Origin of the sequence: Nonomuraea sp. NPDC049480 (genome assembly GCF_044465905.1) — a bacterium.
Lineage (GTDB): Bacteria > Actinomycetota > Actinomycetes > Streptosporangiales > Streptosporangiaceae > Nonomuraea.
The window spans coordinates 640,860-698,530 of sequence record NZ_JBITMD010000001.1; the positions used below are offsets into that span (position 1 = coordinate 640,860).

General features: G+C 69.2%; 52 protein-coding genes, 1 other RNA gene and 2 pseudogenes (2 of these 55 cut by a window edge). 22 read left to right on the forward strand and 33 right to left on the reverse strand.

Annotated features, from left to right (window positions below; translation table 11 throughout):
* On the reverse strand, positions 1–1,739 hold the 5' portion of the coding sequence (locus ACIBX3_RS03025) for an ArnT family glycosyltransferase (protein WP_397112463.1). The gene continues 91 nt to the left of window position 1, outside the view; 1,739 of the gene's 1,830 nt are visible here — the first part of the coding sequence; it begins with the start codon at positions 1,737–1,739; its stop codon lies off the left edge, out of view.
* A 34-nt stretch (positions 1,740–1,773) separates the two neighbouring features.
* Between ACIBX3_RS03025 and ACIBX3_RS03030 the strand changes: the two genes are divergently transcribed.
* Positions 1,774–2,514 (forward strand): class I SAM-dependent methyltransferase, encoded by a 741-nt coding sequence (locus ACIBX3_RS03030; RefSeq protein ID WP_397112465.1) that lies wholly within the window; start codon positions 1,774–1,776, stop codon positions 2,512–2,514.
* Here ACIBX3_RS03030 and ACIBX3_RS03035 read toward each other — a convergent pair.
* The 8 genes from ACIBX3_RS03035 to ACIBX3_RS03070 form a co-directional block, all read right to left on the reverse strand.
* A complete protein-coding gene (locus tag ACIBX3_RS03035; protein ID WP_397112467.1) occupies positions 2,455–3,423 on the reverse strand; it encodes a DUF3068 domain-containing protein in 969 nt (322 codons plus the stop codon). The two genes, ACIBX3_RS03030 and ACIBX3_RS03035, sit on opposite strands and share 60 nt — an antisense overlap.
* 5 nt (positions 3,424–3,428) lie before the next feature.
* Positions 3,429–5,279, reverse strand: a complete 1,851-nt coding sequence (locus ACIBX3_RS03040) for a hypothetical protein (RefSeq protein WP_397112469.1) — start codon at positions 5,277–5,279, stop codon at positions 3,429–3,431.
* Entirely contained in the window at positions 5,276–9,409 is a 4,134-nt protein-coding gene (locus tag ACIBX3_RS03045; RefSeq protein ID WP_397112471.1) for an alpha-(1->3)-arabinofuranosyltransferase family protein, read from the reverse strand. The genes ACIBX3_RS03040 and ACIBX3_RS03045 overlap by 4 nt, the downstream gene beginning before the upstream one ends.
* Positions 9,406–10,620: a glycosyltransferase family 4 protein gene (locus tag ACIBX3_RS03050; RefSeq protein ID WP_397112473.1), complete on the reverse strand. Its 1,215-nt coding sequence runs from the start codon at positions 10,618–10,620 to the stop codon at positions 9,406–9,408. The genes ACIBX3_RS03045 and ACIBX3_RS03050 overlap by 4 nt, the downstream gene beginning before the upstream one ends.
* Before the next feature lie 85 nt (positions 10,621–10,705).
* Complete coding sequence (locus ACIBX3_RS03055) at positions 10,706–10,837, reverse strand: hypothetical protein (RefSeq protein ID WP_260477562.1); 132 nt, start codon at positions 10,835–10,837, stop codon at positions 10,706–10,708.
* 131 nt (positions 10,838–10,968) lie between these two features.
* A complete protein-coding gene (locus ACIBX3_RS03060; RefSeq protein WP_397112475.1) occupies positions 10,969–12,492 on the reverse strand; it encodes a hypothetical protein in 1,524 nt (507 codons plus the stop codon).
* A 73-nt stretch (positions 12,493–12,565) separates the two neighbouring features.
* Complete coding sequence (locus ACIBX3_RS03065) at positions 12,566–14,743, reverse strand: acyl-CoA dehydrogenase (protein ID WP_397112477.1); 2,178 nt, start codon at positions 14,741–14,743, stop codon at positions 12,566–12,568.
* A 70-nt stretch (positions 14,744–14,813) separates the two neighbouring features.
* Entirely contained in the window at positions 14,814–15,878 is a 1,065-nt protein-coding gene (locus ACIBX3_RS03070; RefSeq protein ID WP_397112479.1) for a hypothetical protein, read from the reverse strand.
* Between the two features lie 79 nt (positions 15,879–15,957).
* Here ACIBX3_RS03070 and ACIBX3_RS03075 point away from each other — a divergent pair, with 79 nt between their 5' ends.
* Together ACIBX3_RS03075 and ACIBX3_RS03080 are read left to right on the forward strand one after the other, a co-directional pair.
* Positions 15,958–17,388 (forward strand): AMP-binding protein, encoded by a 1,431-nt coding sequence (locus ACIBX3_RS03075; protein ID WP_397112481.1) that lies wholly within the window; start codon positions 15,958–15,960, stop codon positions 17,386–17,388.
* Positions 17,389–17,407: 19 nt separating this feature from the next.
* Positions 17,408–18,487: a S1C family serine protease gene (locus ACIBX3_RS03080; RefSeq protein WP_397112482.1), complete on the forward strand. Its 1,080-nt coding sequence runs from the start codon at positions 17,408–17,410 to the stop codon at positions 18,485–18,487.
* A 170-nt stretch (positions 18,488–18,657) separates the two neighbouring features.
* Here ACIBX3_RS03080 and ACIBX3_RS03085 read toward each other — a convergent pair whose 3' ends face one another.
* A complete protein-coding gene (locus tag ACIBX3_RS03085; RefSeq protein WP_397112484.1) occupies positions 18,658–19,626 on the reverse strand; it encodes a GlxA family transcriptional regulator in 969 nt (322 codons plus the stop codon).
* 100 nt (positions 19,627–19,726) lie between these two features.
* Between ACIBX3_RS03085 and ACIBX3_RS03090 the strand changes: the two genes are divergently transcribed.
* From ACIBX3_RS03090 to ACIBX3_RS03105, 4 genes are all read left to right on the forward strand, one after another.
* Entirely contained in the window at positions 19,727–20,137 is a 411-nt protein-coding gene (locus tag ACIBX3_RS03090) for a hypothetical protein (protein ID WP_397112486.1), read from the forward strand.
* Positions 20,138–20,363: 226 nt separating this feature from the next.
* Positions 20,364–21,227, forward strand: coding sequence for a hypothetical protein (locus ACIBX3_RS03095; RefSeq protein WP_397112488.1), 864 nt, complete (start codon positions 20,364–20,366; stop codon positions 21,225–21,227).
* The gene (locus ACIBX3_RS03100; protein WP_397112490.1) at positions 21,224–21,862 is read left to right on the forward strand and encodes a hypothetical protein; all 639 of its coding nucleotides are present in this window, start codon (positions 21,224–21,226) and stop codon (positions 21,860–21,862) included. The genes ACIBX3_RS03095 and ACIBX3_RS03100 overlap by 4 nt, the downstream gene beginning before the upstream one ends.
* A 44-nt stretch (positions 21,863–21,906) precedes the next feature.
* The gene (locus ACIBX3_RS03105; RefSeq protein WP_397112492.1) at positions 21,907–22,752 is read left to right on the forward strand and encodes a phosphatidylinositol-specific phospholipase C/glycerophosphodiester phosphodiesterase family protein; all 846 of its coding nucleotides are present in this window, start codon (positions 21,907–21,909) and stop codon (positions 22,750–22,752) included.
* Positions 22,753–22,775: 23 nt separating this feature from the next.
* Here ACIBX3_RS03105 and ACIBX3_RS03110 read toward each other — a convergent pair whose 3' ends face one another.
* Complete coding sequence (locus ACIBX3_RS03110; protein ID WP_397112494.1) at positions 22,776–25,514, reverse strand: SpoIIE family protein phosphatase; 2,739 nt, start codon at positions 25,512–25,514, stop codon at positions 22,776–22,778.
* Positions 25,515–25,961: 447 nt separating this feature from the next.
* On the opposite strand from ACIBX3_RS03110, the gene ACIBX3_RS03115 reads away from it, so the two are divergent.
* Positions 25,962–27,092, forward strand: coding sequence for an SGNH/GDSL hydrolase family protein (locus ACIBX3_RS03115; RefSeq protein ID WP_397112496.1), 1,131 nt, complete (start codon positions 25,962–25,964; stop codon positions 27,090–27,092).
* Positions 27,093–27,251: 159 nt separating this feature from the next.
* Here ACIBX3_RS03115 and ACIBX3_RS03120 read toward each other — a convergent pair whose 3' ends face one another.
* Positions 27,252–27,593 (reverse strand): cupin domain-containing protein, encoded by a 342-nt coding sequence (locus ACIBX3_RS03120; RefSeq protein WP_397112498.1) that lies wholly within the window; start codon positions 27,591–27,593, stop codon positions 27,252–27,254.
* A gap of 245 nt (positions 27,594–27,838) precedes the next feature.
* Here ACIBX3_RS03120 and ACIBX3_RS03125 point away from each other — a divergent pair, with 245 nt between their 5' ends.
* Entirely contained in the window at positions 27,839–28,468 is a 630-nt protein-coding gene (locus ACIBX3_RS03125) for a hypothetical protein (RefSeq protein ID WP_397112500.1), read from the forward strand.
* A 70-nt stretch (positions 28,469–28,538) separates the two neighbouring features.
* On the opposite strand, the gene ACIBX3_RS03130 is transcribed toward ACIBX3_RS03125, so the two are convergent.
* The 7 genes from ACIBX3_RS03130 to ACIBX3_RS03160 all read right to left on the reverse strand — a co-directional run bounded on the left by ACIBX3_RS03130 (position 28,539) and on the right by ACIBX3_RS03160 (position 35,831).
* Positions 28,539–29,876: an LVIVD repeat-containing protein gene (locus ACIBX3_RS03130; RefSeq protein WP_397113380.1), complete on the reverse strand. Its 1,338-nt coding sequence runs from the start codon at positions 29,874–29,876 to the stop codon at positions 28,539–28,541.
* 174 nt (positions 29,877–30,050) lie between these two features.
* Entirely contained in the window at positions 30,051–30,968 is a 918-nt protein-coding gene (locus ACIBX3_RS03135; protein WP_397112502.1) for a TIGR03619 family F420-dependent LLM class oxidoreductase, read from the reverse strand.
* A 291-nt stretch (positions 30,969–31,259) separates the two neighbouring features.
* Complete coding sequence (locus ACIBX3_RS03140; RefSeq protein ID WP_397112504.1) at positions 31,260–31,871, reverse strand: ricin-type beta-trefoil lectin domain protein; 612 nt, start codon at positions 31,869–31,871, stop codon at positions 31,260–31,262.
* 768 nt (positions 31,872–32,639) lie between these two features.
* A complete protein-coding gene (locus ACIBX3_RS03145) occupies positions 32,640–33,386 on the reverse strand; it encodes a hypothetical protein (RefSeq protein WP_397112506.1) in 747 nt (248 codons plus the stop codon).
* Positions 33,387–33,542: 156 nt separating this feature from the next.
* Complete coding sequence (locus ACIBX3_RS03150; RefSeq protein ID WP_397112508.1) at positions 33,543–34,229, reverse strand: hypothetical protein; 687 nt, start codon at positions 34,227–34,229, stop codon at positions 33,543–33,545.
* 597 nt (positions 34,230–34,826) lie between these two features.
* Positions 34,827–35,270: a hypothetical protein gene (locus ACIBX3_RS03155; RefSeq protein ID WP_397112510.1), complete on the reverse strand. Its 444-nt coding sequence runs from the start codon at positions 35,268–35,270 to the stop codon at positions 34,827–34,829.
* A 339-nt stretch (positions 35,271–35,609) separates the two neighbouring features.
* Positions 35,610–35,831, reverse strand: a complete 222-nt coding sequence (locus ACIBX3_RS03160; RefSeq protein WP_397112512.1) for a hypothetical protein — start codon at positions 35,829–35,831, stop codon at positions 35,610–35,612.
* A 283-nt stretch (positions 35,832–36,114) separates the two neighbouring features.
* Between ACIBX3_RS03160 and ACIBX3_RS03165 the strand changes: the two genes are divergently transcribed.
* The 4 genes from ACIBX3_RS03165 to ACIBX3_RS03180 all read left to right on the forward strand — a co-directional run bounded on the left by ACIBX3_RS03165 (position 36,115) and on the right by ACIBX3_RS03180 (position 38,810).
* Complete coding sequence (locus ACIBX3_RS03165) at positions 36,115–36,498, forward strand: peptidase inhibitor family I36 protein (RefSeq protein WP_397112514.1); 384 nt, start codon at positions 36,115–36,117, stop codon at positions 36,496–36,498.
* Between the two features lie 82 nt (positions 36,499–36,580).
* A complete protein-coding gene (locus tag ACIBX3_RS03170; RefSeq protein WP_397112516.1) occupies positions 36,581–37,438 on the forward strand; it encodes a hypothetical protein in 858 nt (285 codons plus the stop codon).
* A gap of 424 nt (positions 37,439–37,862) precedes the next feature.
* Positions 37,863–38,228 (forward strand): transposase, encoded by a 366-nt coding sequence (locus ACIBX3_RS03175; RefSeq protein WP_397112518.1) that lies wholly within the window; start codon positions 37,863–37,865, stop codon positions 38,226–38,228.
* A 90-nt stretch (positions 38,229–38,318) separates the two neighbouring features.
* Positions 38,319–38,810 (forward strand): IS3 family transposase, encoded by a 492-nt coding sequence (locus ACIBX3_RS03180; RefSeq protein ID WP_397113382.1) that lies wholly within the window; start codon positions 38,319–38,321, stop codon positions 38,808–38,810.
* Positions 38,811–38,856: 46 nt separating this feature from the next.
* On the opposite strand, the gene ACIBX3_RS03185 is transcribed toward ACIBX3_RS03180, so the two are convergent.
* The 3 genes from ACIBX3_RS03185 to ACIBX3_RS03195 are packed head-to-tail and all read right to left on the reverse strand — an operon-like array spanning position 38,857 to position 40,143.
* A complete protein-coding gene (locus tag ACIBX3_RS03185; protein WP_397112520.1) occupies positions 38,857–39,384 on the reverse strand; it encodes a hypothetical protein in 528 nt (175 codons plus the stop codon).
* Between the two features lie 16 nt (positions 39,385–39,400).
* Positions 39,401–39,787 carry a hypothetical protein gene (locus ACIBX3_RS03190; RefSeq protein ID WP_397112522.1) on the reverse strand — a complete coding sequence of 129 codons (387 nt, stop codon included), beginning with the start codon at positions 39,785–39,787 and terminating at the stop codon, positions 39,401–39,403.
* Positions 39,784–40,143, reverse strand: a complete 360-nt coding sequence (locus ACIBX3_RS03195; protein ID WP_397112524.1) for a hypothetical protein — start codon at positions 40,141–40,143, stop codon at positions 39,784–39,786. Before ACIBX3_RS03195 ends, ACIBX3_RS03190 begins: the two co-directional genes overlap by 4 nt.
* A gap of 184 nt (positions 40,144–40,327) precedes the next feature.
* Between ACIBX3_RS03195 and ACIBX3_RS03200 the strand changes: the two genes are divergently transcribed.
* Both ACIBX3_RS03200 and ACIBX3_RS03205 read left to right on the forward strand, forming a co-directional pair.
* On the forward strand, positions 40,328–40,780 hold the full coding sequence (locus ACIBX3_RS03200) for a hypothetical protein (RefSeq protein WP_397112525.1): 453 nt from the start codon (positions 40,328–40,330) through the stop codon (positions 40,778–40,780).
* Between the two features lie 271 nt (positions 40,781–41,051).
* Positions 41,052–42,167, forward strand: coding sequence for a hypothetical protein (locus tag ACIBX3_RS03205; RefSeq protein ID WP_397112527.1), 1,116 nt, complete (start codon positions 41,052–41,054; stop codon positions 42,165–42,167).
* Between the two features lie 225 nt (positions 42,168–42,392).
* On the opposite strand, the gene ACIBX3_RS03210 is transcribed toward ACIBX3_RS03205, so the two are convergent.
* From ACIBX3_RS03210 to ACIBX3_RS03220, 3 genes are all read right to left on the reverse strand, one after another.
* Positions 42,393–42,806, reverse strand: coding sequence for a hypothetical protein (locus ACIBX3_RS03210; RefSeq protein ID WP_397112529.1), 414 nt, complete (start codon positions 42,804–42,806; stop codon positions 42,393–42,395).
* A 353-nt stretch (positions 42,807–43,159) separates the two neighbouring features.
* Complete coding sequence (locus ACIBX3_RS03215; RefSeq protein ID WP_397112531.1) at positions 43,160–43,441, reverse strand: hypothetical protein; 282 nt, start codon at positions 43,439–43,441, stop codon at positions 43,160–43,162.
* A 337-nt stretch (positions 43,442–43,778) separates the two neighbouring features.
* Complete coding sequence (locus ACIBX3_RS03220; protein WP_397112533.1) at positions 43,779–44,681, reverse strand: LysR family transcriptional regulator; 903 nt, start codon at positions 44,679–44,681, stop codon at positions 43,779–43,781.
* A 188-nt stretch (positions 44,682–44,869) separates the two neighbouring features.
* Here ACIBX3_RS03220 and ACIBX3_RS03225 point away from each other — a divergent pair, with 188 nt between their 5' ends.
* From ACIBX3_RS03225 to ACIBX3_RS03235, 3 genes and pseudogenes are all read left to right on the forward strand, one after another.
* A complete protein-coding gene (locus tag ACIBX3_RS03225; RefSeq protein WP_189142964.1) occupies positions 44,870–45,175 on the forward strand; it encodes a DUF1330 domain-containing protein in 306 nt (101 codons plus the stop codon).
* Between the two features lie 898 nt (positions 45,176–46,073).
* A pseudogene (locus ACIBX3_RS03230) lies at positions 46,074–46,567 on the forward strand (transposase); the annotation flags it as partial.
* A 325-nt stretch (positions 46,568–46,892) separates the two neighbouring features.
* A pseudogene (locus tag ACIBX3_RS03235) lies at positions 46,893–47,141 on the forward strand (DUF3159 domain-containing protein); the annotation flags it as partial.
* 615 nt (positions 47,142–47,756) lie between these two features.
* Here the strand turns inward: ACIBX3_RS03235 and ACIBX3_RS03240 are convergent.
* From ACIBX3_RS03240 to prfB, 8 genes are all read right to left on the reverse strand, one after another.
* Entirely contained in the window at positions 47,757–48,185 is a 429-nt protein-coding gene (locus ACIBX3_RS03240; protein ID WP_397112535.1) for a type II toxin-antitoxin system VapC family toxin, read from the reverse strand.
* Positions 48,182–48,433: a hypothetical protein gene (locus ACIBX3_RS03245; protein WP_397112537.1), complete on the reverse strand. Its 252-nt coding sequence runs from the start codon at positions 48,431–48,433 to the stop codon at positions 48,182–48,184. Before ACIBX3_RS03245 ends, ACIBX3_RS03240 begins: the two co-directional genes overlap by 4 nt.
* A 689-nt stretch (positions 48,434–49,122) precedes the next feature.
* Positions 49,123–49,506, reverse strand: a transfer-messenger RNA (tmRNA) gene (gene ssrA / locus ACIBX3_RS03250).
* A gap of 290 nt (positions 49,507–49,796) precedes the next feature.
* On the reverse strand, positions 49,797–51,656 hold the full coding sequence (locus ACIBX3_RS03255; RefSeq protein WP_397112539.1) for a penicillin-binding transpeptidase domain-containing protein: 1,860 nt from the start codon (positions 51,654–51,656) through the stop codon (positions 49,797–49,799).
* 7 nt (positions 51,657–51,663) lie between these two features.
* On the reverse strand, positions 51,664–52,131 hold the full coding sequence (smpB, locus tag ACIBX3_RS03260; RefSeq protein WP_397112541.1) for an SsrA-binding protein SmpB: 468 nt from the start codon (positions 52,129–52,131) through the stop codon (positions 51,664–51,666).
* A 98-nt stretch (positions 52,132–52,229) separates the two neighbouring features.
* Complete coding sequence (ftsX, locus tag ACIBX3_RS03265) at positions 52,230–53,138, reverse strand: permease-like cell division protein FtsX (protein ID WP_397112543.1); 909 nt, start codon at positions 53,136–53,138, stop codon at positions 52,230–52,232.
* 21 nt (positions 53,139–53,159) lie between these two features.
* The gene (gene ftsE / locus ACIBX3_RS03270; RefSeq protein ID WP_091079803.1) at positions 53,160–53,849 is read right to left on the reverse strand and encodes a cell division ATP-binding protein FtsE; all 690 of its coding nucleotides are present in this window, start codon (positions 53,847–53,849) and stop codon (positions 53,160–53,162) included.
* A 390-nt stretch (positions 53,850–54,239) separates the two neighbouring features.
* The gene (gene prfB / locus ACIBX3_RS03275; RefSeq protein ID WP_397112545.1) at positions 54,240–55,358 is read right to left on the reverse strand and encodes a peptide chain release factor 2; all 1,119 of its coding nucleotides are present in this window, start codon (positions 55,356–55,358) and stop codon (positions 54,240–54,242) included.
* Positions 55,359–55,405: 47 nt separating this feature from the next.
* Between prfB and ACIBX3_RS03280 the strand changes: the two genes are divergently transcribed.
* From ACIBX3_RS03280 to ACIBX3_RS03295, 4 genes are all read left to right on the forward strand, one after another.
* On the forward strand, positions 55,406–56,446 hold the full coding sequence (locus tag ACIBX3_RS03280) for a hypothetical protein (RefSeq protein ID WP_397112547.1): 1,041 nt from the start codon (positions 55,406–55,408) through the stop codon (positions 56,444–56,446).
* A gap of 52 nt (positions 56,447–56,498) precedes the next feature.
* Entirely contained in the window at positions 56,499–56,732 is a 234-nt protein-coding gene (locus tag ACIBX3_RS03285) for a hypothetical protein (RefSeq protein ID WP_397112549.1), read from the forward strand.
* Positions 56,729–57,211 carry a Clp protease N-terminal domain-containing protein gene (locus ACIBX3_RS03290; protein WP_397112551.1) on the forward strand — a complete coding sequence of 161 codons (483 nt, stop codon included), beginning with the start codon at positions 56,729–56,731 and terminating at the stop codon, positions 57,209–57,211. Before ACIBX3_RS03285 ends, ACIBX3_RS03290 begins: the two co-directional genes overlap by 4 nt.
* Positions 57,212–57,363: 152 nt before the next feature.
* Positions 57,364–57,671: the 5' end (the start) of an ABC transporter ATP-binding protein gene (locus tag ACIBX3_RS03295; RefSeq protein WP_397113384.1), read on the forward strand. It continues 595 nt past the right edge of the window; only the first 308 of its 903 coding nucleotides appear in the window; the start codon lies at positions 57,364–57,366; its stop codon lies off the right edge, out of view.

The following is a 57,671-nucleotide window of genomic DNA, read 5'->3' on the forward strand; positions in this document are numbered from 1 at the left end:
ATCCCCTTGCCCGCGCCGTCGTGCGGAACGTAGTACAGCGCTCCCATGACGCCGGTCGCGGGCAGCGTGGCCGCCCGCTCGGTGCCGCCGAGGTCCACCACGACGTGCACCGGCTGGGGACTGACATAGGCCATGGCCACCACCATGCCGGGGCCGCCGAAGGACTCGACCGGGAAGGTCTGGTTCGCGGGGTAGCACTTCTTGCCCTTGACCCCGTCGAAGTAGGGGGTCACGCGGCCCACGAGGACGAGCTTGCCCGTGGCGTCGAAGACGTACGGCTCGGCCGACGGGCGCGGGTCGCGCATGAGCTTCCTGGTCTCGGGGTCGGCCAGGGGCGCGAGCACGTACGACGTGAGCCGGCGCGGGCCGTTCCACGGCAGGACGATCTCCGGTGGCACGGGACGCGTGTAGATGTCGGCGTCCGGCGCGGCGGTGGCCAGCGAGGCCCGCGCGTTCTCCAGGTAGGTCCTGACCTTGTCCCCGCTGAGCGTGTCGCGGAAGGCGTTGATCGAGAGCACCGACACGACCAGGAAGACGACGGTCAGCCCGCCCGCCGCCAGCGACAAGGTGCCCGGCACCGGCCTGCGCACGGCGTCCTGCTCGCCCTCGACCGGCAGCCACGCGAGCGCCAGGCAGAGGGCGAACAGCACCGCGGCGTCGGCCACGTACCTGGTCTCCGCGCCCACCAGGTCCCACGCGGTCGCCCGCGCGATCACGGTGGGCACCGCGTCCGCCACGACCACGTACGCGGCCAGGATGGCCCACGCCCGCCAGGCACGCTTGCGGTACACGCAGGTGATCACGACCAGCAGCGCGATCACGGCCCATGACGCGATGACGGTGGCCTGCGCCGGGTCGGCCAGCCCGCCGGTGGAGGTGAGCCCGCCCCAGCGCAGCGGGCCGCCGACCGCGCCCGTGGGGAACGTCTCCCCCAGCAACCTGCGCAGCAGCCCCGGGACCACCTCGGCCTTCGGCCCGCTCAGCGCGTCGGAGCCGGCGGTGTCGCGGCGCAACCAGTAGAGCACGCCGTACCCGGCCAGCAGCAGGCCGTGCGCCCACCAGACGGGTCTGCGCAGCTCGGTCAGCACCGCCCGCGCCCACAGGCCCTTGCCGAGGTAGGCGCTGGTGACGCCGAGCACGACGAAGGGGATGAACACTCCCTTGGTGGAGAAGGCCATCCCGACGGCGGTCCAGATGAGGGCGCGCCAGCGGCCCTTGCCCTCGCGCACGTACCTGATGTGCGCGGCCAGCGCGGCGACCATCGCGAGCTGCAGCGGCACCGCGTTGATCGCGGCCGACCACCAGCTCATCGCGGGCACGGTGAGCGGCGCGAAGACGTAGACGGTCAGCGCGGCGAGCACGCCCGCGCGGTCGCCGAACAGCCGCCGCAACAGCACGAGGAACACGACCGAGGCCGCCGCCTGGCCCGCGATGATCAGGAACGAGACCATCGCCCAGCTGTACGGCGCCACCTGCGTGAGCACCCACATCAGGGCCAGCGCGCCGGGCATGAGGTGGCCCTTGTGCACCCGGGCCAGGTAGTCCCAGGTGAGGCCGCTGTCGGCGGCGCCGGCCACGAAGAGGAAGTCGTCCTCGACGAAGTACGCCCTGCTGAGGACGCTTGCCCTGAAGACGAGCGAGACCAGGATCAGCAGCAGGCCGACACCCATGACCGGCCCGGTGCGGATCGCGGGCAGCGTGATCTGTAAGGGTTCCGCGCGTTTGACGCCGTCAACCATCGTCGTTTCCTTCCGCTGCGTTAAGCTCCGCCCCGTGGACACCCCCGAACCGTTCCGAGCGGATCTCGGTAGATCCGTCCGTTTGCTGCGTGCTTTCCGCCTTGAGCAGAGTGATCCGGATTTCTTCTACGGCACCCTGGCCCAGGACACGGTCGCCCAGCTCGCGACCTACACGGATCTGGCCGGCGCCACAGTGGCCGACATCGGGGGCGGCCCCGGCTACTTCGCCGACGCGCTGCGGGCCGTCGGCGCGCAGCCCGTGTGCGTGGACTGCGACGCCGGCGAGATGCGCCTGCGCGACGGCGTGCCGCCGCGGGACGCGGTGCTGGGCAGCGCGCTCGACCTGCCCCTCGCCACGGGCTCGGTCGACGTGTGCTTCTCGTCGAACGTTCTGGAGCACGTCCCCGATCCGCTCCGGATGGCGGACGAGATGGTCAGGGTGACGCGTCCCGGCGGGATCGTCTACCTGTCGTACACGGTCTGGCTCTCCCCCTGGGGCGGCCACGAGACCTCGCCCTGGCACTACCTGGGCGGCCACTACGCCGCCCGCCGGTACGCGCGCAGGCACGGCAAGCCGCCCAAGAACGTCTACGGCGAGAGCATGTACGCCATCGGCGTGGCCGGGCCGCTGGCCTGGGCGCGGCGGTGCCGCGACGCGGAGCTCCTGGACGCGATCCCGCGTTACCATCCCCGCTGGGCCCGCCACGTCGTCCACCTACCTGGCATCCGCGAGCTGGTCACCTGGAACCTGCTCCTCGTCCTGCGCCGCAGGTGACCGCCGCCGCGCGAGCCAGATCGCGGTCACCAGGCAGCCCGCGCCGAGCAGCCCGCCGCCCACCGGCGCCACGGTCCCCAGCAGCAGGATCCAGCGGCGGTAGGCGGCCGCCGTGCCCAGCGCCGCCACGACGTCGGCCTCGGTCGTGCGGAACACGGCATCCAGCGCGGTCAGCCGGCCCCGCCCGTCGGCCGTGACCAGCGTCTCCCGCACCTCGTCCAGCGTCCTGACCGGCTGACCGCTGACCGGCTCGACCCAGTACGTGCGCCGGATCTCGGCGTAGCGGGCCAGCCCGATGTCGCCCTTCCCCGGCAGCCCGAGGAGGCGGCGCGGCAGCGGCGCCGTCTCCCCCGGCACGAGCGCGCGCGGCGTGCGCTGCACGTAGCGGTACGTCTCGACGCCGCGCACCTGCTCGACCCCGTCGAACGCGGCCGTGACCGACCGGCGCAACCGCAGGTCGAACAGTGTGTAGTCGCGCCGCTCCGCGTTGAAGGGCCAGCGGAAGGCCTGCCCCGACTGCCTGACCGAGGTGTCCTCGTCGAGGTATTCGCCGCAGCAGTTGACGATGGCCCCCGTGCGGCGGTCGAACGCCAGGCGCCGCTCGTGGTAGTCCAGCCGCTCGTCGTCCCGCGTCGCCACGGAGACCGACTCGCCCCACACCGCGCGGTCGCCGTCGCCGGACAGCACGTCGCCGATCAGCCATCGGGTCTGCACCAGATCCCCCACGGCCGGCCGCATCGTGGCCGGGTCCAGGTACGTCGCCGACTCGGCCACCGACCTGGTCATGCTCTGCTGCTCCAGAGGCGCCTTGAGCACCTGGCCGTAGACGTACAGGCGGGTCAGGGGGATGAGCGTCAGCAGGAAGGCGCCCACGCCGGCCAGCACCAGCGCGAGGTTCCTGCGGCTCATGACGGTCACGGTCGCGGCACCGCCTGTCCCGGCGTCACGTCGCCGACGCACACGCCCTGCGGCACGTCCTGCACGACGATGCGGTCGGCGCCCGGCTCGGCGAGCATGAACACCTTGCCCAGGCCTGCCCGCAGCTCCACGTCGGTGGCGCGGTCGCCCATCCACAGCGTGATCTTCGTGTCCGCGCGGGCGGCGTAACCCAGCCGGACCAGGGTGCCCTCCACGCGGCTGACCCGGTTGTCCAGCGGCACCTGCACGGTTCCGTTGGTGACCGGCCAGCACCGGTCCCGCGTGTTCGGGATGAGCGGGATCCCCTGCACGTCCACGGGCCGCAGGTGGCCCTGGTCGTCGAAGACCATGCCGTCGAGCGCCGCGGGCGGGGCCTGCATCGTGGCCCTGAGCCGCGGCGGGGCCATCGCGCCCAGCACCCTGGAGGTCAGGCTGTAGGTGTTGTACGTGCTCGGCAGCACGTCGGGCGGCAGCAGCCGGTCGTAGATCACAGTGCCGGGCGCCACCTTGGCCAGGTCGGCGCGGGCCGTCTCCATGTAGCGGTGGCGCCGGTCCGCGCCCAGGTGGGCGGCGAAGATCGTGACCGACACCAGCGACGCGCCCACGAACACGCCGAGCGCCGCGCCGCAGATCCCGGCCACCCGCTCCTTGCCGGGCAGCGCCCTCCGGTACGGCTCCGCCTCGTCCGGGAGCGGCAGCAGCACGAGGCCGACGACCAGCGCGACCAGCGGGACGGAGTCGGCGACGTACCGCGTGTCCGTGCCGGCGAACGAGCCGAGCAGATGGACCCGGCCCCACAGCACCGGCAGGGCGTCGGCGACGAGCACATAACCGAGCAGCAGCGCCCAGGCCAGGCCGGCCCGTCTGCGGTAATACGCGGTGACCGTCACCAGGGCCGCGAGCGTGACGAGGGAGGCGATCACGACAGGAAGCGGCGGCGAGGCCACTCCCCAGTCGCCGCCCGCGAACCACTTCCAGGGTCCGCCGAGCACGGTGGTGGCGAACGTCCTGCCGATCAGCTCCCACAGGAAGCCCGCGGCCTGGTCGAAGATCGGCAGCGCCCCGGTGTTGGGCGCGGAGAGCGACCGCTGGACATACAGCGCGCCGAAGCCGGCCAGCACGATCAGATACAGCGACCAGGCGGCGATGTACCGGCGCAGCGCGGTGCGGAGCCCGCCGTGGTAGATCGCCGTGAGCGCCAGCAGCACCAGCGGCAGGGCGAAGCCCTTGACGAACCCGAGCAGCCCGAACAGCACCCACAGCGCCGCGGCCACGGCGTGCCGCAACCGCCGGGTACGCAGGTAGTGCCAGTGCGAGGCGATCGCCATGGGCAGGGCGATCTGCAGGAAGACGGTGTTGAGCGCCGCCGCCCACCACACGAGCGCGGGCACGGTGAGCGGCGCGACGAGGAAGACCAGGAGCGGCGCGAGTATCGCGGGCCGGTGGCCGAACACGACACGCAGCATGCGCAGGACGGCGAGCGCGGCGCAGGCGTGCAGCACCAGGATCGCGCCCGCCGCGTACCCCCAGCCGAAGGGCTCCAGTCTGGACGACAGCCACGCGAGCAGGAAGCCGCCCGGCATGAACTGGCCGAAGTGGACCCGGGTCAGGTAGTCGAAGGAGAGATCGTTCTCCATCGCCCTGGCCACGAACTCGAAGTCGTCCTCCTTGAAGTAGGCGCTCTGGACGATGGCCGTCTTCCACGCCATGGCCGCGGCGATGAGCGCGAGCGCGGCCAGCACCACGCCGTGCCGCCGCGCCCACCGGGACACCGCCCCGGCGGTGCGGGCCATCGGCACCGGGACGGTGAGGACGAGCCCGGTGCGCGACTTGGTCGTCTCGGTCACGGAACACTCGTCATGGTCGGGCCGCCTGCGGCGACGGGGACGGGGATCTCGGCCGGCCGCGCCGGCACCCGCCTGGCCGGGACCTCGGCGAGCAGTTGCGCGAGGAGCGGCAGGCAGAGCAGTTGCGCCCACAGGCCGCCCACGCCCACGGCCACCAGGACCGCGGCGGCCAGGTAGAGGGCGACGCCCGCGGGCGGCCCCAGCAGCAGCCGGCCGCGGCGGCCCGCGCGCACGTGCTCGGCCTCACGCAGCGGTCGCAGCCACGCTCCGAGGACGAAGACGGCGCCGACGACCGCCGCGCCCGCCACCCCGCCGACCCAGAATCCCAGGGCGACGGCGAACGGCAGGACGTGGGCCGCACGCAGGCGAGCGGGCCGGATCGGCGCCAGGTGCCGCGCCGGCGGGCCCGTCCGGACCAGGGCGAGCACCACGACCAGCAGCGCCAGGCCGCCGCCCGCGGCCAGTCCGGCCCGGTAGGGCGCGTCGGGCTCGTAGGTGAGCGTGACCGTGCCCGCCGTGTACGACGGCAGGAACCAGGCCTGCCGCCACCCGTCGAGCCGGACCGGTTTGAGCTCGGCGACGCCGAGCCTGGCCCGCCACCCGGAGTTGAAGTTCTCGTTGACGACCAGGTAGGAGTCGTCGGTGACGCTGACCTTGACCACGCGCTCGCCTGCGTCCCAGGACTCGACGAGCGCCTCGCGCATCTCCACGGGCGCGGCCTGGCGACCGGCGGGCTCCGGGCGGATGATCGCGGACTCGACGCGGTAGGCCTCTCCCGGGCGTACGGCCAGCCGGGACGGGCCGGGCGAGAGCCGCAGCGGCTCGCAGCTCCTGAACGTGACGGGTTTGCCGGTGACCACATCGTTGAGCGTGCCATCGATGATCTCGGTGTGCACGGCGTCGCCGTCGACGGTGAGCGTCGGGCCGAACCCGCACGGCGACCGGAGCGGGAAGCCGTTCAGCGCGCCCAGCGGCCGCACCCCGGGGAAGGCGATGTCGCTGATCTCGATGGGCCGGCCGCCCGACGCGCCGAACTCCAGCTTGATCTTCCGGGCCGCCATCCCGGGGAAGCGGATGAGGCCGTCCTTGCCCACCCAGCTCTGCCTGACCCCGCCTTCGGCGCGGATCGTCACCCGGATGGGCGGGGCGCCGAGGTAGGAGTCGGGCGTCACGACGCGCAGCTGCGACAGCCGCGTCGCGCGCGCGAGCTCGACGCTCAGCGTGGGCCGCGGGTCCAGCGGGTCGGCGAACCAGGCGGTCTTCGGGTCGCCGTCGAACGCCCACCGGCCGGCGGCCGCGCCGTGCTCGACCGCCGTCGAGGACGCCTGCACCTTCACGGGGTCGCCGGGCAGCGTGCTGAGCCGCTCGATGGCGGTGCGCTCGGTGAGCACGGCACGACCGGAGACGCCGTACGAGCCGTCCTTCCTGACGATGAAGGAGCGGTCGAACCCGTTGCCGTCGTCGCCCAGCACCTCGTGGCCCTTGGCGCAGCTCCAGGCGACCGAGCCCTTGACGCAGCCGGAGACGTCACCGGTCCTGCCGACCGCGATCGCGGCGGGCTCGGCCGAGTCGCTGCCGGGGTCGGGCACGGTGATCGAGCGGCCGGCTCGGACGCCGGGGATCGTCAGCTCGGTGATTCCGACGCGGCCGCCGAGCCTGCTCTCCTCCGAAGTGGCGGCGACCTTCAGGCGCAACCGGGTGATCGGGCCCTTCGGGACCACCAGCTCCTGCGGGTCGGCGGTGGCGCGTACCCGCTGGCGCAGCGCGCCGGTGTCGGTCTCCACCACCACCTCGCTGGGCGGGGGCCCGATGGGCGAGTTCTCGAAGGCCACCTGGATCGTGGGAACCGTCCGGGACTCGGTGAAGGCGACCTCCAGCCATTCGCCCACCGCGCCGTTCCACCCCGTGGAGCGCCAGCTGGTGCGCCGGTCGCCGTCGAGCGCGGCGAAAGGCTGATGGCCGGGCTCCCTGGCGTGCGGGGAAGCCGTGACATCCGCTTCGGAGCTGGAGGCCGTGACCTTCGCGATCCCGGTGAAAGCCGCCGTGGAGATGTATTTCTCCCATCCGGGGTCGAGGATGTCGTTCGACGGCGAGTCGCCACGGAACGGCTCGCCGTCGGCGAGCGTGGCGCTGGCGTTGCGGCGCAGGTCGGGATAGGAGAGCTCGCGGCGGCGCAGCGTGTCGGTCAGCACCGTGTCCTGCGCCGGCACCTGGACCTGGCCCGGATCGTCGTTGAGCAGGACCGGGCGGTCGTCCTCCAGGAGCCCCTGCTCGGCCAGGTCGAGCACGGCCTCGGGGGCGCCTCCCACGCGGAGCGGGCGGGTGGCGTCGACGGTGCCGACGAGCGGCGCGGCTCCCGACACCTGGTAGATCTCGACCGCGTGATACGGCTGGTCCAGCCACGCGGCGGCCTTGCCGTACTGGCCGATGCCGACGCCGGGCCCCATCTGGGCCGCGAGCGAGATGCCGGGAGAGTCCTCCAGCGCCTGGTGCACGCGGACCGGCCAGCCCGTGCCGATGGTGGCGCGGTCGAGGTCGTTGCGGACCACCAGGTACGTCACTCCCATGCGGCGCAGCGTGGCCGTGAGCCCCGCGGACCCCGAGCCGGTGGACAGGCGCTCGTCGATGGCCGCCATGAGCCGCGAGATGCCGGCCGACCCCCACGGCACGATGGTGTGCGTGGCCCAGCGGGCCTGCGACAGCGCCTGCAGCGGCTCGTCCAGCGGGCGCCCCCACAGGTATTCGCCGCGCTTGGCGCCGGGCACGGCCAGCACCATGCCGTCTCCGGCGTTGCGGTTCAGCCAGGAGATGGCCTGCTTCCAGTAGTCCGGGATCGCCGTGAAGCCACCGGGCGGCGCGAGGCCCGCGTACAGGATGGGCAGGCTCGACGCCACCATGAGCCCGGCCGCGGCGGCGGTCAGGGGCTTGCGCCAGCGCAGGCGGGCCAGCGACAGCAGCCCGGCGACGCCGAGCGCCACGGGCAGCCTGATCAGAGCGTCGAACTTGTGCAGGTTGCGGAAGACGGCGAGCGGGCCGTCCAGCAGCTCCACCATGATTTCGTGGTGGGGAGTCCCCGGGTGGCCCGTCGTGATGACGGCGACGCCGAACAGCAGGCTGATCAGGAGAAAGGGCCGCTCCGGGAGCCTGCGGACGGTGAGCCCGGCCAGGCCGAGCGCCGCCACGGCCGCGGTCACCACGATCAGCCACGGCACCGTGGACTGCTGGTGGGCGTCGGGCAGCCAGGTCTGCCCGTCCACGGTCAGGAAGCTGAGCCAGCTCGACGTCCCGCGCAACGCGTTGACCAGCGAGGTGACGCCGGTCGTCGCGCTGGCCGTCTCGATGAAGGGCAGGAAGGAGAAGATGTAGCCGCCCAGCGTCAGCAGCGGGGCCGCCCACCACATCGACGCGAGCGCGATGAGCGGCAGCCACCAGGCGATCAGCCGCCATTTGCCGGCCCCGCCGCGCCTGGTCAGCAGGTACAGCAGCGGGACGACGAGGACGGCGGCCTCGGCCACGGCGTTGACGCCGCCGCAGAAGAGGAAGGCGAGCGCGGACAGCGCGGCCGCCCGGCGCGGTGACAGCTCCCGCCTGGCGCCTTTGACCAGGGGGAGGACGATCCACGGCAGGACGGCGCTGGGCAGGAACTCCGAAGAGTTGATGCCGATGAGCGCCTGCGCGTGCGGCGCGAGCGCATACACGAAACCGGCGATCACGCGGGTGTGCGGTCCGCCGATCCCGAGGGCTCGGGCCAGCTGGACCACGCCGAGGAAGGCGGTGCACAGCACCAGGGACATCCACAACCGCTGGACCGTCCAGGGCTCCATGCCCAGCTTGAGGCCGAACGCGTAGAACGGCCCCATCGGGAACAGGTAGCCGTAGGCCTGGTTCTGCAGGTGGCCGAAGTAGGCGCCGTCCCACAGGTGCAGGGCCCTGCCGAGGAAACCCAGCGGATTGACCGCCATGTCGAGCTTGGTCTCGGGGATGATCTTCTCGGTCGAGGTGTTGAACGCGATCGCGCCGAGCAGGAGGCAGGAGGCGAGCAGTCGCAGCCTGTGTCTGATCCGTGTCTCGTAGCTCTCGGCAGTGGACTCCGCGAGCTCCCGCCGGGGTCCAGGCGAGGCTTGGGTCACTGATAGGCTCCGCCGCGATCTTGGAGTTTCGCCAGGATAAGTCCGGTTATGCTAGCTCCAGTTCGAGCCCACGTAAATTCCCGCGCCCAGGCGCGGCAGGCGTCGGCCACCTCGGTACGGCGGTCCGGATCGGCCAGCTCCTTGAGCGCTCGTTCGACGACGTCCGCCAGGCTCTCCCCTTCCCGCACCAGCCACCCGGTGACGCCGTGGCGTACGGAGTCGCGTAACCCCGCCACGTCATAGGCCACCGTCGGCACCCCGAGCGCGGCGGCCTCCATCACGGTCAGCCCCCAGCCCTCGAACTCCGAGGCCGTCACGTTCAGGCTCGCGGCGCCCAGCAGCGCGTTCTTGCGGGCGTCGGGCAGGAACCCGTGCAGCACGACCCGCCCGCACAACCCTTTGCCGACGACCCGCGCGCCCAGCGCGCGCCGCTCGGGACCGCGCCCGATGATGTGCACGGTCAGCTCCGGCCACGACTCGCCGAGCTCGGCGGCCAGGTCCACGACCCGCTCGATGCGTTTGTGCCCGACCAGGCGGCCGGCGTACACGATCACGGGGTCGCCCTGAGCGGGCTCCCGCACGACCTCCTCGGGCTGGGCGCAGCCGTTGGGCACGACGGTGATCGGCGCGAGCCAGCGCAGCTTGCCGGCCAGCTCCTGCTTGGACGACTCCGAGACCGTGATCGTCAGGCAGCGGCGGTAGAGCAGCCGGGCGACCGGCCCCTCGATGAAACAACCGATCCTGGCGAGCCAGTGCGGAAGGAAGGCGTGGAACTGCCGGTCGTGGACATGGTGCACGAGGCAGAGCACGGGCGTGCGGCGGCGCAGTACGAGCGGGGAGAAGAACGGGATGCCGTTCATCGTGTCGATCACGGCGTCGACGCGGCGGCGGTGGAACAGCAGCCAGAGCGGCACCAGCACATAGACCAGGTAGGGGTTGCCCATCCTGCGCACCTGGATGTCCTCCAGGACCTCGGCGCGGCGCTGCCCCCGCTGGCGGCCGGTCAAGAAGACGACCGAGGCCCCTTGGGCCAGCAGGAACCGGCTGACCTGCCACGCGTACTCCTCGGCGCCGCCGGCGGTCGACTGCCGGGGCTCGCGGAAGTTCAGCATGGCGATGCGGATCCCCTCCAGCGGCCGCTCGTCCCCCAAGGAATGAGTCAGCGCCGCCAGGCGTGCGGCCTCCGCCTGGCGCTCACCGGTAAAGACCACCGTCACTCCTCGTCAGCGCATGCGGGCATGACGGAGCCACACTCGTTGCTGCTGAGCTTGGTATGGCCCCGTCAAGCGGGGAGGATCACCTGGTGCCGTAGTTGTAGAGGGGCTGGTTCGGCGGGGTCAGCGAAGGTGACGCCACATTGACCACAGCCACGGAGGCTCCGACCGCCAGCAGAGCTCCGATGGCCAGGGCCACGAGAAGTCGCAACAACAGAGCACTCCCTTCCGATCAGTGGCGCAATTGCAGTGTGCCGAGACTAGAACGTGTTCCGGCTTGAATCCATAACATTGGTCAAACCGTGATAAAGCAAGTTACTCTCCGGTATATCATGAAACAGCCGGTCAACGCCGCAGCAAGTGAAGGTCTTTACCCCGAAAAATGGTCTTGAAGCCGGCCGGCTCAAGTAGGAACCCGTTCTGACTTCCGGCCACCAGGACGTATCTGACCGGGAGCCGCGCATAGTCCCGCGCGGCCAGGAGTTCGCCGACGCGCCGGTTGAGCGGATCTTCGCCGCGCACCGGCAGGCGGCCGCCGTCCGGCTGTCCGACGTACAACGTATCGTCCCAGACCACCCGGCGCTCGAAGATCTTGGTCGCCGGGTCGAGCACGATCCGGCCGCCGTTCCAGGGGAAGGCCCGGTGCGCGCCCCAGGGCAGCGACAGCAGCGCTCCAGGGCTGGGATCGGCGTTGACGATCCGCTGCACGGCCGGCCAGTCCGGCGGGTACGTGACCGCCGCCAGCCGGCCGAACGCCCCGAACGCGAGCGTCGGCAGCACCAGCACCGGCGCCACGACCCCCACCAGCGCGGGCGCGCCCGACCGCAGGGCCGCGGCCAGGCCCACCGCGACCAGCAGGACCAGCGGCGCCAGGTAGACCTGGCCGTCGCGCAGCGGCCCGAACCCCGGCCAGAGCGCGATCAGCCACTTGAGCGCCTCGCGTCCCGCCTGGAAGGCCCCCAGCGCGGCCAGGCCGAACCCGGCCGCCGCGGCCACGGCCAGCCCGCCCCACCACGCCGGCCGGTCCGGGTCGGAGCGGAGCCGTACGTAGCCGAAAACGCCTGCCGCGACCATGAGCAGGCGCGCGGTGGCGAGCCACCATGACTCCTGGCCGGGCAGCCCCGCGTCGGCGCTCCAGATGCCGCCGAGGGAGAGCAGGCTGCCCAGCGCGCCGAACGGCCCGTCGGCGCGGGCGGCGAACGCGTCCACCCCCGCCGGGTCCGTCACCGCGCCAGAGCCGAGCGCGGGAACCGCCCAGGGCAGGCTGAACACGATCAGGACCCCGGCGACCACGGGCGCCCTGCGGCGCGCGACGGCGATCGGCAGCAGCGTGAGCGCGGAGACCAGCATCGCCTGGAACCCGCCGATCGCCGCAGGGAGCAGCGCCGGCACGAGCCGGGTCCAGCGCGGGCCCACGGCCCGCACCGCCCACGGCAGCCCGGCCACGCCGAGCAGCAGCGCCCACTGGCCGAGCATGAGCCGCTGCGCGAGGTAGAGGTTCCAGGCGTAGCAGGCGGCGGCGACCAGGCGCGCGACTCTGCGCTCCGGCGGCACCAGCGCCGCCGCGCCGGTCGCGGCCAGCACGAAGATCCCGGCCAGCAGGCCCTTCTGCACGAGCTCCACAGGCAGCACCCGGGACAGCAGCGCCACGACCAGATCGCTGGGCACGGCGCGGGGGAAGCCGCCGCGGTCGGTGAGCAGCGGCGGATCGGGCACGAAGACCAGGTCATAGCGGAGCACCAGCCCCCAGCCCAGCGCAGGCCCTAACGCCAGCACCGCCAGGGCTGCGCCCAGGATCCCGGGCGCGACCCGCCACACCCGGTCCAGGCGCCCGGCTCCCGGACGCGAGAGCTTCGGGCCGGCATCCACCGCAGCACCGCCTCTCCCCTGCCCCCGGACATTCCAGGCACAGGGGAGCGTATCCGCCGTGACGTCACGTCCGTTACTTGCCGGGCTCCGGGTCCCTGGGCAGGCCGAGCATGCGCTCGCCGATGATGTTGAGCTGCACCTCCGTGGTGCCGCCGTAGATGGTCATGGCCCTGGTGGCCAGCACCGCCCGGTTCCAGTAGCCGGGGTCGCCGAGCTTGACGTCGGCCGCCACCGTCGCGGCGGAGCCGAGCAGCTCGACCGCCGTCTCGGAGACGTGCTGCGCGTGCGAGGTGGACAGCAACTTGCGTACGGAGGCGTCAGCCCCCGGCTCGGCCCCGGCCAGCTGCTTGAGCGTGACCCGCAGCGACAGGGCGTTGATCGAATGGCCCTCGCAGACGACCTCGGCCACCTTCTGCGCCTCGACCGGCGTCAGCTCGCGGCCGAGCCGCCCGATGAGGCCGAGCAGGTCGGGCACGGAAGAGCCGGTCCCACCCGAGCCGGACGACAGCGAGACGCGCTCGTTGGACAGCGTGTTGCGTGCCACCTTCCAGCCCTCGCCGACCTCGCCCACGACCAGGTCGTCGGGGACGAAGACGTCGTCGAAGAAGACCTCGTTGAACAGGTTCTCGCCGGTCATCTCGGTCAGCGGCCGGACGGTGACGCCGGGGGACTTCATGTCGACCAGGAAGTACGTGATGCCCTCGTGCTTGGTGCCCTCGCCGGAGTTGCGGGCGATGCAGATGCCCCACTCGGCCACGTGAGCGACCGAGGTCCAGACCTTCTGGCCGGTGAGCTTCCAGCCGCCCTCGACCTTCTCCGCCTTCATCTGCAGCGAGGCCAGGTCGGATCCGGCGCCGGGCTCGGAGAAGAGCTGGCACCAGATCATCTCGCCGCTGAGCGTCTTGGGCAGGAAGCGTTCCTGCTGCTCCTGGGTGCCGTACACGGCGATGGACGGCACCACCCACGCGCCGATGATCAGGGCGGGCGGGCGTACCTTGGCGGCCCTGAGCTCCTGGGCGATCAGCACCTGCTCCAGGGGCTTGGCGTCGCGGCCCCACGGCCTGGGCAGGTGGGGCATGACGAAGCCGCGCGCGGCCAGCGCCCGCTTCTGCTCCTTGCCCTCCAGCAGGGCGATCTCCGCGACCTCGGCGCGGATGGACGCGCGCAGCTCCTCGGCGTCCTCGGGCAGGTCGATCTCCATCTCGCGGGAGACGCCCTGCAGCGCCAGCGCGGCCACCGTGGCCGCCCACTCCGCCGACGGGCCGAGCAGGGCGCGCAGGGTGAGCGCGCGGCGGTAGTAGAGGTGAACGTCGTGCTCGAAGGTGTAGCCGATGCCGCCGAACGTCTGGATCGCGTCCTTGGCACACTGGACGGCCGCGTCGGGGGCCATCACGCCGGCGACGGCGGCGGCGTACGCCAGGTCTCGCCCTTCGGCCCGGGTGGCGTCCCAGACCGTGGCGCGGGCCTGCTCCAGTGCGACGAGCATGCGGGAGAGCTTGTGCTTGATGCCCTGGAACTGGCCGATGGGGCGGCCGAACTGGACGCGGACCTTGGCGTAGTCGGCGGCGGCGCGCACGCACCAGGAGGCCAGCCCGGCAGCCTCGGCGCCGAGCAGGATCGCGGCGATGTCCCGCACGTCCGAGCTTTGGACACCGCCCAGGATGCCCAGGTCGGGCACGAGGACCTCGGACAGCTCCACCTTGGCCACCGGCCTGGTCAGGTCGAGCGACTTGAGCTCGGTGACGGTGGCGGAGGAGGCGTCAATGATGATCCACTCCTCACCGTCGTCCGTGGCGACCGGCAGCACCAGCACGTCGGCCAGCGAGGCGCCGAGCACGTGGTCGGCCGTGCCGGAGACGATCAGCGCGCCGTCCTCGCCCGGGGTGCCGCGCAGGGCGCCGCTCAACGCGACGGCACCGGTGAGCGAGCCGTCGGCGAACCCCTCCACGTGCTCCTGGCGCTTGGAGACGTTGATCACGGCGCCGGCCAGCACGGTCGGCAGGTATGGGCCCGGGATCATGCGCTCGGCCAGCGCCTCGACGGCCACGGCCGCCTCCAGCAGGTCGTAGCCGGAGCCGCCGTACTCCTCAGGCAGGTGCAGGCCCAGCAGTCCCTGCTCGGCCAGGCCGTCCCAGAACGGGGGGCGCCTGTCCGTCCCGGCGCGGAGCAGCTCGGAGGGGATGTTCCGCTCGGCCCAGCCGCTCACCGACTCGCGGAGCGCCTCGTGCTCCTCGCTCAAACCGATCGCCATTGCTCATCCTCCAGCCAGGTCCGAGTCCATGCCAGAACCATATTCTAGAGCATGCTTCTGGCATAGCCGCCTAGATCGGCCGGACCTGTTGGGCCAGGGTGTTCAGGTCGCGCCAGCGGCTCTTGCCGGACTCCGGGATCGAGGCCACGAGCATCGCCGGCCTGTTCTTGCCCACCTCGACGATCGTCACCATGGCCTGGGCGGTCTCCTGCTTGCCGGCGTTGGTGTAGGTGACCGTGTAGCCGAGCGTCCAGCCCTTGCCCACCGGGAGCTTCTGGGAGGCGGTCCACTGCGTGACCTTGGCGTCCTTGGGGTACTGCGTGCGGATCGTCCAGCGCACGGCGTCGGCGGCGATCTGCCGGTAGTCGGCGTTCGAGTTTGGCTTCGCCGTGGGCGCCTCGCCCTCGGGCAGCATGGCCGAGCCGATCACCGTGAACGGTATCTCCACCTTGCCGATCCGCTGCGCGACCGAGTACGGCGAGGACGACTTGGCCTTCCACGGCGAGGCCAGCCGCGGGTAGGTGATCCCGACCTTCGTGTCCGAAATGGTGCCGATGACCGCGGACGCCTTGCCGGACAGGTTCTTGTACGCCTTGCTCGCCGGCACCGGAGGCAGCGCGACCGGGGTCTCGCTGGCGGTCGGGCCGGCCGACGCCGTGGGGGCCCCCGAGGCCGTCGGCACCGGCGCGACCCGGACGACCTGCTCGCCCTGCTGGTTGGCAGGCACGTCGCCGGAGAAGACCACGAAGATCAGCAGAACCGCCGCGACGGTGGCGAGGATGGCGCCGATCAGGTAGACGACCTTGATCGGCATGTCGCCGATACCCCGAGACGGAGGCATGGACGGCAGCACGGCCAGCGGCTGCACTGGCGGTTGCCCAGGATGCTCCGCGGGCGGCTGCGCGGGCGGTTGCCTGGGAGGCTGCGCGGGCGGCTGCGCGGGCGGTTGCCTGGGAGGCTGCGCGGGCGGCTGCCGCCCCGCGGGCAGCCGCTCCGCCGGCCGCCGCACCGGTGAGGACGGGCCCGGCAGGGAGGGCCTGGAGATCTTGACCGTCTCCTCAGCAGGCACAACGATCTTGCGGAACGGGGTGGTGGGTGGATCCGCTGAAGGTGTTTGGTCGCGTCCGTCCGCCATGGCCTTGAGGCTACGTCACGACAGCGAGGGATATTTCCGCTATGGCCCCTGCAGAATCTAATTCTGTAAGGTCGCGGACATGAGGGGTTTCTACGAGATCGCCGCCGACGACCCGGAACGCCCCGCCCTCCTAGGCGCGGAGGGCGTCACCTACGGAGAGCTGCTGGCCCGCGCGAACCGGGCCGCCAACGGTCTGGTCTCACGCGCCGTGCGCCCCGGCGACTGCGTGGTGACCGTGCTGAAGAACGGGCTCGACGCGCTCACCATGATGCTCGCGACCTACCAGATCGGCGCGTACCTGGTCCCGGTCAACTGGCACTTCACGGCCGAGGAGATCGACTACATCGTGGCCGACTGCGGGACCGAGGTCGTGATCTCGCCGGCCGCCCGCACTGTCGCCGAGCTCATGGCCGGACAGCCGGCCACCGCGCCCGCGCACCGGCGGGCCGGGTCGATCATGCTCTACACGTCCGGGACCACGGGGCGGCCGAAGGGTGTGCGGCGGCGGCTGCTGGACCTCACGCCCGAAGAGGTGCACCCGATCATGATGCGCAAGCTCTGGCGGCACTACGGGCTGCCGCAGGGCGGGGTGCACCTGGTGTGCTCTCAGCTCTACCACTCGGCGCCGTACGGGCAGGCCATGATGGCGCTGCAGTTCGGGCACGCGATCGTGGCGCCCGAGCGGTTCGACGCGGTCGAGACGCTGCGGCTGATCGAGCGGCATCGGGTGACGAACGCGTTCATGGTGCCCACGATGTTCCACCGGCTGCTGGCGGTGCCGGAGCGGGAGTCGTACGATCTGTCGTCCCTCACCCACCTCTACCACGGCGCCGCCCCGTGCCCGCCGGCCACCAAGCAGGCGATGATCGACTGGCTCGGGCCCGTGCTGTGGGAGTACTACGGGTCCACCGAGGCGGCGGTGGCGACCATGGTGTCGTCGCGGGAGTGGCTGGCCAGGCCGGGCACGGTGGGCCGGGCGCTGGACGGGATGACGTTCACGATCATTGGGGAGGACGGCGGGGAGGTGCCTCCCGGCGAGCCCGGGCTGGTGTACATCGGCGGGATCAACCGGTTCGAGTACCACCGGGACCCGGGCAAGACGGCGGCGGCCATGCGCGGGCACGACTACACGCCGGGCGACATCGGGTACCTCGACGCGGACGGCTACCTGTTCCTCCTGGACCGCCGGACCGATCTGATCATCTCGGGCGGGGTGAACATCTATCCGGCCGAGGTGGAGGCGACACTGCTGGAGCACCCGGCGGTCGCGGACGTGGCGGTGATCGGCGTGCCGGACACCGAGTGGGGGCACAGGGTCGTCGCGCTGGTCCAGCCGGCGGCCGGGGTGACGGGCGGGGACGAGCTGACAGCGGAGCTGCTGCGGCACTGCGCGCCCCGGCTGGCCAAGCTGAAGCATCCGCGGGTGATCGAGTACCGCGAGGCGCTGCCGCGTACGCCCACGGGCAAGCTGAGCAGGCGGAACGTCAAGGAAGCGTATCTTTCACCCTGACGCGGGCAGGACACCCCGCATGAGGGAGCGCATCAGGGAGATCCTCGCTGGATCGGCCGCCGTCGCACTGCTCACCGGCTGCGGCCCCCTTACCTCCATCGGCACCGCCACACCGCCGCCGCCTGCCACCTCGCCGGCGCCTTCCCCGACGGGATCGGCCGCCGCCGTGCAGCCGCTCGAGGCGGCGTACCAGCAGGTCATCACGAACGTCCTGCCGTCCATCGTGCAGATCAACACCGAGGCCGGACTCGGCTCCGGCGTCGTCTTCGACTCCGCCGGGCACATCGTCACCAACGCCCACGTGGTCGGCGGGGCCACGTCGATGAACGTCACCCTCGCCACCGGCGGAGCGCCGCGGCCCGCCCGGCTGGTGAGGTCGTTCAGCGCCGGCGATCTGGCGGTGATCAAGGTCCAAGATCCCGACGGACTGCGGCCTGCCAGGTTCGGGGACTCGTCGAAGCTACGGGTCGGGCAGATCGTGCTCGCCATGGGCAACCCGCTCGGGCTGTCCGGCAGCGTGACGAACGGGATCGTCTCAGCGCTCGGCCGCACCGTCAGCGAACCGCAGAACCCCGGCTCCCCCGGAGCCACGATCGCGGGCGCCATCCAGACCTCGGCCGCGATCAACCCGGGCAACAGCGGCGGGGCGCTCGTGGACCTGTCCGGGCAGGTGATCGGCATCCCGACGCTGGCGGCCAGGGACCCCGACCTCGGCGGCGGCGCCGCCCCCGGCATCGGCTTCGCGATCCCCAGCAACACCGCCACCGACATCGCCACCCAGATCGTCAAGGACGGCAGGGTCACCAACACCCACCGGGCGGCACTCGGGATCAGGGGCGGCACGGTGGTCGGCGCCGACGGCCAGCCGAACGGCGTGGGGGTGGCCGGGGTGGAGCCGGGCGGAGGCGCCCAGAAGGCCGGGATCCGGGCCGGGGACGTGATCGTGTCGATCAACGGCGAGGAGACGCCGACCATGGCGCTGCTGGCCGAGACCCTCACCACGCTCAAGCCGGGCGACCAGGCCAGGGTGGGTGTGATCCGCGCCGACGGCACCAGGGAGACGGTGACGGTCACGCTGGGCGAGCTCCCGGGCGAGTAGCGCCCGGCCGTAGCGCCGCCGATCGCGGACGCCCGCCGGCGCGCGTCCCTGCCTGGTCTCCCTCTCGGAGCCGTCCATGGACTCGACCTCGCCGATGATGTCCTCCACGGGAAGGACCAGATCCTCGGCGGGGAGGCGCGGCGAAGACCGCGTACAGGCGGGCGCGGGCGTCACCCGGCGGCCGAGGACTGGGTGAGGCGGTAACGGGAGGGCGGGATTCCGTACCGGTCGATGAACGCCTGGCGCAGCGTCTCCGCCGTCCCGAACCCGCACCGGACCGCGATGGAGGCCATCGGCAGCGACGTGGAGGCCAGCAGGTGGGCGGCGGCCTCGGCGCGGGCCTGGCGGACGTACCGGCCGGGCGTCTGCCCCAGGTCCTTGAGGAACAGCCGGGTCAGGTGCCGTTCGCTGACACCCGCCGCGTCCGCCAGCGTGGGCGTGCTCAGATCCCCGGCGAGATGGGCGTTGATGTGGTCGACGGTCCGCCTGACCAGGCTGTTGGCCGCCGGGGGCGCGCTGACGAACATGCTCATCTGCGCCTGGTTCCCGGGCCGCTGCAGGTAGGTGACGAGGTGGCGGGCGACCGTCCTGGCCAGTTCGGTGCCGTTGTCCTCCTCGACGAAGGCCAGCGTGAGGTCGAGGGCGGCGGTGACGCCGGCGGACGTGGCCACGTTCCCGTCGCGGATGAAGATGGGGTCCGGGTCGACGGCGACCTCGGGGAAGCGGTTCGCCATCTCGCGGGCCTGCTGCCAGTGGGTGGTGGCGCGGCGGCCGTCGAGCAGGCCGGCGGCGGCGAGGATCCACGCGCCGGTGCAGACGGACGCGACGCGCCGGCTCTCGCGGGCCAGCCTGCGGACATGGGCGACGACCAGCGAGTTGGCGGCGGCGTTCGCGTAGCCGATCCCGCCGGACACGACGAGCGTGTCGAGCGGCCCGCCGACCCGTTCCAGGGACAGCTGGGCCTGGAAGGTCAGGCCGGTCCCGGAGGTGACGGCCTGGCCGCCGGGCGTGACCACGCGTACCTCGTAGCAGGGCGACGCGCCGTGCCAGTTGGCCTCCTCCAGCGTCGAGGTGACGCAGGCGATGTCGAGCAGCGAGGCCGCGTCGTACGCCACCACGACGACCTTTCGTACTTCCATGGCCTCGACTGTAGGTCCGATGGACCAAGAGCCCAAGTTTCCGGACCTCCCCGGCCGCCGGTCTTGGCGGGTGATCGTGCTCTCCGGGACAGTCGGACGCATGACGACGCCAGAAGCAGTGAAGCCCCGCCGCCGCTGGGGCAGGTTCGCCCTCCACTACGTCGAGATGATCATCGCGATGTTCGTCGGGATGTTCGCGCTCGGCGCCCTTCTCGACATCCTCGGCCTCGGGATCTCCCACCAGGACCAGCCCGAGCTGGGCTACCTGGTGATGGCGTTCAACATGTCCGTCGGCATGGCCGTGTGGATGCGGATCCGCGGGCACGGCTGGGCCTCGACGCTGGAGATGTGCGCGGCCATGTTCGTCCCGGTCGTGCCGCTCTACCCGATGTTGTGGCTCGGCGTGATCGACGCAGGCGGGCTGATGATGATCGCGCACGTGGCGATGTTCCCGCTCATGCTGGCGGCGATGTTCCGCCGCCTCGACGAGTACACGGGCTGCGCCCACTAGATGCTTGGTTCCAAGGGGTCAGCGCTGCTCGGCTTCACCTCCGAGCGGCGCCGGCCGCGCTGCGCCCGCGCCCACTGATCGGCATGTTCCCCCTACCCGCCCTCACGGTACGGCTTACGCTGCCTCCGGCAGATTGGTGACACCCTGTACCCTCTCTGTCACCAATGAGTGCTTTACATGTGCTTAGGTGGAGCCTGACTATTTGCGTGGCGGATGGGGTTGAAAGGTGTCAAGTTACGGCTGGCGTCATTCGGTGTTCGCGCCCGTGGTGGGCCTGTTGGTCTCCATGTTGTTGTGGGTGGCTGGAGTCGTCGCGACGATATTGGAGTCCGTCGGCGCGACCACGGCACCGGCGGCCGCGGAGCTCGTGGTCACGCTCATCATCGCGGTGTTCCTGATCACGGTCCTCCGGATCGTCAGGGCCGTCCCCGACATCCGGCGGGAGGCCGCCGCGACGGCGCGGGCCGTGACGAACGTGCAGGCGGTGAAGCCGAATGAGGACACGCTGGTGGCGCGGCGGCTCAAGCTGTTCAAGGAGGCGGCCGAGGCCGGGAACGACTGCGAGGCGGTGCTGAGCGCCCGGTCCGCGCTGGACGACAGCGAGATGGCCAACAAGCACCACCTGGACCACACGCTCATCTGGGCGCTGCCGGTCCTCGGTTTCATCGGCACCGCGCTGACGATGGCCGCGATGGTCAGCTCGTTCTCGAACGCCCTGGACAGCCGCGGCGACCCCGGCGTGCTGATCACCGCGCTCAAGCAGCATGTGCTGCCCGAGCTGGCGTCCGCGTTCGGCGTCACCATGATCGCGCTGGTCCTGAGCGTGCTCGCGTTCAGCGGCATGGCCCTGGTCGAGCGGGCCGAGCGGGCCAGTGTGGTGGCCGCCGACGAGGTGTTCCTCATCTACATCGCGCGCCTGCCCGCCAAGCAGGCGGCTCCCGCCATGCACGGGCTCACCCAGGAGCTGGCCCAGTCCAGAGGCCGGACCGAGGAGCTCGTCAAGGGGCTGGACGCGCTGCGTACCGCGGTGGAGCGGCTGAGCGCCGTGGAGAGCCGGCCGCAGCGGTACACGCTGGTGAGAGAGCCGTGAGGAAGCGAGCCGCCAGGCCGTTCGCGCCGCCGCTCGACCTGCGCTTCATCGACCTCTTCATGGCCATCGTCCTGGCGCTGTCCTTTGTCGCGATCATGCTGACCGTCGTGGCGCGGATGTTGCCGACGGAGGAGGCCTCCCCGCCGCCCGCGAGCCGGCAGAAGACCGTGGCCCAGCTGGAGCGGCAGCTCGACGCCGCCGTGGCGGCCAAGCGGAAGGCCGAGGCCGAGCTGCGTACCACGCGGGCGCAGATCGCCGAGCAGACCGCCTTCGCCCTGCCCTGGTGGCTGATCGGGTTCTGCGCCCTGCTGGGCGTGCTCGCCGTGTTCATGACCTGGCGCATCCGGCTGTGGAACAAGGGGAACCTGCCGCGCCTGCGTAGCTGGCTGATGGTCACCGTGCTGGTGGCCGCGGTCACGGCGCTGGTCAGGTCTCTGAGTGACAGCGACGGCAACCTGTTGCTCGCCGAGATCCCCTGGTGGGCCGCCGACGCTCTCTGCCTCGGGTTGCTGCTGGTCGCGTACGTGCTGATCTCCGCCATCCGGGCCGACCACGCCACGCTCGGCCAGATCAAGACGCGGTCGGCCCGCGAATCGGCCGACAATTCGGCTGAACTTCACTCCCATCACATCTGACACAAATAGCGTGACACGCATCCCTGACTTCATAAGGAGATGCGATGTTGCGTCGAGCCCTGGGCGTGCTGGTCGCCGCCGGAGCGGTGCTGCTGACGGCCCTTCCCGCCACGGCCGCCGGCGGCGCCGAGCCCCTTCCCCGGGCGCACGCCCACAACGACTACGAACACGAGCGGCCGCTCCTCGACGCCCTCGACCATGGTTTCACCAGCGTCGAGGCCGACATCTACCTGGTGGACGGCGAGCTGCGCGTCGGGCACGACCCGGAGGACCTGCGGCCGGGGCGCACGCTCCAGTCGCTCTACCTCGAACCTCTCGCCTTGCGCGTACGCCAGGGGTACGGCCACGTCTTCCCCGGCAGCCGCCGCCAACTCCAGCTCCTGGTGGACATCAAGAACACCGGCGCGGCCACGTACACCAAGCTCGACAAGGTGCTGGGGGCCTACAGGAGGATGCTCACCACCTACCACAAGGGCAAGGTCAAGCCCGGGGCGGTGACCGTGGTGATCAGCGGGGACCGGCCGCGCGAGCTCATGGCCGCCCAGGAGCGGCGGTACGCCTTCTACGACGGGCGGATGTCCGACCTCGGGAAGGGGAACCCGTCCCTGATCCCGCTGATCAGCGACAACTGGACCAACCACTTCACCTGGCGCGGTGACGGCGAGATGCCGGCCGCTGAGCGGGACAAACTGCGGCAGATCGTGGCGACCGCGCACCGCGACGGGCAGCGCGTACGTTTCTGGGCCACGCCCGACACGGCCGGACCGGCACGGGAGGCCGTCTGGCGGGAGCTGATCGCGGCGGACGTGGACCACATCAACACCGACGACCTGGCAGGGCTCCAGCAGTTCCTCCGCGAGCACGACACCAGGCGCGCCGAGGCCGCGTGAATGCCGTCGCGGGCACCTGTGCGTCAAGCCGCGTGATCGCTGGTCCGCTCCGCGTGGTGGGCTACGGGAGTCGTGGACAGGCTCTGTTCGGTCCAGATGACCTTCCCGCATGCGGTGTATCGGGTGCCCCAGCGCGAGGCGAGCTGCGCCACCAGGAACAACCCTCGCCCGCCCTCGTCGGTGGTCGTTGCGTGGCGCATCCGAGGCGAGGTGCTGCTGCAGTCGGACACCTCGCAGATGAGAGCGCAGTCGCGCAGCAGGCGCACCTCGATGGGCGCCTTCGCGTAGCGGATCGCGTTGGTGACCAGCTCGCTGACCACCAGCTCGGTGGTGAACTCCAGCTCCTCCAGACCCCAGCGCCCCAGCTGCTCCATCACCGCGCCGCGCACCTTGGAGACGTTCGCCGGATCGGCGGACAGCTTCCAGGTGGCCACGCGGTCCGCGTCCAACGCGTGCAGGCGGGCGACGAGCAGGGCGACGTCGTCCTTGGGGCGGCCCGGCAGCAGGGCTTCGACGACCGCCTCGCACGTCTCCTCGGGCGGGCGTCCAGGATGCGCCAGGGTGGCCCGCAGCAGTGAGAGTCCCACGTCGATGTCGCGGCTGCGCTCCTCGATGAGGCCGTCCGTGTAGAGAACGAGCTCACTGCCCTCGGGGATCTCCAGGTCGACCGTCTCGAAGGGCAGACCTCGCAGGCCCAGCGGCGGGCCCGCCGGCACGTCCGGGAACTCCACGGTTCCGTCCGGAAGGACGAGGGCGGGCAGCGGGTGGCCGGCGCGGGCCAGGGTGCAGCACCTGGACACCGGGTCGTACACCGCGTACAGGCAGGTGGCGCCCACGATCCCGTCGCCGCCGCCCTGGTCGGCGTCGAGCCGGTCGACGAGCTCGTCGAGGCAGGTGAGCAGATCTTCCGCGGGCAGGTCGAGGACGGCGAAGTTCTGCAGGGCCGTACGCAGGCGGCCCATCGTGGCGGCGGCGTGCAGGCCGTGCCCCACGACGTCGCCGACCGCCAGCGCCACCCGTCCGCCGGACAGCGGGATGACGTCGTACCAGTCGCCGCTCACCCCGGCCTGCGCGGGCAGATAGCGGTGCGCCACCTCCACCGTGCTCTGCGAGGGCAGGTCCCGGGGAAGCAGGCTGCGCTGCAGGGCGAGCGCCATGTTGTGCTCGCGGGTGAAGCGGCGGGCATTGTCGATGGACAGCGCCGCGCGCCCGACCAGTTCCTCGGCGAGGCGGACGTCGTCCTCTTCGAACGGGCGCCGCTCCGGCCGGTAGAAGCTGACCACGCCCAGGTTCACGCCGCGCGCGTACATGGGCACCGCTATGAGCGAGTGGATCCCGAACTTGAGGATCTTTTCCGCGCGCACGGGGTCGATGGCCCTCCACCCGAGGGCACCCGTCAGGTTCGATTCCAGCACGGGCTCCCGGTCGGCCAGGCACCGGCCCTGCGGGGTGGACGGGGCGAAGGTGACCGACTCCCCCACCTCGGACAGCTGGGAGTCCTCGAGGACGGCGCCCAACGCCACCCGGCGGAACACACCAGTGTCGAGGGTGGCCTCGTCCCCCCGCAGAACGGCCTCCGCCAGGTCGACGGTGACGAAGTCCGCGAACCGCGGGACGACCACGTCGGCCAGTTCTTCGGCCGTACGGGTCACGTCGAGAGTGCTCCCGATGCAGACGCTGGCGTCGTAAAGGAGTTCCAGGCGCTGCCGTGCCCGCAGGGCGAGTTGTCCCACGCCCGGTTCTCCGACGAGGAGCAACCATCCCTCGCTGCCGCTGGTCACCGCGGCGGCCTCCCCAGGATCCCTGGCGGTGGTCTCCTCGGTGACGGACGCGGGCGCGGAGGCGGTCTCGGGCGGCGCCGGCGGTTCGGAGGGCTTCAGAGCGGCCGGGATCACCAGAGCGCCCGCGGCGGACGGCGCCGCCGCGGGAGCGGTGACCGACACGCGGCGTACGCGACTGGCCTTCTCAGGGAGGCTCGCCTCGATCGCGATGCCGGCCTCTCCGGAGGCGCCGACGACCGACCGGCGGATGAGGGTGGCGACCTGGCCGCTGACGAGCTCCACCTGGGCCATTGACGGGTACGGGAAAGAGATCAGCTCCGCGGCCTTCTCCCGCAGCAGGACCTGGTCGGCGCGGCCCAGGACGTCGTTGATCGAAGGAAGCGTACCCTCATGCCCGCCGGGCGGCCGGACGGAGCGATGGGCGCGCAGGAATGCCCCGAGCAGGTCCCGTTCCCGTTGAGTGGTCTGCTCCAACAGGCGCTGCTCGATGGCGCGGGCGGCGTCGCGGACGACTTTCAGCATCGCCGGGTCCGCGTCGGACCGCCGGCAGGTCAGGTCGAGAACCCCCTCGATCTGACCGCTCAACGGATCGCGGATGGGAGCGCCGGCACAGGCGAAGGGGTGCATGCACGCGGCGAAATGCTCGCTGCCGAAGACGTAACTGGGCTTTCTTACCGCCAGCGCCGTGCCGATGCCGTTGGTGCCCGCTATCTGCTCCCCGAAGGCGAATCCGACGGCGAGACAGACACTGTCGAGACTCCTGATGAGTTCGGGGTCGCCGCCCCGGCGCTGGAGCACCCTCGCCTTCTCGTCGCAGAGAATCACAGTCACGCGTGTTCCGGTGAGTTCGGCCTCCAACTTGTCGAGGACGGGAGTCGCCGCGTGAATGAGCCTGCCGTGCAGGTCGAGATCCTCCTGGTAGGGGATCTCCAACCGATCGGGGACCAGGCCCAGAGACCGGCAACGCTGCCAGGACGTCAAGATGGGACTCCTGACGCTTCCCTCGACCTCGCGCCCCTCGTCGAACCTCTCGTGGGCACTGGTCAACTGCTCTATGTCGTCCCAGGCAACCGCCACCTTTGACCGCCCCCTTAGCCAGGGAGAGACATATGTGCCTTGTAGACCACTATTTCATAATAAATGTAGTTTGTTGTTAGGTGTCCCATTTCTGAGCTTATTGCGGCTAAAGAGGATTGCTTGATGGTCTCGTGGCCAAGGGCAGACCGAGGGTTGCCCTGCCCGTGCGGGAAGCCGGAGCCGGCGGGGCCTTACCCGGCTAGTTTCAGGCTCCTTTCATAGACCCTGCGCGACCTCGTCACGTTGCCCGTGGTGAGGCCCATGCCGGCGTACGGCGCCGAATCAGATCTTGCGCCGCCCGGGCAAGCGCTCGTTACAATCGCCCGGCCATGTCGCCGTGAAGGAGAAACCGTGCGAACCGTACGCGTGACCGCAGTACTAGCCGCGTTGGCAGGCTCCCTGGTGCTGCCCGGCACCGCGAGCGCGGCCCCGGCCCACTCCTCCCCGCGCTCGGCGACGCCGGCATCCGGCGTCCTGGCCAAGGTGCACACCGCCGGACGAGTCAAGGTCGAGGGAAACTCCCTTCAGTACAGCTGGCCAGGCGTCTCATTCGAAGGCCGCTTCCGCGGCCCCGGCGTCGGGATCGTCCTCAACGACTCCGACAATGACTACGACGTCGAAGTCGACGGTGCGACCGTCGCCACCCTGGTGACCCCCGGCCAGACCACGTACTGGGTCAACGGCCTCACTCACGGCGTACACCGCGTGCGGCTCGTCAAACGTACCGAGAGCCCGTGGGCCACGAGCGCCTTCGGCGGCTTCGTCGCCGCCCCCGGCGGCGCGATCCTCAGCAGGCCCGCCGCGCGCCACCGGCAGATCGAGTTCATCGGCGACTCCTATACCGCCGGATACGGCAACCGCTCCGACACGCGCGACTGCACCAACGACAAGCTCGCCCGGACAACCGATGCCAACCTCAGCTTCGGCGCCCTCGCCGCGCGGCGCCTGAACGCCGACCACCAGATCAACGCCTTCTCCGGTCTGGGCATGGTGCGCAACTACAACGGCCACACCCCCGAGGTCGACTACCGCACCTACTACGACAGGGCGCTGCTGAACGTCGACGGCGATGTCTGGCGGAAGCCGGGCACCTGGCGGCCGCAACTGGTCGTGGTCGGCTTGGGCATCAACGACTTCTCGACCGCCATCAACCCGGGCGAGCGGTGGACGCCGGACACCCTGGTAGCCGCCTACCGCACCGCCTACCAGGGCTTCCTTGACAAGCTCAGGGCGCGCTACGGCCCTCGCACGATCATCGTGGTCAGCGCCACCCACCTGTCCAACACCACCGTGTTCGCCGACACCGCTCAGCAGATCGTCCAGGAGCGCAACAGCGGGGGCGACGATCGGGTCCGTTACTGGTACTACAGCGATTCCGGCCTGGACTACCTCGGCTGCCACTGGCACCCGTCCGTCCACGACCACCAGATCATCGCCGAACGGCTCAGCGACTTCGTCGCCACCCTTCCACTGCGCTGGTAGCCGGTACGCGGACCTGGAGGCCCGCACAACACAGAAAGGGCCTGCTCCGCCGCGTCGCGATGGGTGGGGTCCGGCGGACGACCGGCCTCGTCCTGGCGCTGCTCGTGGCCGTCGCCGTGGCACTCGGCCCGCGCCCCGGCACCGCGCCCTGAGCGCGGGTCAAGCCTGGGAGTCCCCGCGCGAGCCGTAGGCCGGGCCGAACACGACCAGCAGCGCCAGGTCCTCAGTGATGTCCACGAAGCGGTGTTCCTCACCTGCCGGGACGAATATCACCGCGCCGGGGCCGACCTCCGCCTCACCGCTCGCCGTCACGATCCGGGCCCGGCCCGCGGTCACCACATAGATCTCGTCCTCGGTGTGCGGGCTTTGGGTGTCGACCCCGCCTGCCGGGATGCAGTACGTCCCGATGGACAGGTCTGGCACCTTGAGATGCTCAACCCAGTCGTTGGCAGCCCCGGCAGCCGGCTGCAGCCATTCTCCCGCACCCTTGATGATCTGCATGGCGGCGACCTTACCGCCAGGTCGATCCCAGGTTCACAGTCCCCCCGTACTTGCGAGCCGGTGCCCGCAGGACGACCCCCAGTATGGGCAGTGATCGGTAAGCCTGCCCCAGGCCGGATGAGACCGTACAGGAGGTCAAGGAGCACCCCTTATGGTGGATGCTTCTTGATCGCAACAGGATGGGGTTCCGGGAACCGGCGGATCCCGGACCCGGACTTGGCAGCCGATATCGAAGGGGAAACGGCGTGGCTTCGTCAGGTAGCGGCGGCGTACGGGCAGACCAGCGGGGAGAGAACCGCGTTGCCCGCTTCGTGACGGAGGTCCTCGCGCCCAGGCATTTCGTGATCGGGCTGCCGCTCGCGGTCGGGGCGATCACCGGCGGGTGGGCCGGGGTCGGCTGGGCGGCGATCGCCGCGCTGTTGTGCGGCGGCGTTCCCGCGGCCGTGATCGCGGCCGGAGTGCGGTCCGGGCGGTTCGGAAACCATCACATCACCGACCGGTCACAGCGGCCGGCGCTGATCGTGGTGATCGTAGCGCTGGTCGCGCTCGCGCTGGCCCTGCTTGTGATCCTGGGCGCTCCCCGCGTGATGATCGCCTGCGTGGCCGTCATGCTGGCCACCTTGGCTGTGCTCGGCCCTGTCACCCTGGTCTGGAAGATCAGCTTTCACACTGCTGTGGCGGCGGGAAGTTTCGTGATGCTCGCAGCGGTGGTGCCCGCCGCCACAGCGTACGTGGTCGGCGGGCTCGGGACGGCGACGGTCGGGCTGATCGGCTGGTCACGGGCGGTGCTCGGCGACCACACTCCCGCGCAGACGCTGGCGGGCGCGGCCGCGGGGGCAGCGGCGACCTGGGCCACGCTCGCCGTGCTGCTCTGACCGTTTCAGATCGCGAGGGGCCGGCAGCGCCAGAGCCGCCTCGGAAGATTCATGACGGCTTCGCGCCACCTCAGTAGGTGTACTGGGTCTGGGTGTTGAGGACCTTGAGCCGCACCTTGGCGGCCGGATCGGTGCGCTTGTCGGTGATGCGCAGCACGTCCAGGCCCTTGTACATGTCACTGCTGTAGATGTGGCCGTTGTAGTAGTACGCCGACCAGGAACCCCCGACGTCGCGCGGCTTGAGCGGGCCACGCTCGAAGTAGCCGATCTCGGTGGGCTTCGCCGAGTTGGTGAAGTCCCAGATCGAGACGCCGCCCTGATACCAGGCCTGGACCATGATGTCCTTGCCCTTGACCGGGATCAGGGAGCCGTTGTGCGCGACGCAGTTCTCCGATGCGCTCTGGTGGCGCGGAATCTTGTAGTAGGCCTTCTTGACCAGCTTGCCGCTCTTGATGTCGTAGATGGCGTCCGCGCCGCGCTCAGGGCCGATCGACGCGTTGCAGGTGGCCGACATTCCGCCGCCGAGTTCGTCGGTGAAGACCACCTTGGTGCCGGTGTTGTTGAACGTCGCCGAGTGCCAGAAGGCGAAGTTCTCGTCGGTGACGGTGGCCGTGACCTTGGGGTGCTCACGGTTGGAGATGTCCATGAGCACGCCGTCACCCATGCACGCGCCGGCCGCGAGGTTCTTCGCCGGGAACACCGTGATGTCGTGGCAGCCGCTGGTGGACTCGAGCAGGTTGTCCTGCTCTCCGTTGCCACCGTCAGCGAAGAGCACGGGGGTTGAGACGATCTTCGCCGTCTTGGGCCGGTCCAAAGGCACCTTGATGATCGAGATCTTGTCGTGCGGCGGTTTGCATTCCGGGAACTCCGCCGCCGGGCCGAACGACGACACATACACATAGACCGCCTTGCCGGATTTGTCCGGCACCAGCGTGTGCGTGTGTGATCCGCAGCGGGTCTCGATGGCCTTGATGTACCTCGGCCGGGACTTGTCGGTGATGTCGAAGATCCGGATGCCTTCCCACGACTCCTTGTCGGTCGGCGAGCCGTAGTCACTCTTGCAGGAGTCGCCGTCGCGCGACTCGTCCACGGAGAGGAAGAGCAGGCCGCCCATGACCGAGACGTCGTTCTGCGAGCCCGGACAGGAGACCCGGCTGACAACCGTGGGCTTGGCCGGATTCTTGATGTTGAAGATCGTGAAGCCGTTGAAGTTGCCCTGGTAGGCGTAGTCGCCCTGGAAGGCCAGGTCGCTGTTGAGTGCCGAGTCCGACTTGAACGGCGCCTGCCGGGGCACGTTGGCCACGAGCTTGACGTTGGAGCTGGTCTTGACGTTGGAGCTGGCCTTGACGTCTTCGGCCGCGTGTACGGGTGATGCCGTCAGAACCAGCACACCTCCCGCCAGAGCCATCACACGGCCGAATCTGGACACCACAGCGGACCTCCTGCTTAGGGGTAGGTAATGCGGCACCCACTATGTCAGGAAAGATCCGTAGCTGAGCGGGCCGCTGGTACGGCGGAGCCAGTCGCGGGGGGCGCGGCTGAACTTGCCCATCAGTACCTATCGCCGGCAAGACCGGCGGGCTCAGCTCGCGCGCAGGGCGGTGATGAAGGATTCGGCGACGTCCAGCAGTTCGCCACGCGATCGTGTCGTCGCCTGCACATCGACGAACACCTCGTCAGCGCCCGCCTCGGCCGCTGCGTGCAGATACTCGACGACCTGGTCCACAGTGCCGGCATAGGGCACCTGGTCAGGGGGAGCCGGCTTGTCGACGATCGTCGGATTGACCCGCATCACCATGCGCAGCGCCGACGGATCCCGGCCGGCCCGGTCGGCCGCCTGCAGCGCCATGCCCCACACCGTACGGAGGGCGGGCACCGGCAACGCCGCACCCAGCCAGCCGTCGGCGCGTCTGCCGACGCGTTCGAGCGCCGCGGGAGTGAAACCCGCGAGCAGGATCGGCGGGCGTGGACGCTGGGCGGGCTTCAGGTGCACGTGGGACGGCGGCACCGTCCACAGCGGCCCCTTGTGCTCCACTACGTCCTCCGCCCAGAGGGTCTCCATCACATCCAGCGTCTCCTCCAGCCGGGCTCCGCGCCCCTTCCAGTCCACTCCGGCCGCCGTGTACTCGTCCCGCAGCCAACCCAGCCCGATCCCGACATCCAGCCGTCCGCCGCAGAGCAGGTCGAGCGAGGCCAGACTGCGAGCGAGAACGACGGGCGGCTGCCACAAGGCATTGAGCGTGCTGGTCCCCAGCCGCACGTCGCGCGTGTTGAGGGCCGCCAGCGTCAGCGCCGCCAACGGGTCGAAGAACGTCGCGAAGGCCGGCGGCATCGTGCCGTCTCCTCCCGGATAGGGGTCGCTGGGCGTCAGCGGCGCGAGGAGGCGGTCGGCCGCCCACAGGCTGTCGTAGCCCATGTTCTCCAATCTCGCACTGGCGCTGCCGATGAATTCCGGGTCGGCGAAGGCGCCATATTGAGGTACTGCGAAGCCGATACGCATGCAGAAGTTCCTTAACGACGAACGGCAAGTGCATTGTCACTGACGCCGCGGATGCGGATTTGCGGACGGTATTTCCGCCTGCTGCTCAAGCAGCAGTTCATCTGCTGCCCACTTCCCGCTCACTCCCCCGGCAGACCTCGTGCGAGTGAGCAGGAGTGTGCCAGTCGGCCGATCCGGGCAGTGAGCGACGTCCTGGGGAAATGCAGATGTCGCCCTCCATCCACAGCACGCTCAAGAACCCGATGGGCTTTTTGGAGCGTTCGCGGCGGGCCGCGCCCACCGCGCGGGACATCAGTCGCTCACGAGCGATGCGGCGAACCACTGCTGGAGCAGATTGCCGCTCCTGCATGAGCCGACGCCCACCGCGGCGTTACGCCGCGCGTTCGCCACGGCGCTGGTCAGGCACTTCTTCGTCGCAAAGTTCTGGATGACGAAGGCGTCCTTGAAGGCCCCCGGAGCGTCGAGCGCCAGTTTGAAGGCCCACTTCTGGGTCTGCTTGCCGCCCACGCACCGGGCCACGAACAGTCGACCGGCGTTGTCGGTCTCCAGACACACGGTCCGCCCGCGCACGAGCTTCCTGCTCACCAGCTTGCCGCCGTTGATGAAGTTCCACTGCTGCTCGACGTCATTGCCGCCGCGGGCCAACCTGCTGAAGACCCGGCCCTTGCCGCTGGCGCCGACGTCACCGACCTCCAACTGCAGGTTGGTCCGGCGGTTGCTGATGTTCAAGGTGCCGGCCGGCGGGGCGGCTGCTGACGTCCCTGTGGCGGCGCCGACCGAGGCATCGCTGGAAGCGGCAGCGGGCGCGGCGACAGCAGTGGCGGCCAGAGCCGCGATCACGGCAGCGATCGCCATGCGGCGCCGGGGACTACGGGTGGCGCCGTTGGACAGGTCGAGTTTCATGATCTTCTCCTTGTTGGGACGGGGCAGGACGAGGCATTCACCGAGCCATGCGGGTCGGCTGACCTGACCCCGTTCCTGCGTCACGAGCGGACAGGCCAGGCGAATTTAGGCGTGGGCACTGTCCATTCCACAGACCGCTTTCTGACCGATCCCGCCCGTCGGGGTTTCAGCGTCGCGACGCGCGCTCACCGTGGAGGCGGACCGGGATCGGCCAGGCGGGCCGCGATGTAGTCATGCTCGGGCGCGGGCAGAGATGTCGCCGAGTCTCCACGCGAAGCGGTTCGTCCACGTGAAGGGCCGCAACGGGGCGCCGCCACGCCCGTACACGAAGGCCTGCCATGGATACATCGGGGAGAAGCGGCTGCCGCGCCAGGCCAGGCGGACGGCTTGGCGACGCCCGCCGCTCCCGCGCGCCGGCAGGAGGGCGACGACCACGACCGCCTGGCACGAGAGGGACATCCATGGGCGAGGTGCGGGCCGCATGGGGTCGTGCAGGGGATGACGAGCGTGGGGGCGTTGATCGCCAGCGACACAGCCGCGGTGATCGCGCCGAGCACCGGGAACCGTCGTGGCGCCCCAGATGGCGAGCAGCGCCGGCACGCCGCCGGCACTTGGACGGTCCAGAAGGCGGCGTGCCAGATCGCCGCGCGCAGCGGGGTCGGCTCGGGCCACGTGGCCGGAGCCCAGCCGCAGAAGGTGGCGGGGATGCAGAGAGAGCAGGAAACTCGGCGAGGTGGCCGCCAGGATGGTGAGGAGGCCGAACATCGGCTAGGACCGATCGAGCAGGCGAGTCCGGGAGGACAACGCCAGCACCCCCGCGATCAGGTACGGCCAGTCGACCAGCTCCAGGGTGCTGGAGCAGTTGTGCGGCGCGTTGGACAGGAGCCAGGCGGCGGGCTCGAACAGTGCGGGCACCAGCAGCACCAGTCCACAGAGCGGTGCGGCCCGATACCCGGAGAGCACGGCGCCGATCGCGGCGGCCGAGACCCAGTAGTAGAGGCCGTGGGCGGTGTCGAGGTGGTAGAAGGCCAGCGCCCACGTCCCCTTCATGTCCGCGTAACAGCCGAAGTCGCTGGTGGGGGTGTTCCTCGCCAGGGTCTGGCCCAGCGCCAGCAGCACGACCGCGCTCCAGATGACCGCCCGTGGCCATGGCACCCGCTGCTCCGGGCGGGTCCGCAGGAATGCGACGACGGCGATCGCCTGGCAGGCCAGTATGGAGCCGAACTGCGGGCCGAAGCCCCCGGTTCCGGAGACGACGAGGGCCGACACGGTGAGCACCAGCGCCACGGCCGCGGCGACCGCGCCGGCTTTGGGAAGCCACCGCGGCGCCCAGAGGGCGAGGAACGCCAGCAGGACCGGCAGGTAGTCGGTGGCGTAGCCGTAGGCCACCCCGATCGCGAGCTCCAGCGGATCCGGCCGTGGCGGCTCGTGGCCGAACCCGCCGAAGTCGCGGAGCATCAGGATGGATAAGAACGTCGGCGCGGTGGCCGCCAGGATGGCCAGGAGACGGAACATCCACAGCCCCTCGCGCGAAGTTGATCAGCGGAGAGCGTACCAGACCACTACGACAAGATGATCTCGAAGTGCACGGTCTGGAAGTGCTCGGCCTCGTCCGGGCGGCCGGCGCCGTACGCGTCTACGCCCGCGCCCGTCGCGACGCCCGGAACAGGCTCACTCGGTGACGGTTTTGGGGTGGGGCGTCTTGACCGACACCTTGGCGCCCCAGCCGATGTAGCGAGTGTCGACGATGGCGGTGCTGCCCTCGAATGCTTCGTAGCCCTCCGAGACGCCCTTGGCCGTGTACGAGCTCCACAGCTTGCTGACCAGGCCTGCCGAGTTGAGCGTCAGCTTGTAGGAGACCTCTGTGTCCGAGGCCCAGGAGCGGAGGGGGGAGCGGGAGAACCAGGCGGACACCTTGCGCAGGTCCTTGAAGGTGATCGTGCCGGTGACCGTGTTTCCGCGCTTGCTGCCCTTCGTGAGCAGCGCCGACAGCGTGGTTGGCTCGGTGGGGTTGAGGACCTGGTCGAACTGGCTGGGCATGCCGCCGCCGCCGGGCACCTTGAGCCAGGTCTTGCCCTTGGGCAGGTCTCCGGCGATGGCGCCGGAGTAGTACGTGGCCTTGCCGTTGTAGATGACGCGGTCCTTCTCGTCGTCATACGCGGTGCTGGCGATGTCGTAGGCGGCCAGGCTCTTCTTTCCGAACTGCAGGACGCCCTTCGTGGCGTACGCCTGCGAGGTCTCGGTGCCGTCGGACCAGTTGGCAATCTCGGTGTACCGGACGCCGTGGCCGGGAATGAGCGTGGACTTCAGCACGCGCACCGGGTCCTTGGGCGCGGCCTGGGCGGGGGCTGTACCCACCAGGAAGGCGCCGCAAACGACTAAGACAGAGATCGTTTTCCTCATGCCGGCAGATCATGCCGCAATCGGATCACGGTGAGGCTACGACCGTACGGCGACGCCACAGCAGGTCGCGGACGATGTCCCAGTCTGAGAAGCCCGGACCCCATGGTCGGTGCAGCGCCATCGCTCGTGGCAACATCGCGACTCCGTGAACTGGGCCACCCGCAGCCGCCGTCCGCTGCTACAAGGCGTGGCGCATTGTGCCGATGCGTCCGAACGGTCTTGCGCGCGCCCTCCGGGATGTCCCGGTCCGCGTCCACGCCATCAAGACCCGCGCCCGATCCCACGCAAGATGCCGTCGCGAGCCGGTCAACATGCCTTACGTGCCCGAAAAGATCATCGCGCTCTGACGTGCGGAAAGAGGCCGACAACCCCAGAAACCATCGAACCGCCGGGCGCCCAGATCGGCGAAGCGAGGCGCGAACCGGCCGAGCATGGAGTCTCCGGGGCTTCCGGTCGTGCTGACGAAGTTCAAGGTTGGCCCGTCCGTCCAACCAGAGGCACTTTCTTATCCTCCGTGAAGCGCGGGGCTAATGCGGCGGAACAGTGGAGCTGTCAGCCGAAGATCTTAAGATGAGGATCGCCGTTCACGCAGGACGCAAGGCTCTTCCAGCCGTAGATCTTCACCGACGTCGGGATTCCCTTGACCTCGAACATCCGCATGTTCGCAGCGTCAATACGCTTGTGATCCGGGTTGTTCTTGATGTTCAGGTCGATCCAGACCTTGTCGCCGTGGTTGAACGGGACTCCGAGGCGGTAGTCTCCACCGGTCTTGAAGCCGCCCATACATGTGGAATAGCCCCGCGCTGCGCTCGTGGTGCTGTGCAGGCACATGCTTACGCCATTCGAAGGCCACAGTGAACTGTTGAACAGCAGGCGGAACATGACGTTATAACTGCCCGCTGCGTGGGTGCTCGCCATGGCGCCCGACGGTTGCATACCCAGGGCGACTATCGCAGCCCCGACGACCGTCAGGGTTGTCTTGATTGCCTTGCCCATTGAGGACCTCTCATCTGTGTCGAGTTGCCGCCCGGCAAAGGCATTTGCGGGCGCTTCTCCGGTCAGACTCGAGCAAGAGGATGTTCATTTCACAGTCCATGCACTGTCCACGTACGCACAGCACGTACCTGCCTGACGTGCCGGCCGACACTGGACGTCGGTGTGCGTCGGCCAGTCGGAGCTGCCCGCCCTGCCTATCAGCGGCCGTGTTCCGTGGTCTCGATCGTGCTCCCGCGCGACAGCCTGCCCGGAGGCGGAACATGACGCTTGCCGTTCACGCTCTACTCGCCCAGCACGCACCGTTGGACCATCGACTCGCGTCGTGGAAACCCGGCACGCTCATACAGCAGATTCGTCGCCTCTCTCGGCAGCGGATCGCGTGCTACCGTTCCGCAACGCAACGACGGCCTCGACTTCTACGGTGAGCTCCGGGGAGGCAAGCGCGGAGACGACAGCAAGAGAGTGCGCCGGGACGTCGCCATCGGGATACCAATCCGCGAAGACCTCCTCCCGGGCGGCGTAGAAGCCGGGCGGGTGGTCGGTGCCGGCCACGAAGGTCAACAGCTTGACCGGATCGCGCGGTGTCGCCCCCAGTTCCTCGAAGGCGGTCTGCAGATTGGCGCGGCCAGTAGCAGGTCGTAGGGTCCTGCGGGGTGGCAGGCAGGCAGGCGGGTCAAACGCGCGCCCCTCGATGCCACTACCAGCAGCAACAGCTCAAAGATCGCTAGGTGCGGCTGGAATACTAGCGCGGCGCATGCTCGCCATTTGACCGAATTCGTGGAATTTTCCGGCATGTACCTGACTATGATCACAACGATTTCGGTTCCGCGAGAATGAGGTGTGCATGAAGCGAGCGAGGGTGCGCAGCGCCGCTGTGGTGGCGCTGACCCTGGTCAGTCTGGTGGGGGTCGGCTCCACCGCGCAGGCCGAGGCGGACCCGGCGGTGAGCTCCTGCGAGCTGGCCTTCTGCCTGTACGAGCACGACAAGTTCAAGGGCAAAGAAGAGGAGTTCATGTTCGAGGGCTGGGGCCTGTGCTACAGCGCGGACAGAGTGAACAACAAGGCGAGCTCCATGCGGAACAACAGCGCCGCCAGGGTGCAGTTCTACAACTCCGGCAACTGCTCCGGCGCGTACGGCTACGCGGCAAGGCCGGGTTCCTCGGACGGCGACCTGACGAACAACGGGTTCGACAACAAGACCAGCTCCATCAGATACGTCAGGCCGTAAGACCCTGAACCGCTCTCAGGACACCGACCTCTCGGACATCGAGTTCGGTAACCCCGCCCTGCGGCCGATCAGAGGAATCAGCGTGTCCGTTCGGCTGCGGGGAGCGGTCGGGGTGCTCCTGACCGCGGCGACAGCCGCCTGTTCGACGGCGGCGGCGACGGAGCCGCAGGTTCCGGTGCCGCCGCCGGGGGTGGAGGCGCGCGAGCTCTCGATCCCCTTCGACCGGTACAACTTCTCCCCGTCGGACATCGGCATCCTCGAGGGAGCCGAAGAGCTCCTCATCCGCGACTGCATGCGGCGGCGGGGCATGGCGTGGGAGGTGCTGCCGCAGAGCGCGGCGGAGGACGTGGAGCCGGCCAACCGCCGCCGCTACGGTGTCGTCGAACCGGAGATCGCCCGCCTCTTCGGTTATCACACCCCGCCGGACCGCCCTACCGTGGCCCGGCGCGCCGCCGCACGTGCCAGCCGTATGCGAAGCCTGTCGGCGAAGGAACGACAGGCCGCGTACGGAGAGAAGGACGGCTGCCTGAAACAGGCGCGGAACCACCTGGAGCAGGGCACCCCGCAGGTCGACGAGGCCCTGTTCAACAGGCTCATCTCGGAGACCTTCGAGCGGTCTCAGCGGGATCCGGAGGTCGTCCAGGTCTTCCTGGCCTGGAGCACGTGCATGCGGGAGCAGGGCGGGCAGTACGCCGGCCCGCTCGCCGCCATCACCGACCAGCGGTGGATGAAGGACGGCCCCGCCTCCCAGGAGGAGATCCGCGCGGCGCAGGCGGACGTGAGGTGCAAGGCGAAGACCGACCTCGTCTCCATATGGTCCGCAGCGGAGAAACGCATCCAAGACGACGCCATCAGGGCTCACCCCGCCGAGTTCCGTGCGCTTCAGGAGATCAAGGATCGGCAGATCGCGGCCGCCCGCGTCGTCCTCGCCCGCGGCTGACCGGCACCTCATGCATGCCCTTTGGGCCGCTCAGGTCCTGCGGTTGTAGAGGTAGCCCCACGCCAACCCCTCCTGTTGCGGCACGAGCCAGCTTGCACCTGAGTACGCCGGGTTAGAAGAGGACACACCCTTGAGCGTCGAAGTAGATTTCGACACTCAGGATCTCCGTGTCCTTGGCACAGGAGGCTTTGACCCAATCGCGGTGGAGCCGGCGGGTGCTCTCCCGGGCGACAAGCACGCTCCGCCAGACGTGACCGGCTACCGGCGGCGGGCCATGACCAGCGACCCGGCCAGGCCGAGGAAGTGCAAGCCAGACGAGTCGTTGGCGCCGAACTCGGCTTCGCCGATCCGGGGGAAGACGACCTCCACAGCGGCGGTGCGCTTCCCCTCATAGCGTGGAGACCGAACCGGGAGAGGTTTGGTCGTGGCAGCAGTCACGCGACGGCGCTTTAATCCGGAGTTCCGGGCCGGGGCGCTGCGTATCGTCAAGGAGACCGGGAAGCCCGTCGCTCAGGTCGCGCGGGATCTGGGGATCAGTCCGTACACGCTGCACAATTGGGTGCAGATGGGTCGGCTCGCCGAGCAATACGACAGCGGCAGGGAGGGCAGGGCGCTGAAGGAGTCGGAGCAGGAGGAACTGGCGCGGCTGCGGCGGGAGAAGGCCGAGCTGGCCCGGCAGCACGCCAAGGAACGAGCAGCCTGGGAGAAGGAACGCGCCGAGCTGGAAGACGAGCGTGACCTGCTCAAGCGCTCCGTGGTCTTGTGGGTCAAAGAGGCGATGGGCCGGTAAGCGTGGCGGCCTTCATCAGCTCCCAGAAGACCGAGCACGGCATCGACCACGCCACCTCCTGCCGGGCGTTGGGGGTGTCCCAGTCCTGGTATTGCAAATGGAAGAACCGCCTCGGCCAAGAGGCCGCCACCGCCCCGGGAACGCCGGCAGGCCGACCTGGACGCGGAGATCACCCGCCTGTTCGAAGCCTCCGGCGACACCTACGGCTCGCCCCGCATTACCCGGGACTTACACGAGGCGGGCTGGCGGGTGTCGGAGAACACAGTCGCGGCCCGGATGGCCGAGCTCGGCCTGGCGGGACGGGTCCGCAAGAAGCCGCGATCGCTGACCTGCCAGGGCAAGCGGCCCGCCGCACCTGATCTGGTCCGCCGCAAGTTCACCGCGGTAGCCCCGGACGTGCCGTGGTGCGGTGATGTGACCGCGATCGACACCGATGAGGGCAAGCTGTATCTGGCTACGGTCGAGGACCTGTTCTCGCGCCGGTTGCTTGGTTACGCCATGTCCGAGCATCACGATGCGGCGCTGACCAGCGCCTCGCTGCAGATGGCGGTGGCCACTCGCGGGGCGACGTGGATGGAGTGATCTTTCATTCCGATCGCGGTTCGGAGGGTGGAGACACCGCAGCCCGCTACCAGGGGCTGTGCCGGCGCCTGGGCGTGGTGCAGTCGATGGGCCGGGTCGGGTGCGCGCTGGTGCCAAGGCAGCGGCGCGCGGCCTGCACGTCAGCCAGGCGGGCGGCGTCGTTGGCGTTGACGGGTGCGCCGAGGTTGGTCAGCCTGAACCCGGCGAGCGGGATGTCCGCCCCGGGCGCGGCCATCTGGTCGAGCCGGTTGGCCCGTACCTGCGCCACGAAGTCGGAGATGGTGTACGCGGTCTGGATGCCGGTGTGCTGCGTCCGATCGAGCGGATTGGTCGCGAGCTTCGACAGCGCGATGCCCGCGTTCGCGGCCACTTTGGCGTTCGTGATCGTCCCGTCCGCGACGTCGTCGAACGCCATCCACGCGCCGCCAGGGGTGCGCCATGAGGCTTTGCCTGTGGCGGGGCTGGCCCACAACTCGAACGCGACCGGCGTTCCCGGCTCGCTGCTCGACGTGGGCAACACGAACCCCACGCCCGGGATCTGGTTGTACTTGTGCTGGCTGTACCAGTTCGGCATGACGGTTCCCCCGAGGTCAGGTGAGGCGGAGCATGCCCGACATGGGCACGGCCCAGGTGACGCGGACGGTGGACGCGGTGGGGTAGGACGGGTCGCCTTCCACGCGCTGCCCGTCGCCGGCGAACGTTGTGACGTTCGGCTGCCGGATCTGGCCGTGTTCGGCTTCCCACACCAAGGAAGGGGTGGCGAACACGATGTCGCGCTGGAAGGCGCCGCCCTCGTGCCCGGCCGGGCCCTGCTCGCCGCGCGCCCCGGGCGGGCCCTGGATGCCGGGGACGGCGAGCTCGAGCTCCACCATCTGGTGGTGTTGCTCGATCGTCAGCGAGATGCCGCCGTCCTGCTCCACCGTCAGGGCAGGCCCGGCGGTCTGCTGGACGACGAGTTCGACGTCGGGGTGGCTCATCGGGTCACCTCGCCGGTCACGCGTACCGCGCCTTGCAGGAGGCGGAGCGGGTGCCCGCCGGCGTCCACGAGCTCCAGGTCGTACACGCCGACCCGCCACGGCCACGCGGCCGACGTGGCGCCGGGGATGTGCAGCGCCACCCTCCCCGCGGCCGCGTCGGTGATGGCGAGTCCGCCGCCGGTGGCCAGGTCGTACAGGAGGGGCGCGTCGTCGCCGTGGTGGGCGCGCACGTGGGCGCGGACGCTGCAGCCGGTCAGGTCGAGCGGCGGCCGCCCCTCGGCTTGGGAGCGCGTGGTGAGGACGTAGTCGTAGTCAGTGCCCTGCTCGATCAGCATGTCGAAGGTCGCCGCGGACATGGGGGCATGGTGACGAGCGGTGCGGGCTTGTGTCCTCGCTCGTTCTTCCTCAGCGCTGGCGCCTCCTGTCTCACCGACACCTCGGTCGAGCGCACCTGTTGGGCCTCAACCCGGGCTCAACAAGAACTCAACATGCGCCGGCCTACCTTTCCCATATCCACGACGACCAGCGAAAGGAAGCACGATGAGACGTCTACCACTGATCCTGGCCGCCGGCGCCCTCACGGCCGGCACGCTTCTCGCCCCCGCCGCCCAGGCGGCGACTCCGGCCACGGCCGCCGTCTCCGTCCAGCAGGCGAGCCAGGCCCGCTGGTTCACCATCTGGGACGGCGGCGGGAACACCAGGGGCATTGATACTGGGGCGATCAAGAGCCAGGCCAAAGTCCTGCAGATCGTCACCCAGTGCTGGAACGGCGGGGACGGCACCGCGGCCACGGCCACCCTGTGGAAATGGGGGAGCAGTGCTATCGGCCGAGGTGGTGGGTGGATGAAAATGAAGCGCGACCGCGGTTACTGCCTGGGCGGGAAGATGTACACCCGTATCCACAATGCGAGGGCCGGCGAAAAGTGGAGGGCCACCGTCACTCTCAGCCCCAAGTCCCACACGGTCAGAGTGTGGGTTCAGAACTACGGCTGATCGGCCCACTGAACGGCAGCCTTCTGGGCCCTCCCTTCCCTTTGGCCGGCTACTGGGGGTGCCGGTAAGAAGCATGTCATGAGCCCCAAACGGCGTTGATCTTGCTGTGACTTGCCTGATCAATGCTGGTGGTCATGAAACACGCCCGATGCACATCGACGAGCTGGTCGAGCGCTGGACGATCCTGGACGAAGAGCGCGACCCCAACACCGGGAAACGGTACGCCACGCGGCTCGGCTACGCGATCCTGCGTCTTGCGTAAGGGGGCGGCATGAGGTGCCTCGCGATGATCTGTCTCGTCGGCCTTTGCGTGGTGCTCGCCGTACAAGCGTGGCCTGAGGGAGAACCGGATCCGCCGCCGACGGTACAGCCGGCGGAACGGCTGCCCGTGTTGCCAGGCAGGAAGGCACCACGCCTGGACTATGCGGTGTTGTACGACCCGGGGGTTATCCGGGAACCCGCGGCCGCGCACCATTCCTGGAGAGCGGGGAGCGGCTCCGGTCAGGAATGGCGGATCGAGGAGGCTCTCGGCTTCGTTCCCAAGGACGGTGGGCAGGCGGTGTCGCCCCTCGCCATCAGCGACGGCGGCCGGCGCCTCGCCTATCTCCGGCGTTCCGACCGTGCCCTGGTTGTCAAAGACCTCGCCAGTGGGGCAGTCAAGCTGGTCTCCACCAGTGCGTACCGGCCCGCCGACGATCCATGGAACGTCGAGTTGGCCTTCCACAGGGACGGCGAGCTGCTGTTCGTGTGGAACGCCCACCGCGGGAGCGAGTTGATCGATCTGTCGTCGAAGGCGCGCCTCCACCTCGGCACGGAGTTTGCCCATGACCTTTTGGAGGCGCGCGCGGACGGTGGCCGTGTCACCCTGTTGAGCGGCAAGGAACTGCAGGTCCGGGAGAACTGGAGGTCTCCGTTCACGGTGGCCCACCGCGAAGGCGATGCCGAGGACGGCACGTACCCCGTGGTGCTGGGCGATGAAGCAGTGAGCGTCGTCCGACTGAGAGACGTGGAACATCTGCGCTACCAGCTGAAGAGAGTGGATCTCCGGCACCCTGCCCACCGGGTCACGTTCGCCGATCTCACGCTGCCGTACGACCTGGAGACCGTCAACGCGATCCGCCCCCTCGGTCGCGACAGCGTGCTGCTCCGCGCCGAGCGGAGCCGGACCTGGCCCGATCACGGCCACCCGCCTGGACCGTGCGACTGGGAGGAGTTCTACATCGTCGATCTGAAGACAGGGGCCATCAGGTGGGCCGAGTACCGGGCGGCCGAGATCTGGGGAATGGAGGGAAAGCACATCAAAAGGCAGGCCTACGCACGGGACTTCGTGCCCAAGCCGGTCGCAGAACGCCCCGTACCGCCCCCCGACCGCGAGCGCTGCCTCTGATTCGGCGCGCAGCCAGGAAACGAGATCCGGGCCGGATGGGACGAAGTGGGTCAGAGCTCAAGCAGCATCAGGATCTCCTCCCGATCATCACCGGTTGAGAGCCAAGCCAGGGTGAGCTCGGCAGCGGCGACGATGCCGCCCTGCGAGCGTCGACCACGAAAGTCGACGCGGCGGTGTGCTTTACGTCGGCGCGGAACGCCACCCAGCCTCCCGGTAGCCGCTCGGCTACTCGGGTCGGTGGTCGAGGTGGATCAGTTCGGGCGGCAGCGCGGGGAGAGCGACTTCTCGGGCGCGCATGGTGTCGCGGAGGCTGGCGAGGAGTTGCTCGGCGTGGCCGGCCTGCTCGGCGTGCCCGTGGGCGGCGTTCTTCCACGCCTCCTGGTGAGGATCGTCGTCGTTGGCGCGGGCGCGGGAGGCAGCGGCCGCCCGGGTGCGGGCGGTCCAGTCGGCGAGCAGCTTGTGGTGGTCGCGCAGCAGCCGGAGTTCGGCGCGTGGGCCGTCCCCTTGGTCGTCTTGGTCGTCGGGGAGGGGAGCGGTGCCGTCGAGCCAGGCGAACGCCTCCAGAGGTTCGGTCTCGACGCCGGGCAGGATCTCGACGCTGTCGCCGGCGGGCGGGGTGAGCAGGGTCAGCGGCGGCACGTCCAGCGCTTTGGCGACGACAAGCAGTTTCGGGAACGCTGATGGTGGCGCGCTGGCCGAGCTCGAGCTCGGCGAGGTTCGACCGTTCGACGGGGTAGCCAAGGCTGGTGCAGCGGGTGGCGAGCTTCTCGACGGACAGGCGGCGGCGTAATCGGTGGTGCCTGATGTTCGGGCCGACCAGGTGCTGTAGGTGCTGGACCAGTCGCTGTGACGCTTCCTGGCACGAGGGTCCTTCCGTGTGGGGTGTGCGGAGCGGACTGGGACCCGCTAAACGATCTCCAGCGGGTGCACAACCGGGATGACCCGAGGTTGTCACCACGCCGTGGTGGGTCGGCTCCCTGCGCAGGGCGGACTTACCACGACATCACGCAGGGTAGGTGCTCGCCCGGGACAATTTCCGCACCTTCGCCACGCTCTGTCACCCTTTTGAGGGCGCGGAGCTCCTCCAGCGCTTCCTTCCGCGCTTCGAGCGCACCCTGGAACGCGTTGTGGAGGTCGCGGATCCCGCGGGCGCCCTGCGGGTAGTCGATGCCCGCCTTGTGCAGCGCCTCGTTCACGGCGTCCAGTTCGCCGCGCAGCCGCGCCAACTCGGCCTCGTGCGCGGCCGGCTCCTGCATCCTGCCGACCAGGAGCACGAATAGATCCCAGTACTCCGGCCTCGGGGAGCAATGGAACAGTGGTTGGCGTTAAGCATTGACCGATGTCATGGACGCCGTTGACGGCGGGCGTTCCCGCCGGTTACCCGTGCTTGTCCGGTTCGGCGTCGGCGAAGGCGTGGTATCCGACTCGGACCGGACCCGGGGCCATCATCGGATGCTGATCCGCCGGCGTAGCGAGGTCGTGTCGGGACAGCACAAGGTCGTGTCGGACATTCAGCAAGACCGCCGTCGTCGTCCTCACCGCGAAGTCCGCCGGGCGTAAGGTCTTCGGCCTCGCCACCGCAGGCGTCCGTCTCGCTTGACCTCTTGCGCGTCAGTCCGGCAGCCAGTGCAGCTCGTGCGCCAGGTTTTTGGCGACGGCACGGATGCGGCGGTGTAGTGGCGACTGCTCGCGTGGGAGGACCAGGTGGATCGTCAGGCTGGGCGCGCCCCGCAGCGGTCGCCAGGTGAGACCGACCGGTTGTGCCGTGGCCGCGGTTTCTCCGGCCGGGGCGAGGGTGACCCCGTCGAGCAGGTCGCGCTGGGACATGTCGAAAGAGACTGCGGGCGTGTGGAATCGGGGGTGTGGTCGGGTGTCTCGGAACAGTGCGGACAGTTGATCGTGGATCACGGGGTTGGCCGCACGGTCCGGGAGTCGCAGCGGATACGCGGCCGCGTCGGCGATCTCGATCTCCGGGTGTTCGGCCAGCGGGTGGTGCTGCGCCAGCTGGACCCCGACGCGCATACGCCGCAGCAGGAACCGGCGCACGTCACGGCCCGGCTGTTCACCGCGGGTGATCCCGGCATCGATGCGGCCGTCGGCGACCGCGGGGGAGATCTCCGGTGTCGCCATCGGGACCGCGCCGACCTTGAGTCCGCTGTTGCCGCGAATCAGCCTGTCCACCAGGGCCGGTGCCGTCTCGGCTCCGGCGCTGAGGCTGTATCCGATGCGCAGTGTGCCCAGTTCACCGGCCGCCGCGCTCCGGGCGGTGTCCCATGCCCGGTCCAGCGCCGCCAGCGCGGGCGGCGCGGACTCCGCCAAAGCCGCACCGGCCGTGGTCAATACGACGCTACGCGTGTTGCGGACCAGCAGGGCCGTACCGAGTTCCGTCTCCAATCGGCGCATCCGGGCGCTGAGTGCGGGCTGTGCGATACCGATCCGTGCGGCCGCGCGGGTGAAGTTCAACTCCTGCGCCAGCACCAGGAAGTACCGCAGGCTCACCGTATCCGGCGCCACGTGCCCTCCCTGCCGATTGATAACGATCCGTTCTGAGTCTATCCCGTACCGGTCTTTCCCTCGACCGCACATCAAGCCCTAACCTGCGCATATGCCGATTCAACTGACCGCAGTACCCGTCGCCGGGATCGATCGATCTGAGTGTCAATTCGAAGTCGGACGTGTCCGGCCCAACACAGGAGGTTTCCATGGCTAAGGGCTACTGGGTCAGTGTCTACCCCGCCATTTCCGACCCTGAGAGGCTGACTGCCTACGACAAGTTGGCCGGTCCGGCTGTCCAGGCTGGGGGCGGGCGCGTCCTGTCCCGGATCCCGTCCCGTGGCGGTCGAGTCGTCGCCCACGAGGCCGGAATCACGCAACGCGTCGTTCTGATCGAGTTCGACAGCTTTGAACAGGCCGTCGCGGCATACGAGAGCGAGGCATACCAGAAGGCGCTGGTGGCCCTCCCCGACGGCTTCGAGCGCGACTTCCGCATCATCGAAGGCATCGACTGACCGGCGGGCCCAGCCATCGCTGAGCATCCGTCACCTGATACGCACACGGTTCTGAACGACGGCTCACGAGACGAGTTCGAAGCCATGCCCCGCGTCCCAGTTCGTCGTCGACGTCCTCGACGGCCTGATGCCTGTCGGGCGGATCGAAGAAGCGACGCGACGTCCGGGCCAGCTGGACTGTCTCGCTGACCTCCTCGACGAAACTCACCCTCGCCCGAAGCGAACCGCGAACCGCTTCTCACACGACAGATCGGTCCAGCGAACACAAGGCTTCGATGACCAGGGGCGCATCCTGCATCCATCTGCCGTGTGCCCCATCGGGGCTACTCAGAGTACTGATATACAGTTTGAAGAACCGCAGGTCAAGTCCTCTTTCGAGGGGTTTCGATCTGCGGTTCTTCTGTTGTTGAAGTAGCCCAGGGGCGCGCCTGGCTGCGCCAGGATGGCGGACTGGAGCCGGCCGCCCTGCTTCGGGGGTCAGGTGGTCATGCCACAGATCTACCGCGAAGGCCCGTTCCCCGTGAGCCCTGCTCTCGCTGCGGCCAAGACCAATCAGCCGCGGCCATGACCGTCTTCTACGAGTACGAGGTCGTGGAGGGTGTGCTCGGTGAGCGCCTGGCGGACCGCGCCGGCATTGGGCCGCTGGAGGAACCGCGGCGTCTCCACGATGCGCAGGTGCCATACGTGCAGGCCGGCGAGCTGGTCGGTGCTGCTGGCTTCGAGGACCTGGTCGGCCGGCCGGGAACGCCGCGGCGTGCGTTTCCCATCCCACGCGCCAGGCGTCGGCGTACAGCCGGTCGATCTCTTCTATCGGCTCCACGGGGTTGGAGTCCGGGTCGCCGAAGCTGAGCACGTCGTGCGCCTACTCGTCGGGCGCTTCCGGCGGCACCCCTTCGTCGCAGGCTGGACCCAGGCCGTGGTCCAAACATGCGTCGTGCATTTGTTGGGGGCGAGCTTCCGTTACGCCGCCCGCCAGCACTGGGACGCCATCGCCAAAGCCCTCAAGCCCGTCTACACCGCCCCGACCGAGGCGGCCGCGCTGGAGCGGTTCTACGAGTTCGCCGAGGTCTGGGGCGGCAAGTACCCGGCGATCGTGAAGCTGTGGGAAGACGCATGGGCCGAGTTCGTGCCCTCCTCAACTTCGACACCGAGATCCGCCGGGTGATCTGCTCAACCAACGCCATCGAGTCCGTGAACGCGCGGATCCGGCGGGCGGTAAAGGCCCGCGGCCACTTCCCCAATGAGCAGGCCGCGCTCAAGTGCGTCTACATGGCGATCATGAGCTTGGATCCGACGGGCAAGGGCCGCAAACGCTGGGTCACCCGCTGGAAAGCCGCTCTGAACGCCTTCGCCATCACCTTCGAAGGCCGCCTGACCCCGGCCACCCGATAATCAAAGAAGATCGAGATACACCACTGACTGGACACACCCGATCCCGACCTTATGTGGCAGTACAGGATCGAATCCGGCTGATGACCCTTACTCTGCTGCTGTGGCGTCGTGGCCGGCCGCGCGCACCTGCTGGTTGATGAGGTGCGCGTCGGCGTGTGCGCGGCGGATGGGTTTCGCCCTGCCAGCGCCCACCGGCGAGGCAGCGGGGGCCGTGGTGGTTAGTCAGCCTGCTCCTGGTCCTCGCCGGTCTCCTCTTCGTCTTCGTCAGCGGCGTCGTCGAGGACCAGGCGCTCGGCGATGGCGGCCACCTCGCCGGCTCGGCTGGCGGCGCGATCGGGCGCGGTTGCGGCGCTTCCAGGCCTGCACGGCGGTGTTCCTGGCGAAGTTCGGCCTCTCCGCGATGGTGATGGTGCCGCTGTACCTGGCGGAGCAGGTGACCGCTCTTGGCATCGCCTCAATATTGCTGGGTACGCCCGCGACGGGCCTGTGCGCGTACATGTGCTGGCAGATCCTGCGTACAAAAGCGAATCCGCAAGAAGCGGATCCGACCGTCACCGCACCGAGCCATGGTTGAGAGCGGCGCCACACCGTCGAGTGGGTCCAGCCTGGCGCCGCCAGAATGTGGTGGTCGGCTCCGGAAGTCTGGCTATTCGGGCTCGTTGCCTGTACCGGGGCCGACCCGGTAGGCGTCACGTGGTGACCGGAGAGGAAACGCTGGGCGCCAGCGTGCGAGACGCCCGCCTCGAAGGCGTGCCGCGGTCGCTGTTCTCGTCGCTTGTGATGGCGAATTGGGCCGGGCCACCGGGCCCTGACTCACCGAACCTGGTCGCAGTCCAGGGGATCGAGCCAATGATCGTGTCGCTTCAGGGCGGCCAGCAGCGGCGCCGTCGCGGTCTTCATGTGCGGCGCCTCGTGGGGCCTGCTCGTCCCCTATCGCAGAGAAGAGAACGTCCGCGCTCGCCCACCTGGAATCGTCTGCGCCCGAACATCTGGTCATCATGATCAACAGTGGACCTACTTACCGCTACTCGAACGCCATGTCGCAGGTGGTGGAGCTGCGTCAGGTGATCGGGCCCCTTGAAGAGGACTGACCATGCATGACCGAATCGGGCGCGACGAACGGCTCCTCGGGAAGACCGGCGAACGGCCATGCGCCATCGCTCTCGACAAGGCTGACCCGCCCTTGCGGCTAGCCCGTCGCGCCGTGAGGTCGTATCACGGCGACCACGTCCACCAGCCGTTCCAAGCCGTCGAAGTCCTTGGGGTTCGCCGTGAACAACGGCAGTTCGTTGCTGGCGGCTGTCGCGGCGATCATCAAGTCGGCGGTCCGGCTCCGTGGCTGCCGACCTTGCGCGTACACGATGGCACAAAGCTGCCCAAACATCCGGGCCGCCTCGGCGTCGTATGGCAGCGGATCACCGAACGCCGCTTCGGCATGCTGAAGTACCGAGATCCTTCCGGCGCGCTTGACCGGATCATCGGTGGCGTACGGCCCACGCGACAGCTCGCCGAGCGTGACGGCGGTGATCGCCGACTCCACGGGCAGTTCGGCGGGATCGAAGAGCTGAAAGGCTGCCACGATGTTCGTGTCCAGAACGCCTCGCTCGTACCGGATCACAGGCCCGTCCCCTCGAACGGATCACGCAGCTCATCATCGATCACCGTGTCCAGATCAGCCCGCACCTCATCCCAGTCAACAACCGGGGCGGTGGCGAAGACGGCCTGCGCCTCGGCCGTTGGGACGAAGCGGCGACGTTTGATCGGCTTCACTTCGGCAAGCGGCTCACCATTGATCGTCAGAATGTACCGCTTCCCCTCGCGCAAACCGCGCGTGACGCTACCGGAGTCGTTGACGAACTGGCGCACGCTCACCTCAGTCGGACGAGACCTCTGTGCATCCATAACCTGATCGTACCCCGATGTACCACGGCGTACCACGATAGGTGAACTGATCATAGTGATCTTCAGCGAACGTCAGGTTGATCAATGCACGGGTCGATGAATCCTCCATTGGTTCGAGCGGTCAACGGGGAACGCGTGGGCGAAGCCCACACCCGAGTAAGGCGTCCGGAGCGAAGCGGAGGCCCTCCAGGGGTGCGGCTCCGGCGCGACTGGAAGCAACGGCTGAGCCTCTTCCTTGGAGGCATCGCTGCGGGTCAACAGGACCAGCCGGCCCACCACCCGGACGAAGATCAAATACAGCAGGCGGAAGCACAGGAGGATCGAGGATAACCGCAGGTAAACCAGCGTGTACGGATATGGCACAGCACAACCTGACGTCAGAAGAACTTGTGGGCGTTGATGATGGACGTCGCGCCATGGGACGCGGTAGGACACTTTCCCATTCTTCTTCTTGCGGTACTCGACACCTTCGGTGCGTCGAGGTCCTGCTGACACGGAACCACCAGTCCCTTCCGCCGGGTGAGGTTCCGTGAACGTAGGCGGCGACCTGGGTCAGCGTCCTGCTCCGGCAGGCCCGTGCCCCCCATGACGCCCCACGAACAAAAAACCGCCCCTGCCTGTCGATGTTTCGACAGGTCAGAGGCGGTGTGATGTTGTGGAGGTGGCGGGAATCGAACCCGCGTCCTTCAACCCCAAGTCAGGGCTTCTCCGGGCGCAGCCTGCTGTGCTTTTCTCAGCCCCGGCGATCACGCAGGCGAGTCGCCGACGGGCTCAGCCACTGTTTGGTTTCCCGCTCTCCCCCGTGGCCGGGTCGAGCGGTTGAGCCTTCTAACGATGCCAGACACCGGGCCGAAGGCACTCCCGGGCTGACAGTGGTTTCGCTACTTAGGCAGCGAGGGCCAGGGAGTCCCTGGCCGCCACAGTGCTGTTGGAATTGGCACTTGTAGTTTGCGGTCACAGGATTAACGAGGTTATGTCCGCAGTCCTCGGCCCGCTTCACCTGGCTTGCAAGATCGAAGTCGAAGCCAGTCACCCCCTGTGCAGTTGTCAACACACCCCGGTGAGGGGGTGCGCAACATGAATGTACATGGGACAACACCCTCAACGCCAACTTAATTCCCCATGGCGAAACCCCCGGGAGCGTGGCACTCGGCGCGCGCTCCCGGGGGCCGACCGGCAGGGTCGAGCCGGTCCGGACGGCAGGACTTCCCCCGAGATGAAGTCCTGATCTCATCACGGCGACTGGGACCGCAACCCCCCGAGCGGGCCCAGTCACTCAGTAAGACGCCGTCGCGGCCCCGAATGGTTGCTCCGTGTCACCACATTTTCACGATGAGGTGCCCAGCGCCGCGAAGAAGCCGCCGGCCACCGCCGAGGCGTCGTAGTTCTTCGACAACACCGCGATGGCCACATCCCCCTGCCAGCCGACGAACCAGGTCAGCTGGCTGCCCGCCGTCGCCCGAACGCCGTACACCTTGGCCTTGCCCGCCTGGGCGGGGGTTCCGGCCGCGCCGGCCCGCATCATCGGGATCAGCGCCGCGCGCACCTTCGGATCGACCGGAATGGGGGCGGGCTGGGTGGCCGGCACGGTCTCGGCCGCCGGGTCGGGCGACTTCGGGTCGGTGACGAGCACGGGCGGGCGCCAGGTGCCCGAGGACACCGCCGCGGCCACCAGCGCCATGCTCAGCGGGCTCACCTCGACGTTCTGGCCGGCGATGGCCTTGGCCTTGTCCGCGTCGCCGGACAGCGCCGGGAAGGAGCCGCTGAACGACTTCAGCGGCAGCCCCCATGGCTGCCCCACGCCGAACGCCTTGGCGCTCCTGTCCAGGTCTTCGGCCTTGACGCGGCGGGCGAGCGAGGCCAGCGCGGTGACGCAGCTCTTGGCGAAGTTTTCCTGGAACGTGCCCGGCGTCGCGGCACCGGTGGACTGTCCGGCGTGCACGAACTTGGCGCCGCCGACCGTGCGCTCCTGCGGGCAGTCCAGCCGCTGCTTGGGGCTCACATTGGCCTTGAGCAGCGCGTCCGCGGCCACGATCGAGAACGCCGTGCCCGCCGGGTATTTGCCGGCCAGCGCGTCCTTCTCCTGGTCCATCTCGCCCTGGGTGGCGACCGCGCGGATCTCTCCGGTGTTGCGGTCCACCGCCACCAGCGCGCTCTGGGAGGAGTCGGCCACCGCCTGCTCGGCCGCCGACTGGATGCCGCGGTCGATCGTGGTCCTCACCGAGACGTTCTGCCGGCCCGGCCACTCCTCCAGGAGGGCGGCCTTCTTGCCGGTCTTGAGGTCGAGCGTGATAACCCTGGTCTCAGTGGAACCGGTCAGATAGTCCTGGTAGGCCTGCTGCAGGCCGGTCTTGCCGACCGAGTCTCCGGCCCGCTGCGGACCGCCGAGCTTCTGCTCGTCGTCCGGGGTGAGCGCGCTCACGTTGCCGACGATCTGCCGGGGCGGGGCGGGATTGACCGGCTGGTCCTGCGGCTGCACCTCGATCCCCGAGATGGCGGCGAGCTTGGACTTCATCGACCGGTAGCGCGATTGCCCGAACGTCACCAGCGGCACGAAGTTATCGGGTGGCGCCGACCTGATGCGGCTCAGCAGCCGGTCCTGGGCGTATTCGGTGATCTCCGACAGCTTGGCGACCACTTCTTCCGCCTGGTCGCCCAGCTTGGCGGGGTAGACACCGGCGACGTAGAGCACGGTCTCGGTCTGCAGCGACTCGCCGCTCCGGTCGACCACCGGCTGCCGCGGCTTCGGCTTCGTGTCGACCGCGAACCGCTGGCCCTCCTTGAGCTCGGGATGCAGCACCGAGGGCGACCAGCGCACCTTCCACATGCCGTCGACCAGGTGCAGCGGCAGCATCCCGTCGTACTCCCAGAGCGGGTTGTTCTCGCCCAGGTCGACTTCGGCGCGGAACTGGGCCTGGGACTGGTCGCCGTTGACCGTCAGCCTCTCGATCCTGAAGCGGAACGAGGCCGCGTCGAGCTCCAGCTTGGCGTCGGACAGCGCCTTGCGCACCATGGCCTGGTTGCCGTCGGTGCGTCCCGCGGCCAGATCGTAGTCCTCCGTCTGCCAGCCCACGAGGAAGTCACGCACCGCGTCGTGCGGTGACGGCTCCTCGAAGCAGCCGGTCAGCGTCGTGCACGCGATCGCCAGTGTGACGGTCGCGGAGAGGGTGCGGCTCAGCCGTCTCATGCCACTCTCATCTGTTGCGGTAGCGCACGGCCCGGGCCATCTCCCGTTTGGCCTGCTGCTCCGCCAGCGACTGCCGTTTGTCCCAGTCCTTCTTGCCGCGGGCGAGGCCGATCTCGACCTTGGCCCGGCCGTCCTTGAAGTAGAGCACCAGCGGCACGATCGTGAGCCCGCCCTCCTTGGTCTTGGCGGCGAGCTTTTCGATCTCCTTGCGGTGCAGCAGCAGCTTACGCTTGCGGCGGGCGGCGTGGTTGGTCCATGTGCCCTGCGTGTATTCGGGAATGTGCACGTTGAGCAGCCACGCTTCGTTGCCGTCGATGCTGGCGTAGCCGTCGGCGAGCGAGGCGCGGCCCTCGCGGAGCGACTTCACCTCGGTGCCCTGCAGCACGAGCCCCGCCTCGAAGGTGTCCTCGACGTGGTAGTCGTGCCGGGCACGTTTGTTCTGGGCGATGACCTTCCGCCCGGTCTCACGTGGCATGCTTCGACTTTACCGGCGATCGGAGGGGTGAGCGGAACCGAAGAGGGCGAGCCCGCGACGCCCACGAAGGTTCGTCGCGAGCGCGACCATGAACACGGCTACACCCTGAGGTATCGGCGAAGCGTGACGAACGAGGCCAGGATACAGATGACCACACCGATGATCATGGTGAACGTGATCGTCTGAGCCACGGCGTCCCAGCCCAGCTGCGCGGTCGCATCGCCGAAGAATTGGCCGAGCTCCTCGAACAGCATGACCTTCGTGACGATCAGGATGACCGCCGCGAACACTCCGCCGATCAGACCCGCGATCACGCCCTCCATGATGAAGGGCAGCTGGATGTACAGGTTGGACGCACCGACCAGGCGCATGATGCCCGTCTCCCGGCGCCGGTTGAACGCCGACAGCCGGACCGTGTTGCCGATCAGCAGGGCCGCCGCCAGCACCAGGATGATCGCGACCGCGAGCGCGTAGTAGGCGAGCTTGTCGAGCATCTCGAAGAACGGGCCGACCAGCTGTTTCTGGTCGGTCACCTGGGAGACGCCGGGCTGCCCCTCGATGGCCTGGATGACAGACTGGTAGTTGTCCGGGTTGGCCACCTGGATCCGGAACGACTGCGGCATGTCCTCGACCTTGGTGGCGGTCAGGAGCGCCTTGTTGGAGGCGTAGGTCTTCTGGAAGTTCTCGTACGCCGAGGCCTGGTTCTCGAAGAACACCTGCTTGACCCCGGGGACACCCTTGATGTGGGTCTCCAGCGCCTTGGTCTGGGCCTGGGTGATCGCCTTGCCGTTGCACGCCGGGATGGCGGTCCCCTTGTTGCACAGGAAGACCGAGACCTCGACCTTGTCGCTCCAGTAGCCCTTCATCAAGCCGACTTGGGCGTTGATCATCAAGCCGACGCCCAGCATCGCCATGCCGACCGCCACGGTGATGACGACCGCGACCGTCATGGTCAGGTTGCGACGGAGGCCGATCCAGACCTCGGAGAAGATGAAGTTCGCCCGCATGATTCTGTCTACAGCTCCCTGTCAGTACGCCTGGCCGTAAACGCCACGCGACTGGTCACGGACGATCTTGCCGTCCTCCAGCTCCACGACACGCTTGCGCATGGAGTCGACGATGGCCGCGTCATGCGTGGCCATGACGACCGTGGTGCCAGTCCTGTTGATGCGGTCGAGCACCTTCATGATGCCGATGCTCGTCGCGGGGTCGATGTTGCCCGTGGGCTCGTCGGCCAGCAGGATCATCGGCCGGTTGACGAAGGCGCGGGCCATGGCGACGCGTTGCTGCTCGCCGCCGGACAGTTCGTCTGGCATGCGGTGTGCCTTGCCTTCCAGGCCGACCAGCTCGATGACCTCGGGGACCACCTTGCGGATGAACCGCCGTGGCTTGCCGATGACCTCGAGGGCGAACGCCACGTTCTCGTAGACGTTCTTGTTCGGGAGCAGCCTGAAGTCCTGGAACACGCAGCCGATGCGGCGGCGCAGGTGAGGCACCTTGAAGTTGGAGAGGCGGGCCAGGTCTTTCCCGGCGACGTGGATCGCGCCGGAATTGGGCCGCTCCTCCTTGAGGATCAGACGCAGGAACGTGGACTTGCCTGACCCCGAAGGGCCGACGAGGAACACGAACTCACCCTTGTCCACGTCTACGGATACGTGGTCGAGGGCGGGCCGGTTCTGGTTCGCGTAGACCTTGGTGACATTATCGAAATGGATCACGAGAGCATCACGGCATGCCAGTCTAGGGGTCAGGACGGAAGCGAGGGTGGCACATGCCCACTTCCCGCCGCTGGCCAATCGGGGACGTCGGCTTTACTGATGATCGACGTTCCGATTGGCCAGAGCACAGTCTAGGGGGAAGACTGGCATGGAACGTCCATAACGGAAACAAAACGATTGTGCGGCTAGACTTGGGGCTGTCATGAGTTGTGAACACCTCGTATGCGCGCAGTGCGCCCACCCAGTGATCGAGGGACGCTGCCCTCTCTGCCGCGCCAACAAGGAGCGGATGCACAACCACGGCTTCGCCGGGCTGTCCCCCGCTCTCATCGCCCTGCTGCTGGTCGCCCTGCTCGTGTTGAGCCTGGCACTCAAGCACCTCAGCGGACTTTAGGACGCCGCCCCCGACTCCTGTCGCCGCATCCAGCGGATCTCCGACTCGATGAACTCGTCGAGGTCGCCGTCGAGCACCCCCGACGGGTTGCCGGCCTCGGTGCCCGTACGCAGGTCCTTCACGATCTGGTACGGGTGCAGCACGTAGTTGCGGATCTGCGTGCCCCACGACGTGGTGCTCGCGCCGCGCAGCTCCGACATCTTCTCCGCCTCCTCCTGCCGCTTGCGCTCCAGCAGCTTGGCCTGGAGCACGTTCATGGCGCTGGCGCGGTTTTGCAACTGCGAGCGCTCGTTCTGACAGGAGACCACGATGCCGGACGGCAGGTGCGTGATGCGCACGGCCGAGTCGGTCGTGTTGACGCCCTGGCCACCGGGGCCGCTCGACCGGTAGACGTCGATGCGGAGGTCGTCCTCGTTGATGTCGATGTGGTCGGTCTGCTCGACGACCGGCACGACGTCCACTCCGGCGAACGAGGTCTGCCTGCGGCCCTGATTGTCGAACGGGCTGATGCGGACCAGGCGGTGCGTGCCGTGCTCGCCGCGCAGCGTGCCGTACGCGTAGGGGGCCTTGATCGCGAACGTGGCCGACTTGATGCCGGCCTCCTCGGCGTAGGAGGTGTCGTAGACCTCGGTCGAGTAGCCCTTGCGCTCGGCCCACCGGAGATACATCCGCAGCAGCATCTCGGCCCAGTCGGCGGCGTCGACGCCGCCGGCCTGCGAGTTGATCGTGACCAGCGCCTCGCGCGCGTCGTATTCGCCCGAGAGCAGGGTGCGCACCTCAAGGGCGCCGACGTCGGACTTGAGCGACTCGAGCTCCTTGTCGGCCTCGGCGCGCGTGTCGTCGTCGCTCTCCTCGGCCGCCAGCTCGTAGAGGACCGTCAGGTCGTCGAGGCGGCGCGCGACTCCCTCGACGCGGTTGAGCTCACCCTGCAGATGCGAGAGCTTGCTGGTGACCTTCTGGGCCTGTTCGGGGTCGTCCCAGAGGTCGGGCGCGGCGACCTGCTGCTCCAGCTCCTCGATCTGCTTGCGCATCGCGTCGAGGTCGAGCACGTCCTGGATGCTGCGGACCGTGCCCGCGAGCTCGTTGATCTCTTCTGCAGGATCGATGGCTGCCACGTCTCCCAAGAGTACGCGACCTGCGCCCGCCCTAATAACATGGCGAGGTGCGTGCATACGGGCGGCGGAAAGTGCTGGCGCTCGCCGCCGGCGTGCTGGCCGCGGCGACCGCCTGCACCGGCAATGCCGCACCGCAGCCCACGAAGCCCGTCGCCGCCTCCTCGACGCCCTCGCCGTCCGCGAGCGCGGTGGCGATCACGTCGGCCGAGGCGGCCAGGGTGTTCACCGACATCACCGTCACCGACGACCTGCTGCGGGCGGTGAACAGCCGCGAACGCCGCCTGCTGCTCGAAGGCGTCCTGCAGTACGAGGTGGACGGGCTGATGACCGGCGGCCAGTCGCCGCTGACCGTGGCCGCGTTCCTCTCGACCGACTACGCGCCGCCCCGCTACAAGTGGGGCCCGCCCACGCTCTACATCCCCAGGTTCCCCGTGAGCGAGAAGGCGCCGTGGTTCAGCGCGCTGGCGACGCGTGACGGGCGGCCGACGCTGCTGACGTTCACCAAGTCGGACCGCTGGCGGCTCAGCTCCGCAGCCCAGCTCCTGCCGGACCAGGCGATGCCGGAGATCGAGGTGGACGCCGAGGGCTATGCCACGGCCATGGCACCCGACGACAAGACCATCACGATCAGCCCGCAGTTCATGCAGCCCGTGCACGCCAGCGTGGCCGAGACGGGGGCGGCCGGGGTCACGGCGGGGCTCCTGGCGCCGGGGCCGTACACGACCGGGGTGGCCGAGGAGATCGCTTCCCTGCGAGGGGAGGCCAAGGACGGGGGCTACAGCTACGACTCGATCTTCAGCGCCGACAACTTCCCCGTGTACGCGCTGCGCACACAGGGCGGCGGAGCGCTGATCCAGTATTCGCTGTCGCGGACGTCGACCACGACCGCCAAGACGGAGACGGCCGTGGACGAAGGGGTCCCGGTGCCCACGTGGGCCCAGTGGGCGTTCGAGGATCCGAAGCAGCGGCTCTCGTTGCGGCTGGTCGAGACCCATCAGTACGCCACCGCCGTCCCGCCCCTCTCCAAGCCCTCCGCCGCCGCCGTCATCGCCCACCACGGCGGGCTCACCCGCGCCTCCGGCACCTGACTTTAGCAACTGCGGTTGACTATTACCGATTTAGTCAACTACGGTTGCTTGCATGCCGGCAGAAGACGTACCCGTTCCCCAGGACCCCGCCGACGCGCTGGCGGCCGTCATGGCGCTGCGACGCCTGGCCGACCAACTGGAGGACGCCGCCGTGGAGCAGGCCATGCGCGCGGGCTGGAGCTGGCCCGACGTCGCCGAGGCGCTCGGCGTCACCCGCCAGGCGGTCCACAAGAAGCACGCCAAGCGGCTCATCGCCGCCGGCGTCACGCTGAGGAGACGCCAGTGAGCAGAATCGACCACTACATCCAGGACGTCATCATGCGAGGAGGAGCCGAGGCCCTGGAGGACGGCTCCGCCGTGACCGAGGCCCATCACCTCCTGCTGGCGATCGCCGCCATCGAGGACACCGCCGCGCACCGCGTCCTGACCTCGGCGAGCCTTGGGCGCCAGGCCGTCAGGGAGGCGCTGGACCGGGAGTTCGAGCACAGTCTGAGCGCGGTCGGAGTGTCCCTCGCCTCCTTCGACCTCCCGCGGCCCAGCCGCGACCCCAAGGCCCCGCCCAAGCTCGGCGCCTCGGCCTGGCTCGCGCTCGACCGCGGCGTCGCCGCCTGCAAGGGCAAGAAAGACATGCGTCCCGCCCATCTGCTGCTCGGCGTCCTCGACACCGAGATCGGCACCGTGCCCCGCGCGCTCGCCCTGGCGGGTGTCGATCGGGCCGGCTTGATGGCGCGCGTCCGGGAGACGCTCGCGCACGAGAGTTGGTAACCCGGCGCTAGTCATATGTGACTAGCCCTCACGTTTTCCCATTCCTTACGCTCCGGCCCGGTTCGGGCCGCGATGCGTCATGCCCTCGCGCCGGAACCCCGCCGGCTCGGATCCCGGCGCGAGGGCGTGCGATCACGGAGAGAGATTCCATGATGACGAAGAGCAAGAAGGTCGTGCTCGACGTCGACGGCCTGCGCATGCGCTACGGCGCCGTCGACGTCCTGCACGATGTCACGTTCCAGGTCCGTCACGGCGAGGTGCTGGCCCTGTTAGGCCCGAACGGAGCGGGCAAGACCACCACGATCGAGATCCTGGAGGGCTTCCGCGCCCGCTCGGAGGGCCGGGCCGAGGTGCTCGGCGCCGACCCCGCGCACGGCGACGAGCGGTGGCGGGCCCGGATCGGGGTCGTCCTGCAGTCCTGGCGCGACCACGGCAAATGGCGCGTCCGCGAGTTCCTGGC

Coding starts and splice junctions, on each gene's coding strand:
- ACIBX3_RS03035 (WP_397112467.1), bottom strand. CDS start 3,423: ATGAGCCGCAGGAACCTCGCGCTGGTGCTGGCCGGCGTGGGCGCCTTC.
- ACIBX3_RS03065 (WP_397112477.1), bottom strand. CDS start 14,743: ATGGCGATCGGTTTGAGCGAGGAGCACGAGGCGCTCCGCGAGTCGGTG.
- ACIBX3_RS03070 (WP_397112479.1), bottom strand. CDS start 15,878: ATGGCGGACGGACGCGACCAAACACCTTCAGCGGATCCACCCACCACC.
- ACIBX3_RS03075 (WP_397112481.1), top strand. CDS start 15,958: ATGAGGGGTTTCTACGAGATCGCCGCCGACGACCCGGAACGCCCCGCC.
- ACIBX3_RS03080 (WP_397112482.1), top strand. CDS start 17,408: ATGAGGGAGCGCATCAGGGAGATCCTCGCTGGATCGGCCGCCGTCGCA.
- ACIBX3_RS03085 (WP_397112484.1), bottom strand. CDS start 19,626: ATGGAAGTACGAAAGGTCGTCGTGGTGGCGTACGACGCGGCCTCGCTG.
- ACIBX3_RS03090 (WP_397112486.1), top strand. CDS start 19,727: ATGACGACGCCAGAAGCAGTGAAGCCCCGCCGCCGCTGGGGCAGGTTC.
- ACIBX3_RS03105 (WP_397112492.1), top strand. CDS start 21,907: ATGTTGCGTCGAGCCCTGGGCGTGCTGGTCGCCGCCGGAGCGGTGCTG.
- ACIBX3_RS03120 (WP_397112498.1), bottom strand. CDS start 27,593: ATGCAGATCATCAAGGGTGCGGGAGAATGGCTGCAGCCGGCTGCCGGG.
- ACIBX3_RS03130 (WP_397113380.1), bottom strand. CDS start 29,876: ATGGCTCTGGCGGGAGGTGTGCTGGTTCTGACGGCATCACCCGTACAC.
- ACIBX3_RS03135 (WP_397112502.1), bottom strand. CDS start 30,968: ATGCGTATCGGCTTCGCAGTACCTCAATATGGCGCCTTCGCCGACCCG.
- ACIBX3_RS03140 (WP_397112504.1), bottom strand. CDS start 31,871: ATGAAACTCGACCTGTCCAACGGCGCCACCCGTAGTCCCCGGCGCCGC.
- ACIBX3_RS03145 (WP_397112506.1), bottom strand. CDS start 33,386: ATGTTCCGTCTCCTGGCCATCCTGGCGGCCACCGCGCCGACGTTCTTA.
- ACIBX3_RS03155 (WP_397112510.1), bottom strand. CDS start 35,270: ATGGGCAAGGCAATCAAGACAACCCTGACGGTCGTCGGGGCTGCGATA.
- ACIBX3_RS03165 (WP_397112514.1), top strand. CDS start 36,115: ATGAAGCGAGCGAGGGTGCGCAGCGCCGCTGTGGTGGCGCTGACCCTG.
- ACIBX3_RS03185 (WP_397112520.1), bottom strand. CDS start 39,384: ATGCCGAACTGGTACAGCCAGCACAAGTACAACCAGATCCCGGGCGTG.
- ACIBX3_RS03190 (WP_397112522.1), bottom strand. CDS start 39,787: ATGAGCCACCCCGACGTCGAACTCGTCGTCCAGCAGACCGCCGGGCCT.
- ACIBX3_RS03195 (WP_397112524.1), bottom strand. CDS start 40,143: ATGTCCGCGGCGACCTTCGACATGCTGATCGAGCAGGGCACTGACTAC.
- ACIBX3_RS03200 (WP_397112525.1), top strand. CDS start 40,328: ATGAGACGTCTACCACTGATCCTGGCCGCCGGCGCCCTCACGGCCGGC.
- ACIBX3_RS03205 (WP_397112527.1), top strand. CDS start 41,052: ATGAGGTGCCTCGCGATGATCTGTCTCGTCGGCCTTTGCGTGGTGCTC.
- ACIBX3_RS03225 (WP_189142964.1), top strand. CDS start 44,870: ATGGCTAAGGGCTACTGGGTCAGTGTCTACCCCGCCATTTCCGACCCT.
- ACIBX3_RS03255 (WP_397112539.1), bottom strand. CDS start 51,656: ATGAGACGGCTGAGCCGCACCCTCTCCGCGACCGTCACACTGGCGATC.
- smpB (WP_397112541.1), bottom strand. CDS start 52,131: ATGCCACGTGAGACCGGGCGGAAGGTCATCGCCCAGAACAAACGTGCC.
- ftsX (WP_397112543.1), bottom strand. CDS start 53,138: ATGCGGGCGAACTTCATCTTCTCCGAGGTCTGGATCGGCCTCCGTCGC.
- ACIBX3_RS03285 (WP_397112549.1), top strand. CDS start 56,499: ATGCCGGCAGAAGACGTACCCGTTCCCCAGGACCCCGCCGACGCGCTG.